The 53,162-nt window shown below is 69.4% G+C and carries 49 protein-coding genes and 2 tRNA genes (1 of these 51 only partly in view); 29 read left to right on the forward strand and 22 right to left on the reverse strand.

Annotated features, from left to right (window positions below; translation table 11 throughout):
• A protein-coding gene (locus IT306_16000) for a glycosyltransferase family 39 protein (protein MCC7369931.1) crosses the window boundary here: on the forward strand, positions 1-1,619 show its 3' portion. 730 nt of this gene lie to the left of the window's left edge; the window shows 1,619 of its 2,349 coding nt (coding positions 731-2,349); its start codon lies off the left edge, out of view; its stop codon occupies positions 1,617-1,619.
• A gap of 53 nt (positions 1,620-1,672) precedes the next feature.
• On the opposite strand, the gene IT306_16005 is transcribed toward IT306_16000, so the two are convergent.
• Positions 1,673-2,182, reverse strand: a complete 510-nt coding sequence (locus tag IT306_16005; protein ID MCC7369932.1) for a DUF3090 family protein — start codon at positions 2,180-2,182, stop codon at positions 1,673-1,675.
• Positions 2,183-2,537: 355 nt separating this feature from the next.
• Here IT306_16005 and IT306_16010 point away from each other — a divergent pair, with 355 nt between their 5' ends.
• Positions 2,538-3,416, forward strand: a complete 879-nt coding sequence (locus IT306_16010; protein ID MCC7369933.1) for a CAP domain-containing protein — start codon at positions 2,538-2,540, stop codon at positions 3,414-3,416.
• Positions 3,417-4,142: 726 nt separating this feature from the next.
• Here the strand turns inward: IT306_16010 and IT306_16015 are convergent.
• Together IT306_16015 and IT306_16020 are read right to left on the reverse strand one after the other, a co-directional pair.
• Positions 4,143-4,225, reverse strand: a tRNA-Leu gene (locus IT306_16015).
• 60 nt (positions 4,226-4,285) lie between these two features.
• Positions 4,286-4,375, reverse strand: a tRNA-Ser gene (locus IT306_16020).
• Positions 4,376-4,517: 142 nt separating this feature from the next.
• Between IT306_16020 and ggt the strand changes: the two genes are divergently transcribed.
• Positions 4,518-6,125 carry a gamma-glutamyltransferase gene (gene ggt, locus IT306_16025; GenBank protein MCC7369934.1) on the forward strand — a complete coding sequence of 536 codons (1,608 nt, stop codon included), beginning with the start codon at positions 4,518-4,520 and terminating at the stop codon, positions 6,123-6,125.
• Between the two features lie 91 nt (positions 6,126-6,216).
• Here ggt and IT306_16030 read toward each other — a convergent pair whose 3' ends face one another.
• Complete coding sequence (locus tag IT306_16030) at positions 6,217-6,540, reverse strand: winged helix-turn-helix transcriptional regulator (protein MCC7369935.1); 324 nt, start codon at positions 6,538-6,540, stop codon at positions 6,217-6,219.
• Positions 6,541-6,828: 288 nt separating this feature from the next.
• On the opposite strand from IT306_16030, the gene folP reads away from it, so the two are divergent.
• Positions 6,829-8,166: a dihydropteroate synthase gene (gene folP, locus IT306_16035; protein MCC7369936.1), complete on the forward strand. Its 1,338-nt coding sequence runs from the start codon at positions 6,829-6,831 to the stop codon at positions 8,164-8,166.
• 8 nt (positions 8,167-8,174) lie between these two features.
• Here the strand turns inward: folP and IT306_16040 are convergent, their stop codons facing one another.
• The 4 genes from IT306_16040 to IT306_16055 form a co-directional block, all read right to left on the reverse strand.
• A complete protein-coding gene (locus IT306_16040) occupies positions 8,175-9,026 on the reverse strand; it encodes a hypothetical protein (GenBank protein MCC7369937.1) in 852 nt (283 codons plus the stop codon).
• An 8-nt stretch (positions 9,027-9,034) separates the two neighbouring features.
• Positions 9,035-10,987, reverse strand: a complete 1,953-nt coding sequence (locus IT306_16045) for a M1 family metallopeptidase (protein ID MCC7369938.1) — start codon at positions 10,985-10,987, stop codon at positions 9,035-9,037.
• Positions 10,988-11,078: 91 nt separating this feature from the next.
• Complete coding sequence (locus IT306_16050; GenBank protein MCC7369939.1) at positions 11,079-11,351, reverse strand: hypothetical protein; 273 nt, start codon at positions 11,349-11,351, stop codon at positions 11,079-11,081.
• Between the two features lie 40 nt (positions 11,352-11,391).
• The gene (locus IT306_16055; GenBank protein MCC7369940.1) at positions 11,392-12,603 is read right to left on the reverse strand and encodes a DUF711 family protein; all 1,212 of its coding nucleotides are present in this window, start codon (positions 12,601-12,603) and stop codon (positions 11,392-11,394) included.
• 105 nt (positions 12,604-12,708) lie between these two features.
• Here IT306_16055 and IT306_16060 point away from each other — a divergent pair, with 105 nt between their 5' ends.
• The 11 genes from IT306_16060 (at position 12,709) to IT306_16110 (ending at position 22,279) form a co-directional block, all read left to right on the forward strand.
• Positions 12,709-12,891, forward strand: a complete 183-nt coding sequence (locus IT306_16060; protein ID MCC7369941.1) for a hypothetical protein — start codon at positions 12,709-12,711, stop codon at positions 12,889-12,891.
• A gap of 27 nt (positions 12,892-12,918) precedes the next feature.
• Positions 12,919-14,271, forward strand: coding sequence for an amidase (locus IT306_16065; protein ID MCC7369942.1), 1,353 nt, complete (start codon positions 12,919-12,921; stop codon positions 14,269-14,271).
• On the forward strand, positions 14,268-15,119 hold the full coding sequence (locus tag IT306_16070) for a class I SAM-dependent methyltransferase (GenBank protein ID MCC7369943.1): 852 nt from the start codon (positions 14,268-14,270) through the stop codon (positions 15,117-15,119). Before IT306_16065 ends, IT306_16070 begins: the two co-directional genes overlap by 4 nt.
• A gap of 85 nt (positions 15,120-15,204) precedes the next feature.
• Complete coding sequence (locus IT306_16075) at positions 15,205-15,579, forward strand: LLM class flavin-dependent oxidoreductase (GenBank protein MCC7369944.1); 375 nt, start codon at positions 15,205-15,207, stop codon at positions 15,577-15,579.
• Positions 15,580-15,625: 46 nt separating this feature from the next.
• The gene (locus IT306_16080) at positions 15,626-16,234 is read left to right on the forward strand and encodes an RsmD family RNA methyltransferase (GenBank protein ID MCC7369945.1); all 609 of its coding nucleotides are present in this window, start codon (positions 15,626-15,628) and stop codon (positions 16,232-16,234) included.
• A gap of 21 nt (positions 16,235-16,255) precedes the next feature.
• On the forward strand, positions 16,256-16,780 hold the full coding sequence (gene coaD, locus IT306_16085) for a pantetheine-phosphate adenylyltransferase (GenBank protein MCC7369946.1): 525 nt from the start codon (positions 16,256-16,258) through the stop codon (positions 16,778-16,780).
• Positions 16,777-17,274, forward strand: coding sequence for a hypothetical protein (locus IT306_16090; GenBank protein MCC7369947.1), 498 nt, complete (start codon positions 16,777-16,779; stop codon positions 17,272-17,274). The genes coaD and IT306_16090 overlap by 4 nt, the downstream gene beginning before the upstream one ends.
• A gap of 205 nt (positions 17,275-17,479) precedes the next feature.
• Positions 17,480-18,205: an NERD domain-containing protein gene (locus tag IT306_16095; protein MCC7369948.1), complete on the forward strand. Its 726-nt coding sequence runs from the start codon at positions 17,480-17,482 to the stop codon at positions 18,203-18,205.
• Positions 18,206-18,264: 59 nt separating this feature from the next.
• On the forward strand, positions 18,265-20,805 hold the full coding sequence (locus tag IT306_16100; GenBank protein MCC7369949.1) for a S8 family serine peptidase: 2,541 nt from the start codon (positions 18,265-18,267) through the stop codon (positions 20,803-20,805).
• A gap of 743 nt (positions 20,806-21,548) precedes the next feature.
• Positions 21,549-21,899, forward strand: coding sequence for a hypothetical protein (locus IT306_16105; protein MCC7369950.1), 351 nt, complete (start codon positions 21,549-21,551; stop codon positions 21,897-21,899).
• A 98-nt stretch (positions 21,900-21,997) separates the two neighbouring features.
• Entirely contained in the window at positions 21,998-22,279 is a 282-nt protein-coding gene (locus tag IT306_16110) for a hypothetical protein (protein ID MCC7369951.1), read from the forward strand.
• A 37-nt stretch (positions 22,280-22,316) separates the two neighbouring features.
• On the opposite strand, the gene IT306_16115 is transcribed toward IT306_16110, so the two are convergent.
• From IT306_16115 to IT306_16145, 7 genes are all read right to left on the reverse strand, one after another.
• On the reverse strand, positions 22,317-22,784 hold the full coding sequence (locus tag IT306_16115; GenBank protein ID MCC7369952.1) for a LysM peptidoglycan-binding domain-containing protein: 468 nt from the start codon (positions 22,782-22,784) through the stop codon (positions 22,317-22,319).
• Between the two features lie 383 nt (positions 22,785-23,167).
• On the reverse strand, positions 23,168-23,938 hold the full coding sequence (locus IT306_16120) for a glucose 1-dehydrogenase (GenBank protein MCC7369953.1): 771 nt from the start codon (positions 23,936-23,938) through the stop codon (positions 23,168-23,170).
• Between the two features lie 77 nt (positions 23,939-24,015).
• Positions 24,016-24,459: a carboxymuconolactone decarboxylase family protein gene (locus IT306_16125; GenBank protein ID MCC7369954.1), complete on the reverse strand. Its 444-nt coding sequence runs from the start codon at positions 24,457-24,459 to the stop codon at positions 24,016-24,018.
• 90 nt (positions 24,460-24,549) lie between these two features.
• Positions 24,550-25,338 (reverse strand): alpha/beta hydrolase, encoded by a 789-nt coding sequence (locus tag IT306_16130; protein ID MCC7369955.1) that lies wholly within the window; start codon positions 25,336-25,338, stop codon positions 24,550-24,552.
• A gap of 11 nt (positions 25,339-25,349) precedes the next feature.
• Positions 25,350-26,807: a glycosyltransferase family 39 protein gene (locus IT306_16135; protein ID MCC7369956.1), complete on the reverse strand. Its 1,458-nt coding sequence runs from the start codon at positions 26,805-26,807 to the stop codon at positions 25,350-25,352.
• Positions 26,808-26,818: 11 nt separating this feature from the next.
• Positions 26,819-28,285 (reverse strand): glycosyltransferase family 39 protein, encoded by a 1,467-nt coding sequence (locus IT306_16140; protein MCC7369957.1) that lies wholly within the window; start codon positions 28,283-28,285, stop codon positions 26,819-26,821.
• A gap of 55 nt (positions 28,286-28,340) precedes the next feature.
• A complete protein-coding gene (locus IT306_16145; protein ID MCC7369958.1) occupies positions 28,341-28,691 on the reverse strand; it encodes a metal-sulfur cluster assembly factor in 351 nt (116 codons plus the stop codon).
• Positions 28,692-28,870: 179 nt separating this feature from the next.
• Between IT306_16145 and IT306_16150 the strand changes: the two genes are divergently transcribed.
• Both IT306_16150 and IT306_16155 read left to right on the forward strand, forming a co-directional pair.
• Entirely contained in the window at positions 28,871-30,091 is a 1,221-nt protein-coding gene (locus tag IT306_16150; GenBank protein ID MCC7369959.1) for a CoA transferase, read from the forward strand.
• A 2-nt stretch (positions 30,092-30,093) separates the two neighbouring features.
• Positions 30,094-30,342 (forward strand): hypothetical protein, encoded by a 249-nt coding sequence (locus IT306_16155; GenBank protein ID MCC7369960.1) that lies wholly within the window; start codon positions 30,094-30,096, stop codon positions 30,340-30,342.
• 410 nt (positions 30,343-30,752) lie between these two features.
• Here the strand turns inward: IT306_16155 and IT306_16160 are convergent, their stop codons facing one another.
• Positions 30,753-31,883 (reverse strand): pyridoxal-phosphate dependent enzyme, encoded by a 1,131-nt coding sequence (locus IT306_16160; GenBank protein ID MCC7369961.1) that lies wholly within the window; start codon positions 31,881-31,883, stop codon positions 30,753-30,755.
• A 37-nt stretch (positions 31,884-31,920) separates the two neighbouring features.
• On the reverse strand, positions 31,921-32,550 hold the full coding sequence (locus IT306_16165; protein ID MCC7369962.1) for a dual specificity protein phosphatase family protein: 630 nt from the start codon (positions 32,548-32,550) through the stop codon (positions 31,921-31,923).
• Between the two features lie 188 nt (positions 32,551-32,738).
• Between IT306_16165 and IT306_16170 the strand changes: the two genes are divergently transcribed.
• The 12 genes from IT306_16170 to IT306_16225 all read left to right on the forward strand — a co-directional run bounded on the left by IT306_16170 (position 32,739) and on the right by IT306_16225 (position 47,364).
• Positions 32,739-33,644, forward strand: coding sequence for an ABC transporter permease (locus IT306_16170; GenBank protein MCC7369963.1), 906 nt, complete (start codon positions 32,739-32,741; stop codon positions 33,642-33,644).
• Complete coding sequence (locus IT306_16175) at positions 33,644-35,023, forward strand: ATP-binding cassette domain-containing protein (GenBank protein ID MCC7369964.1); 1,380 nt, start codon at positions 33,644-33,646, stop codon at positions 35,021-35,023. The genes IT306_16170 and IT306_16175 overlap by 1 nt, the downstream gene beginning before the upstream one ends.
• Positions 35,020-36,300: an FkbM family methyltransferase gene (locus tag IT306_16180; GenBank protein MCC7369965.1), complete on the forward strand. Its 1,281-nt coding sequence runs from the start codon at positions 35,020-35,022 to the stop codon at positions 36,298-36,300. The genes IT306_16175 and IT306_16180 overlap by 4 nt, the downstream gene beginning before the upstream one ends.
• 15 nt (positions 36,301-36,315) lie before the next feature.
• The gene (locus tag IT306_16185; GenBank protein MCC7369966.1) at positions 36,316-37,449 is read left to right on the forward strand and encodes a glycosyltransferase family 4 protein; all 1,134 of its coding nucleotides are present in this window, start codon (positions 36,316-36,318) and stop codon (positions 37,447-37,449) included.
• 37 nt (positions 37,450-37,486) lie between these two features.
• Positions 37,487-38,395, forward strand: coding sequence for a glycosyltransferase (locus tag IT306_16190; GenBank protein ID MCC7369967.1), 909 nt, complete (start codon positions 37,487-37,489; stop codon positions 38,393-38,395).
• 220 nt (positions 38,396-38,615) lie between these two features.
• Positions 38,616-40,094: a capsular biosynthesis protein gene (locus IT306_16195; protein ID MCC7369968.1), complete on the forward strand. Its 1,479-nt coding sequence runs from the start codon at positions 38,616-38,618 to the stop codon at positions 40,092-40,094.
• Positions 40,084-40,899 carry an FkbM family methyltransferase gene (locus tag IT306_16200; protein ID MCC7369969.1) on the forward strand — a complete coding sequence of 272 codons (816 nt, stop codon included), beginning with the start codon at positions 40,084-40,086 and terminating at the stop codon, positions 40,897-40,899. Before IT306_16195 ends, IT306_16200 begins: the two co-directional genes overlap by 11 nt.
• 233 nt (positions 40,900-41,132) lie before the next feature.
• Positions 41,133-42,806, forward strand: coding sequence for a capsule biosynthesis protein (locus IT306_16205; GenBank protein MCC7369970.1), 1,674 nt, complete (start codon positions 41,133-41,135; stop codon positions 42,804-42,806).
• 28 nt (positions 42,807-42,834) lie between these two features.
• On the forward strand, positions 42,835-43,704 hold the full coding sequence (locus IT306_16210; protein ID MCC7369971.1) for a class I SAM-dependent methyltransferase: 870 nt from the start codon (positions 42,835-42,837) through the stop codon (positions 43,702-43,704).
• Entirely contained in the window at positions 43,701-45,044 is a 1,344-nt protein-coding gene (locus IT306_16215; protein MCC7369972.1) for a glycosyltransferase family 4 protein, read from the forward strand. Before IT306_16210 ends, IT306_16215 begins: the two co-directional genes overlap by 4 nt.
• A complete protein-coding gene (locus IT306_16220) occupies positions 45,041-45,991 on the forward strand; it encodes a glycosyltransferase (protein ID MCC7369973.1) in 951 nt (316 codons plus the stop codon). Before IT306_16215 ends, IT306_16220 begins: the two co-directional genes overlap by 4 nt.
• 143 nt (positions 45,992-46,134) lie before the next feature.
• Positions 46,135-47,364, forward strand: a complete 1,230-nt coding sequence (locus tag IT306_16225; GenBank protein MCC7369974.1) for a cation:proton antiporter — start codon at positions 46,135-46,137, stop codon at positions 47,362-47,364.
• A gap of 126 nt (positions 47,365-47,490) precedes the next feature.
• Here IT306_16225 and IT306_16230 read toward each other — a convergent pair whose 3' ends face one another.
• From IT306_16230 to IT306_16250, 5 genes are all read right to left on the reverse strand, one after another.
• Positions 47,491-49,407 carry a transketolase gene (locus IT306_16230; protein MCC7369975.1) on the reverse strand — a complete coding sequence of 639 codons (1,917 nt, stop codon included), beginning with the start codon at positions 49,405-49,407 and terminating at the stop codon, positions 47,491-47,493.
• A gap of 60 nt (positions 49,408-49,467) precedes the next feature.
• Entirely contained in the window at positions 49,468-50,235 is a 768-nt protein-coding gene (locus IT306_16235) for an acylneuraminate cytidylyltransferase family protein (protein ID MCC7369976.1), read from the reverse strand.
• A gap of 39 nt (positions 50,236-50,274) precedes the next feature.
• Complete coding sequence (locus IT306_16240; GenBank protein ID MCC7369977.1) at positions 50,275-50,805, reverse strand: NUDIX hydrolase; 531 nt, start codon at positions 50,803-50,805, stop codon at positions 50,275-50,277.
• 63 nt (positions 50,806-50,868) lie between these two features.
• Positions 50,869-51,681: an SDR family oxidoreductase gene (locus tag IT306_16245; GenBank protein ID MCC7369978.1), complete on the reverse strand. Its 813-nt coding sequence runs from the start codon at positions 51,679-51,681 to the stop codon at positions 50,869-50,871.
• Between the two features lie 15 nt (positions 51,682-51,696).
• Complete coding sequence (locus tag IT306_16250) at positions 51,697-52,785, reverse strand: N-acetylneuraminate synthase family protein (GenBank protein MCC7369979.1); 1,089 nt, start codon at positions 52,783-52,785, stop codon at positions 51,697-51,699.
• Positions 52,786-53,162 lie beyond the last annotated feature (377 nt).

Genomic DNA, 53,162 nt, shown 5'->3' on the forward strand with positions numbered 1-53,162 from the left:
ACTGGCATCCCTCGGCGATCTGGACCCTGCCGGTGCTGTGCGTGCCGGTCGTCTGGATGGCGGCTGTCAACCGCCGCTACCGGTCGCGCCTCTCGGTGGCGCTGTGCTTGCTGCTGGCCGGCGGCCTGCTGGTGGCCGCGCCCCGGGTTTCGGCGCTGATCTCGGCGCCGCTCTCAACACCCGCCATGCTCGTGGCAGCCGGCGCGCCACTTGACCCGCCCAACACCGTGCGGGCGCGTGCCCAGCACCTGATCCGCGCCTTCATCTTCCTGGACCCGAGCGTCCCCGCCGATCAGCGCTACCAGCCGCCAGCTACCGCGCCGCTCGACAGCCTGACCGGCGTGCTGCTGCTGGCTGGCCTGGGGCTGGCCGCCTGGAAGATGCCATCGCGGGCGCTCCCGCTGGCCGCCCTGCTGATACCGCTGGTCGGCAGTCAGCTGGTCAGCCCCCGCGTCCCGACGCTTGGGGATGCGCTGGTAGCCCTGCCCGGCCTCTACCTGCTGGTGGCCGAGGCGCTCGAGCGGTTAGTGCTGGTGCTGCCGTTCCCATCGATCACCCGGGCCATCCTCCTGGCGGCGATCCCAGCCTACGCCGTGTTCGGCTGGCAGGGGTACGGCGGCTGGATCGGGACGCCGGCCAGCGCACAGGCCCGCCAGCCCGCCATCGACTATGACGAGATCGACGCCTGGATCGGCGAACTGCAAGCCGGACAGCCAGCGCTGACGGCCAGAGTCTGGCGGGACGAGCATCCGCGCCTCTCGACAGGCTCGCGCGTGATCCGCCGGCCGCGTGAGACGGCTGGATCTGCGACGAACACGACGGCGCTGGCGCGACTGGGCCTGCAGCCGGCCGGGGACGCGCAGGGGGAAGGCGGCGCTCGTGCCGCGCGCACGCTGGCCGCCTCACGGAACGGCGCGGTCTACGCGTCTGACATGACGGGGCACGTGGCGCGCCTCGACGAGGAACGGCAGCGGCTCACGGCCCTGCAGCAGCGCGCTCCGGCCCTGGAGCAGGTCTCGGACATCGCGGCCGACGCCGACGGGTTCGTGTACCTCGCCGACTCCGAGCGCTCGCTGATCGTCAAGCTGGCGCCGACCGGCGAGGTCGTGGCGACGCTCGGCGGCGAGTGGGGCATGTACCGCCCTCGTGGTCTCGCCATCGGGCCAGATGGACGCATCTACGTGGCCGACACCGGCCGCAACCGGCTGGTGATCGGCGAGACCGGCGGCCGGCTCGTCAAGGCCGTCACGCCGACGTCGTCGTTCGGGCCGTTCGAGCAGCCGACCGAGGTGGCGGTGGACGCCTCCGGGCGCATCTACGTCGGGCTGCCGGAGATCGGCCGGCTCGCGATCCTGGACGAGAGCGGCCAGGTGCTGGGCGGCTGGTCGATGGCGAAGGGCAACACCATCGACTCGGCCCGCCTCGCCGTCGTGGCGGACGGCGCGATCGCCGTCACCGACCCGCAGGAGTCGAAAGTTCGGCTGCTGGACGCTGACGGTCGCGAGCTGGCGGTGGCCGACGTGCCCGGCAAGCCGTACGGCGTGGCGTCGGTGGCGGGGCGGCTGTTCGTGGCCGACGCCGCCAGCGGACGGCTGTTCATCTTCGCGCTGGGCCAGTAGGGCCGAGCGTCAGCTTTCGGCGGGCCGAGCGTCAGCTTTCGGCGGGCCGAGCGTCAGTCCTCGGCGGCGCGGGCGGCGTGCCCGTTCGAGCGCGGACAGACGTGCTTTCCGGACCCGAGCGGCGCTTCGCAGGCCGGGCAGCGCGGCCGGCCGGCGGCCAGCAGCGGGACAATCGTCTCGGCCAGCGCCCGCAGCTGCGGACGGGTCGCCTGGCAGCTGAAGCGAGCCGGACCATCGCCATCGGACTCGACGTCGTGCGCGAGTATCAGGTAGAGCCGCTCGGCCTCGTCGTAGCCGAGCGCAAGCTGCCCGACCTTGAACTCGACGTCTGGCGAGGCTGCCGCCGCGCCCTCCTGCTGCGGGTTCGACGCCTGACCGCGCGGTGCGGAGGCGCGCAAGTCGAGGGCCGGCAGCCCGGTCAACAGTTGCTCGATCAGCATCGCGAGGGCCTGTAACTGCTCGCGCTCGACCCACAGCCAGGCCGTCGCGTCGTCACGAATCGCGAGCAGCCGGAACGCGCGCCGCCCCGGAGGGCCGACCGCGTCTGCCTCAATGCGCACCACGGGACCGAACTCTGTCTGTCCTGACGCCACCTGTTGTCGTGCCTCCTGGTATCGAGCGCGGAAGATCAGGATAGCACGCTGCCCGAGGCCAGAGCAGCAACGGCGGGGCGGCAAACGTCCACCTTTGGCCGGCAACGGCCGTTGTCACGGATGAAGCGGCGTCGGATCTTGCCTCTCGCGTGCGCGCTTCGCACGGCGACGGGAAACCGAGACGCTCGCATTTGCTACAACAGGGAGCGACTTGTCGCGGCGCAGGGTTGGACAACCGCTGGCTGGTGTGGTAACGTAGCCAGCGGCTCGCCTTCCGACTCCCGTGCTGCCCAATTCGAGCCGAAGGAGCGGACCAATAGCACGCTTGACGTTTCTGTGGATGGCCGCCGTCGTCGCACTGGTCGGCATCCCTCTCACAGCAGTCGCCCAGCAGCTGACTCCACCGGAGCAGCGCATCGTCCAGTTGATCAACCAGGCGCGTGTGGCGCAGGGCCTCGGCCCGTTGGCGTTGACGCCCGAGTTGAACGCCGCTGCCAAGGGGCACGCACAGGACATGGCGGCGAAGAGCTACATGGAGCACGAGGGTCTGGACGGCTCGACGCCGCAGTCTCGGGCGCTCAAGGCGGGCTACGGCGCACCGGCCGGCACGGCGTGGCTGGTGCTGGAAGTGATCTCGGCCCGCCAGACCGCCGAAGCTGCCGCCAACTGGCTCCTCTCTGACCGGCTGCATCGCGGCGTGCTGCTGCGTGGCTACTGGCGCGAGATGGGCGCGGCCTATGTCGAGGGTGGCCCGTACGGTCAGTTCTGGGTCGTTGAGTTCGGATGCAGGCCGAACGTCCTCCCGATCATCTCCGAGCCGAACACGAGCGGTGGCGTGACGGTGCGGCTCTCGAATGAAGAGTGCACGCCGGCTGGCTCGACCGAGGCCATCGGCAAGGCGACCGAGGTCATGGTGTCGAACAAGCCGGACTTCGCTGGCGCGACCTGGGAGCCGTTCGCGACCTCCAAGACGGTGGCCTCCGGCGGCAACGTGTTCGTGCGATACCGCGATGCGAAGGGCCGCGAGACGACAGCCTCCTCGGGCGGTCAGGGCGGAAGCGCGGTCACCGTGACGGCCGCCTCGGCAGCGACGTCGACGCTCAACCAGGCAGCACCGCCAGCCGGTGGATCAAACGAGGCAGAGGACCCGGGCCTGTTCGCCCCGAAGCCGACGTTCGTGTTCCAGCCTGCCACCAGGCCGTAGGCGGGCGGGCGCTCGGCCCGCGGGCACACGGTCGGGCCGACCAGGCAGCCGGCGCCAGGACAGACAAGAGGGCCGCTCCAGTGTTGGAGCGGCCCTCTACGCGTTCTCAGGCGCTACGTGGTCGAGGTGACCTTCCGCCCCGCACAGATCGCTGCACGAGGCTTACGTGTCCACCTGCCACCTGCAATGAAGCACAATCGGCTTGATGAGTCGCATACGCTCCTCCTTCATTCCGTGTGTTTCGGGGTGGAGGTGCATCCCTGCTGAGAAGCACGCTCCGTCTTTTCACTATACGCATCGACCGGTGGGCCGTCAAGCTATTCTCGTGAGGAATCGAGTGGCTGTGACATGACCGCAAGGAAGAACGCCGTCAGGCTACCCACGCACCCGTCCTTGCAGATGCGCAATGGAGGCCGTCACCCCGGGCATCATTGCGACGTTATACAGGACGAAGCGATGGGATTCCGTGAGGCCTAGGCAACCGCGCGGTATACTTACGTTTACTGGATCGGGAGCGGACTTCCTGTCTGCCGTACGGCAGGGGCGAAACTGCTGGCAGACACCTGTTCCTGACCCAGACTCCTCAGACCCACGGGCGTTCGAGCAGATGGCTTGAGCGCCTGTGGTCGCTTCTGGTGCGGCGCGCCTTCGACACGTCGCCCATCCGGGTGACGCCCCGCCTGCAACAGAGAAGCCGCCTCAAGGCTGAGACGGCTTCGGAGTCGGTGGGGAAGAGGGGACTTGAACCCCTACGCCTTGCGGGCACATGATCCTAAGTCATGCTCGTCTGCCAATTCCGACACTTCCCCAGAGGCGCCCGTCACCGACAGCTTCGGCCTGGGGCCGGCTCGCCGTCGTGCAGGGGCGGCTGGCGGAGAGGGAGGGATTCGAACCCTCGACTCCCGGAGGAGTACGCGATTTCCAGTCGCGCGCACTAGGCCAGGCTATGCGACCTCTCCAGGGCGCACCGGACAGCAGCCCGGGGCCGAGCGTCAGTATAGCATGTCCGGATATCCCTCCTGACGAGCGGCGTCCGCTCACCCGCGCACGCCCTGACCCTTCGCTACAATCGGCGCGGTACTCTTCGGAGGGGCGCACACGATGTCACTTCCTCGGACCGGCCGGCAGCCGGTTCTCGCCACCCAGGGGGCCGTCGCCGCGCCCCACCACAACGCCTCCCAGGCCGGCCTCGCCATGCTGCAGCGCGGTGGCTCGGCAGCCGACGCTATCATCGCCGCCAACCTCGTGCTGGCCGTGGTCTACCCACACATGGCAGGCGTCGGCGGCGACCTCTTCGCACTGGTCTGGGACGGAAAGACGCGCACCGTCGAAGGGCTGAACGCCAGCGGGCGCTCGGGCGCGGCAGCCAGCATCGACTGGTACCGCGAGCGCGGCCACTCATCGATCCCGATGCGCGGCCCGCTGGCCTGCGTCACCGTGCCCGGGGCCGTCGGCGGCTGGTGGGCGCTTCACCAGCGGCTCGGCAAGCTGCCCTGGGCCGACCTGTTCGGGCCGGCGATCCGGCTGGCGCGGGACGGCTTCGGCGTCCCTGAGAGCCTCGCCGCCTGGTCGATCCCCGACGCCGAGGTGCTCGACGCCGATCCGACCACCCGCGCGACATTCCGGCCGGACGGCCAGCCGCTCAGGATGGGCCAGAAGCTGGCGATGCCAGCCCTCGCACGCACCCTCACGGCCATCGCCGCGGGCGGCCCCAACGCCTTCTACCGGGGCGAGCTGGCCGAGCGCATCGCGGGCTACGTCAGCCCTCTTGGCAGCCTGCTAACCGCCGACGACTTCGCGGCCAACCAGGCAAACTGGGTGCAGCCGATCCAATCCACCTATCGCGGCCACGCCGCCTACCAGATGCCGCCGAACACCCAGGGCTTCGCAGCGCTGGAGATCCTCGGCATCCTCGACCGCATCGACGTGGCCGCCCTTGGCGACAGCTCGGCCGCCTACGTCCACACGCTCGCCGAAGCCGCGCGCATCGCCTTCGTGGACCGTGACCGCTACCTGACCGATCCCGACTTCAACGCGATCCCGCTCGACCGGCTGCTGTCGAAGGAGCACGCGGCATCGCTGCGAGCCCAGCTCGATCCGAACCGCAAGGGCAGCAGTCAGACCGCCCCAACTGGCGGCGATACCTGCTACCTCTGCGCCGTGGACGCCGACGGCAACGCCGTCTCGCTGATCCAGAGCGTCTTCTTCGACTTCGGATCGGGCGTCGTGGCGGGCGACACCGGCGTGCTGCTCCAGAATCGCGGTGCGTTCTTCTCGCTGGACCCGTCCCACCCGAACCGTCTGGAGCCGGGCAAGCGCACCTTCCACACACTCATCCCGGCCATGCTGGTCAAGGACGACGCCCTCTCGCTGGTCTACGGCACGATGGGCGGCGAGGGCCAGCCGCAGACCCAGGCGGCCATGGTCACCCGCATCCTCGACTTTGGGTACGACGTGCAGCGGGCCATCGAGGCGCCGCGCTGGCTGTACGGACGGACCTGGGGCAACGCCTCGCTGGCGCTGAGCCTGGAGGCCCCGCTTGCCGAGACGGCCGGCCAGCAGCTTGCCGCCATGGGCCACGAGGTCCGCGCCACTCCAGCCTGGAGCGACACCATGGGCCACGCCCAGGCGATCCAGATCGACCGCGCGCAGGGCGTGCTCTGGGCCGCCGCCGATCCGCGCAGCGACGGAGCCGCCGCCGGCTGGTAAGACTCGCCCCACGCGAAGCGCCCCGCCTCAGCGACCGGTTCGCTGAGGCGGGGCGCTCGTCGTCTGTTCGATGTCCGGCGGCGCCCGCGGATCAGGCCAGGGCGACGAGCGTCCCCTCGGCCCGGCGCACGCCGTTCAGCGTGCCGCGCCCCATGACCGGAGCCAGCAGCTCGCCCAGCGTCAGGGTCGGGAAGGCCGGGTGCCCGACAGACATCTCAGGATGGACGGTGTACTGGTTGCGATACCCGCGCTTGCCGATGGTGATGTATCCGCTCTCGGCAAGGTCACGCAGAATGCGGTGGACCGCCCGTTCGGTGATGCCGAGCGAGAGCGCAAGCTCCCGAGTGGTAACCTCACTGTGGACCGCGAGGAGCATCAGCAGCGACAACTGGTTGGAAAGACACGTGGTGGTCATGTCCCCTCCGTCAGACGAGGTGGTACGACTCGCCTCGGGTGCGCCCGTACACCCCACATGACAGGCACATCATGGCTGCAGATACCGTACCGTTCTGTCCTGAGTTGTCGGTGAATGCCATCTGAACCGTAGTTGAAAGTCTCATGAAAATCGTGACCGGACACCAGTAGCTCTCGGTCGCTGCTACGACCCTGGTCAGCCGCCCTGCCTGGCCACCGGCACGGCGCGTCACCCCTTTGCAGCCACCTCTCACCCTGAGCAGCCACCTCTCGCCCTGAATGGAGCGGCATGCCATTTCCAGGCGCACTCGACCCCCACACACCCGACCTGCGGGCCGGCACGCGCACCCTCGTCATGGGCATTCTGAACATCACGCCGGATTCGTTCTCGGGGGACGGGCTGGCCGGCGGCCTGGACGCGGCCATCCAGCGGGCGCACCGGCTGGCGGAGGCAGGTGCGGACGTACTGGACCTGGGAGGCGAGAGCACCCGCCCGGGCCACACCACGATCTCGGCTGACGAGGAGCTTCGGCGGGTGTTGCCCGTCGTCGCGCGGCTGCGCGGCCAGCTTCCGATTCCGATCTCGATCGACACCCGCAAGGCAGAGGTCGCGGCGGCGGCGCTCGAGGCCGGCGCATCCATCGTCAACGATGTCAGCGGGCTGACCTTCGACCCACGGCTGGCCGAGGTCGCGGCCCAGGCCGGCGCAACGTTGATCGTCGGGCACTGGCGCCGCCGCCAACCCGACGATCCAGATGACGTGGTCGCCTGGCTGACCGCTGGCCTCGCGGAGAGCGTTCGAGTCGCGGCAGCAGCCGGGATGCCCCGCAGTCGGCTGCTGGTCGATCCAGGCCTGGGGTTCGCCAAGCTGCCGCCGGTCAGCATCGCCATCATGCGCCGCCTGCGCGAGGTGCGGGCGGCGCTCGGGCTGCCGCTGCTGGTGGGCGCGTCCCGCAAAGGCTTTGTCGGGGCTGTCCTCGGGCGGCCGGTCGAGGAGCGGCTGGCCGGGTCGCTGGCGACCGTGTCGATCTCGGTGGCCGCCGGCGCGGACATGGTCCGGGTCCACGACGTCGAGCCGGCCGTGCAGGTCGCCAGGATGTCCGATGCGCTGGTCTACGGCTGGGACGGGTCACCGCCGACCTGGACGCCAGTCTACCTGGGCCTGGGCGCAAACCTGGGCGACCGCGCAGCCATCCTCGCGCGGGCGATCCAAGAGCTCGACGCCGAGCAGGAGATCCGCGTTCTGCGACGGGCGACCCTCTACGAGACGGCCCCGGTCGGGGTGCTCGATCAGCCGCCGTTTCTGAACACCGTCGTCGAGGCGCTGACCACCCTGTCCGGTCGAACGCTGCTCGACACCCTCAAGCGGCTGGAACGCTCGCTTGGGCGTCAGGCCCGCGAGCGCTGGGGCCCGCGCGAGATCGACATCGACGTGCTGCTGCACGGGGCGTCGCACATCAGCGAGCCGGGCCTTGAGGTGCCCCACCGCCACATGTGGGACCGGCTGTTCGTGCTTGCGCCGCTCGCCGAGCTGCGTCCCGATCTTCTCGGGCCAGGCGGGCAACCGATTGGGGCGCATCTGCACCGACTCCGCGCACAGCAGGAGGGACGCTCGCTCGGCTGGTGAGCGGCCGCCTACACCGTGCGCAGCGGCTCGCCGAACGGCGGTGCGAGCGCCGCCAGCCGCACCGCCACCAGCAGTCGCACCACCTTCGCCCAGGCCAGCAGCAGCGCCACCCCCTGACCGTAGGCCAGCGCCGCCAGCAGATCGGTTGCTGACCCGTCGGCGGAGAGCGCCGGCGGGTTGATGGCCGCGAAACCGAGGCCCAACGTCGGGAGCGGCAGCGCGAGCCACAGGAGCAGCACCAGCGGGCGGCGGACGACCGCGAGCGCCCGGCTGACCGCCCGGAAGACACTCCTTGTCTCATCTCTCACTGCGAGAGCGCGGGCCAGCTCCACCCAGCCAGCGATGAGCCCCTGCACCGCCACCACCAGCGCGATCCCCAGGTCAGACGGCAGCCAGTCGCCCACCAGCGCGAAGGCCACCTGAATCGTGAAGCTCGTGCCCGTCCCGAGCACCCAGCCGAACAGCGACAGGCGGAGCATCGGCCAGAACCAGCGGCGGCACGCGCTCCTGAAGGTCGCCATGTCGGCGTGGCCCTGCCAGAGGCAGGCCAGCACACCGCCGGCGAGGTACCCATACACCAGGACGTGGGCCACGGCCACCAGCGGCAACAGCACCACGCCCGCGAGCGCCATCAGCGCCAGCACGCGCGACCCGCCGGCCTGGATCGCCTCCGAGCCAAGCTCGGCGAGCAGGTTGAGCCAGTTCGGCCCGAGCAACTCGGACCGCCACGGTCGCGCGTCGGCCAGGGAGCTGAACCCGATCAGTACCACCAGCCCTGGCAGCAACGCCAGCACCAGCGACGCCCCGTAGAGCGGCAGCGCCAGACGGACTGTCCGGACCAGGAGGACGCCAGTGCTCACGCGGGCGATCACCCGGGCATCCCCACAAGCAGCGCCGCCTGAACCACTCCGAGCACGCGCGCCAGCAGCGTCGCCAGTGGCAGCGGGCTGGGCGACACGTCCTGACCGTTGTCGAGGCGGTTCAGCTCCAGGCGAATCTTCCAGGACGGGTCGATCTGGACCCGCGCAAGCTGGCCGGATACCCCGGCGATCCGCAGGCGGCCGGAGACACCGTCCCACGGCACGAGGTCGGTGCGGCCATCGGCGTAGGTCAGCGCGATCTCGACCGGGAAGGGGACGTCTCCCTGCCGGAGAACAGTCGCCCCTGAGGCTGACACGTCTTCGAGGCCGTACTCGACGACGCCTGCCCCGAAGACCAGCGGCCCGAAGAACCAGTCCAGCGGCTCGCCAAGGCTCGCTTCGAGTGACTGCTGGAGATCGGTCGTCGTCGGGTGACGCCAGCGCCAGCGGTCGGCGTGGTCGTGCATGGCCCGCAGGAACCGCTCCTCGCCGTACTGCTTTTCGAGGGTCAGCAGCACCAGCGCCCCCTTGGAGTAGACGGTCACGCCGTAGGCCAGAAAGTCGGAATACTCCCAGGACGGCTGGGCCAACCGCTCGCGCGCGCCCGCGATCAAGAACTGGGTGCGGTGCGACTCCTCGTATCCGAAGTGGACCGGTCCGAGGTCGAGCATGGTGCGGTCGGCCGGGAACATCTCGGCCAGCACGCGGATCGTGGCGTAGTCGGCAAAGCCCTCGTCGAGCCACGCCTCGCGGCCCTCGTTGGACGCCAGTTGCAGCGGCGACCACTGGTGTGCGATCTCGTGCGCCGTCACGATCTCGACGATCCGCACACCCTGCTCGATACCGAGCGGCCCATGCACCGGCAGCTCGAGCGTCACCAGCGATGGGTACTCCATCCCGCCCGCCCCTTCGGCATCGTCCGGCGGCACCACCAGCGTCAGCTTGGGCCAAGGATACGGCCCGAACCACCGTCCGAAGGCGTCGAGGGAGACCTGAGCGGCGGTGAAGTACCGACGCTCGGTGCTGGCCGGCAACGAACGCGGCGTCAGCAACTCCAGCTCGATGGGCCGCCCGGCCACCTCTACGACCGTCCCCGACAGACGGTACTCGGGCCACGCCGTCCAGGCGATGTCGCTGACCGACTCGGCAAGGTAGCGCGTCGTGGTGGTGCCGTCCGGGTTCGTCATCGACCCGACGCGCGTCCCCGAGGCCCCGGTCAGGTAGCTCGACGGGACCGTGAGCGCCAGGCTGTAGCTGCCGAAATCGGCGAAGAACTCGGCGTTGGCGTGCCACGGCTCAGTGTCCCAGGCACCCCGGTCGTAGACGGCCAGCTTCGGATACCACTGGCCGGCCATGACGAAGTCGCCGGCCACGCCGGTCCGGGCGAAGACGCGCGGCAGCTGGCTCGTCCAGGCGATCTCGATCTGGACCGTCTCGCCCGGCTGGATCGCGCGGGCAGCCGGCAGCCGGGCCTCCACGGTCGTCGCCAGCGGATCGACCGTCGCCGGCAGCAGGCTCTCGCCGGTCTGGGCCAGCGTCAGCCGTTCCAGGTCGATCCAGCCGGGCTGGGCGGGATCGTAGTCGCTGCCACGGTGCTGCCCGGACGACTCGCGCATCCAGGTGGTCTGCTCGCCGCGGAAGGCGTTCAGATAGAGCTTGATCCAGATGCTGCTCAGCACGTCCGGCGAGTCGTTGCGGTAGGTGATCACCCCGGCACCACGGATCTGGCGGTGAGCCGTGTCCCAGGTCGCTCGCAGATCGTAGGAAGCCCGATCCTGTGAGGCCGGCAAGGCCGGCCCCGTCGGCGCACCGGCCGGCGCGCGGGGCGTCGGGCTGGCGATGGGCGGGGCAGTCTGGGCCAGCACCGGGACGGGCGACGGTCCGACCGCGACCACCATGACCAGCATCAGCAGCACGGCGAGCGCGTGCAGGGCCGGCAGACATCGTCGTACTCGCGTCATGTGGTGCGAGTGTACCGTCTGCGAGGTCGGACATTCGGCCATTTCGTGCGATGACGCGCCACGGATCGAGCGAAGGCGGCCGAACGGTCGCTCAGCGGCGTGGGCCGCCCGACCGCGCCCGGTACTCCAGCACGGCCCGCGTGGCGGCCCAGCCGATCAGCCAGATGACCAGGAAGATGGCGGCGACGGCCAGCATGTCGAGGATGTTGTCCGAATCCTGGAAGCCGAACAGAACCAGGCGCACCACCAGGACAATCGCATAGAGGACCGCGCCGATCTGACAGGCGCGCTTGACGCGGTCTCTGGCGAAGAAGATGCCCAGCGCCAGCAGGACGAACGCCCCGAGGAACAGCAGGTTTCTCATACGGCGCCCCCAGGCCGACCGGTATCCCGCCGCCTGGCGTTCACGGGCCGTACCGCTCGAAGAGGCGGCGGCCGGGGTGCGCCTTGAGCGGCAGGACGCGGCCGTTGACCAGATACGGCGAATCGTACTCGGTGAGGTCGCCGGCGGACTTGCCGGGCACGGGAAACAGCCGGCAGCTCAGCGGCTTCTTCAGGGCGCAAGCCAGCGCCGTCACGTCCAGCACAATTGCCGCGAGGTCCTCCGCTGTCGCGTCGCCGGGCAGCGGCACAGTATCGAGGCCGGTGCCGCAGACCGCCGAGTAGAGCAGCAGCTCGGACACGCTGACCATCCCCGCCGACGCCCGCGCTGCCAGCAGGGTGTCCTCCAGGACCGGCAGCATCAGGCCGGAGTAGCCGACGTGGGCCAGCGGCAGCCGCTTGACCATCCCCGTGAGCGCCGCCGACGCCGCCAGCGTGCCGGCCGCTCCGAACGTCTCGACGCCGAGGTCTTCGAGCATCCCGACCGCGCTGTCGGCGTCGTCCACGAATGGCGCCGGCGTCAGGTCAACCCCGCCGTACAGGACGCCGGTCTCGTCCGCGAGCCGCCGGGACACAGCCTCGACGTGCTGGACCGCCGCCCCCAGCGTCTCACCGAGCCGCCGCTCCAGCTCGTCCAGGCCGCCGTCCTGGCTGAACGCTCGCCGGACCTCGTCGGCGGCCTGCAGCCCGATGCTGAAGCGCGGCGGCCCGCAGCTGTGGTAGGCGGCCGGGAAGAAGGGAATGGTCGGCCCGCACTGGGCGATGGCGCAGAAGCGGAAGTTGCCGAAGCCGCGATCCGTGCCGCGCGCCAGCCGGGCCATGATCCGGCCGGCTGCCAGCGCTGCGCCCCCCGAGGGCCGGCCGTCGACGACGGTGTCGATGGCGCCGTTCACGGCCTCAGTGGACACCAGCGCATCGGCCAGGGCGTTCGCGTAGCGCTGTCCGGCCTCGGGTCCGACCACGCCCCAGCGGATCGGCCCCATCGAGATGAAGCCGATGCTCTCAGCCTTGCAGGCAGCCTCAAGCTCGCGGGCGAACGGTCCGACCCAGGAAGCATCGCCGGCGGGGCCGCCCTCGGCGAACGGCGTCAGGGCCAGGCGGGTGGTCTGCACGTCGTAGCCGGCCGCGGAGAAGCGCTCAGCCGCTTGCGCCAGGAAGCGCCCGGCCTGCTTGATGGCCGCCACGTCGACCTGCGGCCCCGACTCGATTCCCAGGCAGACCGATCGGATCTTCATGCCATCCTCCGTCCTGACAGCGTGAAAGGGTAGCAGGATGCTGCGGATCGGGCCGCCGGTCGTCTACGATCACCGCAGGGTCGGGTGCTGGAGGGAGGCTGCAACATGGCGGTGCGCCGAAATCCCGAGTTGAGCGTCGGGGAGATCGAGGCGGCGCTGCGCTCAGCCGCCTCGGCGGCCTGGGGCGACGATGCGCTCCCGGAGGTCGAGCAAGCGGTCCCATCCGCCGCGCGCGCCCTCTGGCGCATCTCGCAGGAGTCGTTCGAGCGGTCCGATATCGAGCCGTAGCACCGCGCAGAGACGGAGCCGACGCCCATGAGCGAGCCGCACAACCTGACCGTGGTGGAGGCCGCCCACCAGATCCGCACTGGCAAACGGTCGCCCATCGAGCTGACCGAGGCGCTGCTGGCACGGATCGAGCGATCCCAGCCGGCCCTGCGGACCTTCGTAACGGTCGATGCCGAGGGAGCGCGCGCGGCAGCCCGCGCGGCTGACGCAGCCGTCCGCAGCGGTCATCCGCTGGGGCCGCTCCACGGCGTGCCGTTCGCGGTGAAGGACATCTTCAACGCGGCCGGCCTGCCGACGGTCGCCGGCTATGCGCCGTTCGAGGAGAATCTCGCCCAGGACGACGCCCACGCCGTCGCGCGGCTCAAGGCAGCCGGCGCCGTGCTGCTGGGAAAGACCGTCACCACGCAGTTTGCGTCCGCCGATCCCTCGCCCACCGTCAACCCATGGCGGGCCGACCGCACACCAGGCGGCTCCAGCAGCGGCTCTGGGGCGAGCGTCGGGGCGCGGCTGGTGCCGCTGGCGCTCGGGACGCAGACCGGCGGCTCCATCCTGCGCCCGGCAGCCTACAACGGGGCGGTGGGCCTCAAGCCGACCTATGGCCGGGTGAGTCGCCACGGCATCCTGCCGCTGGCCTGGAGCCTCGACCACGCCGGTCCGATCGTGCGGACCGTCCATGACGCCGCGCTGGTGCTCGAAGCGATCGCCGGGCATGACCCGCGCGATCCGCACGCGCTGGATGCGCCGGTCGCCAACTACTCGGCCAGCCTCCGCGAGCCGATCTCGCCGCCGCGCCTCGCCCTGCTGACAGACCTCCTGGAGCGCGCCGAACCGGCCGTCGCGGCGCACGTCGAGGCGCTGGCCCGCCAGTGCGAACGGGCCGGCGCGACCGTCGAGCGGCTCGCCCTGCCGGCCGACTTCGACCTCTACCTCGCGGTGCACGGCATCACCAACCTCTCGGAGGCCGCCGAAGTCCACGCCGACGCCCTCGGCCGCGACCGCTCGGCGTATCACCCGCGCATCCGCTCGACCACGATGCTCGGACAGGTGCTGCCGGCCTGGGCCTACCTGCACGCGCAGCGGCTGCGCCGGCAGCTTGCGGCCCAGACGACGGCGTTCATGGCCCCGTATGACGCCCTGCTGCTGCCAACGGCGTCCAACCTGCCGCCCGGCCGGGACACCACCGGCGATCCCTCGTTTCAGTCGCCATGGTCGCTGCTCGGATTGCCGTCGATCAGCCTGCCGAGCGGCATCAGCGCCGATGGCCTGCCGTTCGCCGTGCAACTGGTCAGCCGGCGGCTGGAGGAGCCGACCCTCTTTCGGGCGGCGGCCTGGGTCGAGCGCGAGGTGCAGTTTCAGGCCCGGCCGCCGGAGGCCTGGTGACGGCGCAGCCCCAGGCAGACCCGGCGGCGTCGGTGAAGCGGGACATGCGTGGCGCGTACGATCTCGCCGCGCCACGCTACGAGCGCCTGATCGCGCCGACGTTCGTGCCCATCGCGCGGCGCGTGGTGTCGCTCGCCCGGCCGCTCAACGACGATATCCACCTGGATCTCGCCACCGGTACCGGCCTGGTGCCGGCCATGACGGACGACCGACGCACCATCGGCTGCATCGCGCCCTGGCGCGTGGCGATGGACCTCTCGGCCAATATGCTGCGGGCGGCGCGCCTGGCCTCGCCGCCGACCCGGCTGGTGCAAGGCGATCTGGAGCGGCTGCCGTTCGGCACTGGCGCCATCGATCTGATCACGCTGGCCTTGGCGCTCCACCACCTGCCGACGCCGCGCCGCGCCCTGGCCGAGCTTCGGCGCATCCTCAGCCCACGCGGTCGGCTGGTGCTGGCGGCCTGGGGCGACGAGCTCAGCCCCTTGTGGCGCGAGTTCGACCGCTGGTACGGGGCCCAGGGGCTCGGTCCGAGCCGCGCCGCCCCGCCGAACGATCTGCCCATCGACACGCCCGAGCGGCTGGCGGCGGCCCTCGGCGAGGTCGGCGGCTTCGGCGCGGCTGAGGTGGTCCGCGAGCGCCCGCCGATCCACTTCGCGTCGCTGGCCGAGTTCTGGGAGTGGCGCATCTCGTTCCCCGCCCCGAACCAGATGTTCGCGCCGATGCCGCCCGACCGGCGGGCGCGCTTGCGTGACGCCTGCCTCGCCGAACTCGCGCCACAGGTCACGCTCACCGCCGATGGGCTGATCGACGCATCGCAGGCCGTCCTGTTCGCCGTCGCCCGCCCGTAAAGCCGGACCGTTTTCGGGGTATCCTCTCCTGGCCGGTGCGTCTGGCTGGTGTGTAGGTCCGAGCGTCGTCGTCGGGAGGGTGCGCGTGAAGATCGGGATTCACCTCGGCAGCAATGGCCCCGCCGCGAGCGCCGAGTCCATCGGCACGCTCGCCCGCACCGCCGAAACGCTCGGCCTGGACTCGGTCTGGGTCTCCGACCACGTCGCCATTCCGACGGCGATGACGTCGATGCATCCATACGGTCCGCCCGGCTCGTCCAACCCCGAGGCGACGAAGAACTTCTGGGAGCCGTTCGCCGTCCTGGCGTTCGTGGCCGGCCTGACAACGCGCGTCGAGCTGGGCACGTCGGTGATCGTGGCGCCGCAACGCCCGCCGCTGCTGATCGCCAAGCAGTGGGCCACGCTCGACGCCATCGAGTTTGTGGCGCACGAGGTTCGGCCACACCTGGAGGCCGCATGAGTGGCGAGCCGCTGCGCAGAGAGACGCCATGCGTGTGATCGCCGGGATGGCGCGCGGCCGGCCGCTGAGCGCGCCGGACCGCGCGCCCACCCGTCCCACCGGCGACAAGGCTAAGGGGGCGATCTTCTCGATGCTCGAGGCCGAGGCCTTGCGGCGCGGCGTCGAGCCGGCCTCGGACGACGACGGGGATGGCCGCTTCGCAGCGGCCGTCGCGTGGCCGCGCGTGCTGGAGCTGTACGCCGGCAGCGGCGCGCTGGCCATCGAGGCGCTGAGCCGTGGCGCGACGCACGCGGACCTTGTCGATTCGAGCGGAGACGCCCGCCGAGCCATCGCGGCCAACCTGGCGAAGACCGGCCTCGCCGGCCGTGCGCGCGTCCATGCGCTTTCGAGTGAGCGGGCCGTATCGACATTCCGTGAACCCTATGATTTAATACTGCTCGATCCGCCGTACGACGCCGAAGGCGTAGAATCTCTGCTTGGTCAACTGGTGACGGGGGGTCTGCTCGCGGAACACGGGGTGCTCATCTGGGAGCATGGCAGCACGACCGAGCCCCCAGACCGAATTGGCGAAGGCAGCAACGGTCAGTGCCTGCAGCTCCAGCGGTCCCGTCGGCACGGCGCGGCAGCGGTGAGCCTGTACACCCTGGAAGCCTGAGCCTGACTCACGGAGGACACACTGAGTACCCCGAGCACGCCGCCTGCGAAGCGGCTCGCAATCTACCCGGGCACGTTTGACCCGGTCCACAACGGTCACGTCGACATCGCGCGGCGGGCGGCGCTGCTGTTCGACGAGTTGATCGTTGCCGTCTATGACCGGCCAGCCAAGTCGCTGCTGTTCAGCCCGGAGGAGCGGATCAAGTTGGCGCGGCAGAGCATCGGCGACGGCAGCCCGCACGGGCGGATCATCGTCGAGGGCTACTCCGGGCTGACGGTGAAGTACGCGCGCAAGCGGGGCGCTTGCGCCATCGTGCGCGGCCTGCGTGCCGTCAGCGACTTCGACTACGAGTACCAGATGACGATTATGAACCGTCACCTGGAGTCGGACATCGAGACGCTGTTCCTGATGACCTCGCTGCGGTTCGCGTACCTCAGCTCCAGCCGCCTCAAGGAAGTGGCGAGCGGCGGCGCGGAGATCGACGATCTGGTCCCATCGTCGGTGGCAGCCGCGCTGCGCGAGCGCTACGAGCGAGCGCACTCATGACCGGCGAGCCGATGTCCGACGCTGAAGCCGGAGCCGTCGACTTCATGTACCTGCTCGACCGGCTCGAAGAGACGCTGGTGACCGGCTCGCGCGTGCCACTGATGGCGCGCACCCTGGTAGACGAGCAGGAGTGCCTGGACATCCTGGATCAGCTTCGCGTCGCCATGCCGAACGAGATCAAGGAGGCCCGGCGGATCATCGCCGAGCGCGACCACCTCCTGGCCCAGGCCCGCGAGGAGACGGAGCGGATCATCCGTGGCGCTGAGAACCGCGCGAACCGCATGATCGACGAGCACGCGGTGGTGCGCGGCGCGCAGAACCGCGCCAACCAGATCGAGGAGCAGGCTGAGCGCGAATCACAGCAGGTGCGCGAGGAGGCCGAGCAGTACGCCGAGACCGTGCTGTCCCGGGTTCAGGAGCGGCTGGAACAGGCGTTGACGAACGTTCGCACCGGTCTGCGCGAGCTTGAGGCCGGCGACCGCGCACCGCGATAGCGCGTCAGCCGGCCCGGCGAGCGCAGTTTCGCCATATGTCAGCCACGACCGCCGGGTTTTCCCTCAGGGCACGTATATAATTGCCGCCACTTGAGCCCCCGGGCAGCATGTTCGTCCGACTCCCGCGCGACGACTCGGCACGGCCACCTCGCGCCCCTCGGACGCTCGGCGACCTCGGCTCCAACGTTCTGAACGGACGGGCCAGATGCACGTCGTCGTCAATCAGAAGCTGATCACCACCCGTGTCAGGTTCGCCAGCGCGGCGCATCTCGGCGCACTCGCCGTGTTCGCCGTGGGGCTCTACATCTCCTGGTCGAACCCCGAGCCGTCGCTCGAACAGATGGGCATGGCCTACGGGGCCATCATCATCGGCCTGATCCTCTACAACGTCGGGCAGGTCTTCCTGCGGCGGTTCGGGCCGCGCAACCGGCAGGATGCCGTCCTGGTCAAGACGCTCAAGAGCCTGGACCGACGGTTCCACTTCGTCGCCTTCGCCTCCACGAAGCTGCCCGACTATCTGCTCGTCGGGCCAGCCGGCATCCAGGTGATCGTGACGCGGACGCACGACGGCAGCATCTCCTGCCGCTCGAACACCTGGAGTCGCGACGCGGGGTCGGGGTTCAAGCGGCTCAGCGGCCTGTTCGGCGGGCAGCCGTTCGGCGATCCGGGCGAGGATGCCGCGAAGGCCATCGCCAGCGTCCGCAAGAAGCTGGCTGAGGGTGGCATCCCCGAGACAAGCCAGCCGCCCGTCGACGCGGTCATCGCGTTCACCAACCCGGCCGCCAAACTACGGATCGACGGCAGCACCTACCCCGTCACCAACCTCAAGGGCCTGCGCGGAACGATTCGCGGCGGGGGCGGCAAGGCATCGCGCGACCGTGCGCTTGACGAGCGGGCGGCCGAGCGGGTGGTGCAGGCGCTCACGGGATGAACACCAGCGCTGCTCGCAGCCGTGGCGTCGGTGGCGGGTGGAGGCGGCTGATCGCAGCCATGCTCACCCTTGCGCTGATCGCTGGCTGCATTCCGAGCAGCGATCCAGCGGCGGAAGCGCCAGCCGGTCAGACCGCCGAGCAGGCCGACGCGGGCCTCGTTCCGGGGCACGTGGTCGTCATCGTCGGGGCCGATGCATCGCTGCCGGCGGTCCTGGACGACGCGATCGGCGGAAGCATTCGCCTCCTCGACACGCTCCCCGAGCTGCGGGCTGCCGTCCTTGGCGTGCCGCTCGGGCGGGAGGCGGCGGCCATCGCACAGCTCCAGCACGATCCACGGATCGTGAGCGCCCAGCGGAGCGCCGTCCTCAGCACGCTGACGGTCCCCGATGACCCGATCTACAAGGAGTTTCAGTGGGGCGTCCGCAAGATCGGCATGGAGACCGTCTGGGATGTCACCACCGGCAGCCCTGATGTGATCGTGGCGGTGCTCGACACTGGCGTGGACGAGGCCCACCCCGACCTTGAGCCGAACGTCATCGACGGCTACGACTTCGTGAACGACGACCCGGACGCCTGGGACGACTCGTCGCACGGGACGCATGTGGCGGGCGTCATCGCCGCCGTCGGCGACAACGACGAGGGGACGGCCGGCATGACGTGGCGCTCCAAGATCATGCCGATCAAGGTGCTGGACGCGAAAGGCCTGGGACCGGACGCTGCCGTCTCTAAGGGCATCATCTACGCCGTCGAGAACAAGGCGCGGATCATCAACCTCTCGTCCGGGACGCCGTATCAGTCGAAACTGCTGGACGACGCCGTCAAGTTTGCTGAGCGCCGTGGCGTGCTGGTCGTCGCGGCGGCCGGCAACACCGGCGACAAGGGCAACGAGGTCATCTACCCGGCCGCGTACGCGAATGTACTGGCCGTGGGAGCCACCGACGAGAAGGACCAGGCGCCGCCATTCTCCCAGCGGCAGCCGTATGTGGCCATCGCGGCCCCCGGCGTCGATATCCCTGGGCCAGCGTGGCGCGACGCCGGCAACGGCCCCTACATCCTGCACACCGGCACCTCGGCGGCGGCCCCACACGTCTCCGGCCTCGCAGCCCTGCTGCTCTCGATCCAGCCGACGCTCTCGCCCCAGCAGATCCGAGACATCATCATCGGCACGGCGGATCAGGTGAACCCACGCTCGCGAGATGCTTTCCTGGGCGCGGGACGCATCAACGCCCTGAAGGCGGTCAACTCGCTGCGCCCGATTCCCGTGCCGACGCGCCCGGTCATCCGCCCGACGGCCACGCCCGAGCGGCTGCCAGGGACGCCAGCCGTGCCGCAGGCGCCACGTATCGTCCTGCCGTCGATCAAGCCGCTGCCACAGCCTGGCCCGCTTCCGGAGGAGCCGATCTCCTGGTTCTTCGCCGAGGGCAACACCACGGCCGGCTTCGAGACCTGGCTGACCATTCAGAACCCGATGCCCGCGCCGGCCTCGGCGCGCGTGACGTTCATGACCCAGGATGGACCGGTCGCACGGCAGACCGTCGTGGTGCCGCCCAGCTCCCGCAAGAGCCTGCACGTCAACGAGATCGTGCCGGGCGCGCTGGTGGCGACGCGGGTCGACTCCAACACGCCTGTCTTCGCCGAGCGCACGGTGTACTTCGGGCACGACGCCATCGGCGGCATCGGCACGCGGTCCGGCGCGCGCTCGTGGTACCTCGCCGAAGGCTCGACGCAGCCGCCGTTTGACACCTGGATTCTCCTGCTGAACCCGAACGACGAGGAGACCGTCGCCCACCTGACGTTCATGCTGGAGAACGGCGGGACCATCGAGGCCACCCAGCCGCTGCCGCCGCAATCTCGCGTCAGCTTCGACTCGAACGATGTCATCGAGTCGGCCGGGTTCGCCACCGAAGTCCGCGCCGATCTACCCATCGTGGTCGAGCGGTCGATGTACTTCGGGTCCGGCGGCGGCCACGGGACCATCGGCGTCAAGACGCCCGGCAAGACCTGGTTCCTGGCCGAGGGCGACAGCCGCCCGGGCGTGGACACCTGGATCCTGCTCCAGAACCCGAGCGCCACCGACGTCGCCAACGTCTCCGTCACGTTCATCAAGGACGACGGCACGACCGAGGTCGCCTACTACGCGCTCGATCCACGCACGCGCTTGAGCCTGTTCGCCGATACCGTGGTGCCGAACACGACGTTCGGGGCGCGCATCGACGCCGACCAGCAGATCATCGTCGAGCGGTCGATCTACCTCGCCAACGGGGCGGGCGGGCATGCATCAGCCGCCGTGCAGATCCCCGAGACGGAGTGGTTTCTGCCGGAGGGGAGCACTCGCGCCCCCTACCGTGAGATCATCGCCATCCTGAACCCCAGCCCCGAGCAGACGCAGGTGGACTTGACGTTCACCCAGCCGGACGGGCAGCCGCCCGTCACCCAGAGCTTCGTCATGGAGCCGACGAGCCGCCTGTCCGTCGAGGCCAACAAGTACGTGCCGGACGCCGACATCTCGACCCGGGTGATCGCAGACCACCCGGTCGTGGTGGAGCGGTCGATGTACTGGGAGCGCGGGGCGACCAGCTCGCCCGGCCTGACCCGATAGTGGCCTGTCAGTCGTGAACGACCGGGACGGGTCACTCGACGCTTCCCCCGTCATCCCGAGCGGAGTGAGCGTGCGAACGCAGTCGAGGGATCTTCCTCGTCAGTCGTCCCTCACCTGGGGAAGATCCCTCCGCTCCGCTCGTTCCTCGCCGCGGTCGGGATGACAGACGGGAGGGCGTTTCTCGCTGCTGTCAGGTTGACGATGGGCACCGAGCGACCCTGCGATTCACGTCTGCCGAGCCACTTGTCCGGCGCCGGACAGTTGCTACGAGAAACTGGCACGGACGTTGCCACCCCTCTTCTGCCAACGTCCGTGCGCGAAGCGCTGCTGCACCGTCGCCGGTCTCCAAGGCGGCGCTCTCGCCGGGCCATCCTCCGTAGAGGGACACGACGATGGCTCATCACTTCAACGTGCGCTGCATGCTGTGTGGCCGAAACGCCGGACTCGTTCGCGCGGGCGTCTTCCATCGACTGCCGGACACTCCACCCCTGACCGCTCGTGGCAGCCGCTCGACGTGCGGCTACTGTCGCGGGAGCCTCTACCTCGAACCGGACAACGGCCCCGTGTCACTGGTGGCCTCAACAGCCGAGCCGCAACAGGCTCAGCCTCGACGGTCAGGCCGAGCGGCGGTCGCGCAGCAGACGGTGCGCCGCCGCTCGGCCTGAGGGGAGAGGGCGGCCCGGCCGGCGAGGGCGGACCGGCCTTCTGGCGCGGGCCGCCCTTGCCTCGCGTATCCTTGTACCGTGACCCACCGAGACGAGCTGGAAGTCCAGGCCCGCGAGCAGGCCGATGTGCTGCTGGAGTACCTCGTCCAGCGGTCGGAACAGGTCGAGTATCGCCAGGGCACCTACCTGTTGGCCGCGCTGGCCGCCGAGCTTGGCGGCATCGTGCAGCGGCGCTGCTGGGAGTTGGCGAAGGAGGGCGATCCGTCCTGGGAGATGGCGGCCGGCGAGGCCGAGACGCTGATCAACGCCGCCTGGCGCTGTATGGCCTCGGTGGATGGCCTGATCGAGCAGGACGCCCGCCGCATCCGCGAGCAGGAGGCCCGGCTCGAACGGGAGCGCCAGCAGCGCGGCGACGAGCCCCCGCACTGACCGGCCACACGCCGCCGCCCCGCGAACCTGTCCAGAAGTGATGCCGGACCGGCCCGCCGGCCCATCCCTCTGCCCTCCATGAGGTCGTTTTTCCTCATGTGAGCAGCAACAATCTCGCATCACCCTCCGAATCTACTCCCGACTTCTCGGTGCAGATTTCGCTCGGGCCGATCATTGCCGAAGGGCGCGTCCTGGACGCCGTCGCCGGCCGTGACCTGTGCGGAACCCTGGACGATATCGCGGACGCGCTCGGGATCAGCTACGGCGATCTCCGAACCGCGCTCGACGAGCTGGTCAGCATCGGCTGGGTCTCGCTGGACCTGCGCCGCGACGGCCTGATCGTCCTGAGCCTCCCAGAAGACGCCCGCGCCGCTAGCTGACCGACCGTCCCGGCAGGCTCCACGGGGGAGCCTGAATCTACCGGGGGATCGGGCTGCCTGGCGCCGCGTCCGGGATGACCAGGCGCTCGCCGATCCGAAGAATTCGGTTCCGATCCGTGAAGCCGTTCGCCTGCATGATCGCGTCGATGGTGACGCCGTAGCGCTGCGCGATCCGGTTCAGCGTATCGCCACCCTCCACGACGTGCACCCGCTGCTGCGGCGGCGATGCCACGCTCGACGCGGGCGATGGGGACGGCGACGGAACCAGGAACGGCGGCGGACTGGAGATCGGGTTCGGGCTGGCGATGGCCGTCGTGCCGGCGGCGACCGGCGTTGGCGTGCCGCTGGCCGTGGACGACCCGGACGAGTCGAACACCCAGCGCAGCGTGAAGAACAGCACCACCACGCCGACCAGCAGGACGCCAGCCAGAATCCAGGTGTAGGCGCTCATGGCGGCACGGTCGTTGCGGCCACGGCCAGCCCGCGCCGGCCGGGAACCGCCCATCGGGCGTGCCGCTCCCACGGGCACAGCCTGCGCGCGAAGTCCAGGACGACGGCCAATAGCAGGACGCCGCGCTGGCTGGCGAGTCTGGCCCCTGGCGCCTCCCATCAGGCGCGCGCGGACCTTCTCGATCCACTCGCGAGCTTGATCGACGAGGTCTCCGCCGGTCGAACTCATTGGCGGCACGCGCTCCTCCCCGGCTGTGGAACCGTCGAACCCGGCCGCTGGGCGACCTGGAGCGTGGCGCATTATACGTCAACTGCGATCAGCCGTCCTGGACCGCACCGGGGAAATCGGTCATCCGGCCGACCCAGCGAGGCAAAATCGCGTCAGGGGCGACGCCTTCGCTGGCATCCACGGCCCCCGACGCGGCACAGCTGTGCGCGCTACGGCATCGAGATCGAGTAGCCACCGTCGACCGGAATGGCCGTGCCGGTGACGTAGTCGCTGGCCGGAGCGGCCAGGAAGCAGGCCAGACCCGCCAGGTCATACGGTGTGCCCCAGCGGCCGGCGGGAGTCCGCATGTTGACGCGCGCCTCCAGGTCAGTGCGGTACTTGCGCGCGCTCTGCGTCAGCTCGGTGTCGATCCAGCCGGGCAGGATACAGTTCACCTGGATGTTCTGCTCGGCCCAGGCCACCGCGATGGACCGGCTCCACTGGACCACCGCTCCCTTGGAGGCGGCGTAGATCGGGCCGTACGGGTGCCCGAGGAAGCTGGCCATCGACCCGATGTTGATGATTTTGCCACCCCCGGCGTCGCGCATCGGGAAGTAGGCCGCCTGGCAGCAGAGGAAGATCGACGTCATGTTGGTGTTCATCAACTGGTGGTACTCGTCGAGCGTGTACTCCTCGGGCCGCCGCCGGATCCCGATGCCGGCGTTGTTCACCATGATGTGCAGGCCGCCCAGCTGATCCACCGTCCGGCTCACCAGCGCCGTCACCTGCTCGGGGACCGTCACATCGCACTCGATGGCGATGGCGGCGCCGGCCCGCGTCCGGTTCAACTGCTCGGCGGCCGCTGCCGACTTCTCGGCGTTGCGCCCGGAGACGACAACCGACGCGCCACACTCGACCAGCCCCTGCGCGATGCCGAGGCCAATGCCGCCGTTGCCGCCGGTGACGATGGCCACGCGGCCCGACAGATCGAACAACTTCATGCAACAACTCCTGTGCGCCGGGGACACAGCCAGCCGGCCGCCCCGACGCGATGGTGCGGTGTGGGCGTCGCCGGCCGCTACTCGGCAGGCTCGTCCGGCAGCTTCAGCTCGCCGCGCGCTTCGAGAACGTCGGCCAGCAGGCCGGCGCCCGTCATAGTGACGGGGAAGCCAGCGTAGACGCCGCAGTGGATCAGCAGCTCGACCAGCTCATCCTTGCTGATGCCGACGTTCAGCGCCGCGTGGAGGTGGGTTGTCGCCTCGCGATCCCGCCCGAGCGCCAGCAGCACGCCGCAGGTGATCAGCTCGCGGTCCCGCTCGCTGAGTCCCGGCCGGTCGAGAATAGTGCCCCAGGCGAACTCGATCAGAACCTTTTCGAGATCCGGGTGGACAGCTTGCAGCATCCGACGGCGGCGGGTGCCGGCCCCGCCCACGATGCGGTTCCGGCGAGCCAGCCCTCGACGATACGCCTCGGAGTGGCCGTCATCGGCCGGCAGAGCCTGCTGATCGTTCTCGTCGCTCACGTGCGCCCCCTTGACCAGCACGAGGATCGCAAAGTGAGGCCGCGGGCGGCAACCAGGGGCGAACGCGCAGCCTGGGCGTTCAGGACTCCGTCACGCCCGCACGAACTCCGCTACGGCCTTCGCGAACTCGCGGGGCCGAGAGGCGTGGACCGCGTGGCGCGCCCCCGGAATCGTCAGCAGCGTGCCGTGCGGGAGCGCATCCACGGCGCGCTGCGCGGCGTCGGCGCTCATGGCTGCGTCGAGGGCCGGATCGGCGGCGATCAGCAAGGTCTCGGCCTGGACGTTCCGCAGCATCCCGACAACTGACGGGTAGCCTGCCTCGGCGCGCAGCGCTGCCTGAAACGCACCATCGGCGGCCGACCGGTACAGGTCGGCCAGGGCTTTCGCGTACAGATCGCCGATGCCCGGCTCGCGGCGCAGCAGCTCGTCCTCCAGCGCCCCCGGGCGGCCGTGACGCAGCCGCTCGACCACCTCGATATGCTCGCGGGAGCGGGTCGGGTCGAATGGAGGATCCACCAGGATCAGCTTGCCGAGCAGCTCCGGGCGCTCGGCGGCCAGTTGCGCGGCGACGACCGCCCCCAGTGAGTGCCCGATGACGGCCAGCGGGCGCGACGGCTCGTGTGCCAGCAGCGCGGAGATGTCGCCGACGTAGTCACGAGGGAGGTAGCCGGCCGAGGGCTTGTCGCTCTCGCCGTGACCGCGCAGGTCGGGTGCCACCAGCCGCCCCAGCTCCCCGATCAGCCGTCCGATACCCTGCCAGACCGCCCCTGAGACGCCTAACCCGTGCAGCAGCACGATCGGAGCGGCGTCCGCGCCGAGCGTGCGGATCATCAGGGTGACCCCACCCACATCTTCGCGGCGGCGCGTCCACGATGCCATAGGAGATGATTCTAGCGCGCCGGTTCGGCCGGAGCGTGGCCCGGCTCGGCGGCGGGTCGATGGGTGGCGCTCGGTCTCGTCGCCGGCTCGGACGAGCGCGCCGCCGGGCGCAGCCGCGCCAGGGCGAGCGTTCCGAGGCTCACCAGGCCGGACACACTCACCAGTGCGATCAGCGGATCCTGCGGAAAGCGGTAGCGCAGCTCGCCGCCGACCAGCGTGGCCGAGCCGCCGATCAGCGCCAGCGTGGCCAGCGCCGGCAGCAGCAGCCAGCGCTGCCCCGGCACGGCGGCGGCGACCACCACCCCGACCAGAAAGAGCAGCGGGACAGCCGCGCCCCAGCGTGACGGGTCGTAGACCGACAGGATCGCCTGGGCACGGTTCGCGTCGAGCTTGTAGATCGGGGCGCGCAGGGCCGCTCGCGCCCGCCGCTCGAAGTCGGCATCGGCGACAGGCACCCCCTCGCGTCGAATGTTGATCGGCTCGCCCACCATGATCTCGACGAACGCCTCAACGGAGCTGGTCGCGAAGTAGACCGGCCGGTTGCGGATCGCCTCGATGGCGAAGCTCTGCATCAGCGGGTACGCTTCGGCGTCGGTCAGGCCGAGGTCGTCGCGGAAGCGCTGGGCCACCGAGCCCGGTCGGCGCTTGGCGGCCTCCTCCTGCACGATGTTGCGCGCGGCGGTCGTCCGCTCGTCCTCGACCACGCCGGCCGGCCTCTCGAAGGTGAAGCCGCCGGGGTCCATCTTCAGGGTGCGGGCCAGCAAGAACCGCCCGCCCCCGGCGATGACGAACTGGCCCTGCGTCGCCTTGTTATAGGCCATCCACGGCACGACCGCGACGAGCGCCAGGGCGGCGAACAGGCCAGCGGCGGCGGCCCGCCTGCGCCAGCCGCCGGGCAGCAGGAGCAGCATGCCGAGCGCCAGCGGCGCCAGGATCTGGCCGGACGGCCGACAGAGCACCAGCAGGCCGAACAGCAGCCCTGACGCCGCCGCCCAGCGCAGGCTCGCGCGCTTCACCAGGAGCAGCAAGCTGCACAGCAGCGCCAGCAGCAAGATGCCGAACGGGATCTCCGTCATGACGTAGTGCTCGTAGAGCAGCAACGGGCCGGAGATCGCCACCAGCGTCGCCGCGAGCAGGCTCGCCAGCCGGCCGGTCGTGAGACGGCCCAGCGCGTAGGTCAACAGCACCAGCAGCGGCCCGAAGATGACGTGCTGGACCGTCACGATCTTCTGAAGATCCTCGCCCACGAACGAGATCACGCCGGCCAGGAACAGCGGGTAGGTCGGCGTGCGCCGCAGGCCGAGTTCGAAGCCGTCGCCGTAGACGAGGTTCCTCGCCGGCACGTAGTAGCCGGCGCTGTCGGGGTTCAACATCGGGGGTACGACCCCGTAGAAGGCCAGCCGCGCGCCGATGCACAGCGCCAGCAGCAGTCCCAGCGCGAGGATGTCCAGGCGAGACCCAGCCGCCAACGCCGCCAGCCTCACGTGCCCGATCCGCTCGCCTGGGCGACGGCCGGCGACGTCGGGGTCGTGGGTCGGTGAACACGCGTGGCGAGCGCTCCCACCAGGGACGTCAGCCCGCCGGCCGCCAGCACGTTGATGAGCGGGTCCAGCGGGAAGCGGTACCGCCATTCGATGCCGATCAGCGCCGCGCCGGCCAGCAGCAGCCCGTAGACCAGGACGCCGACCATCACGGCATCCCATCGACGCTGGCGGGCGGCCAGCACGATGCCGAGCAGGCTCAGCAGGGCCAGGGCCGGCGCGAAGGGGGCCGGATCGTAGAGTGTGGCCAGCCGCTCGGCGGTGGTGAAGCTGCGCGCCTCGACGGGGGTCGGCTCTGGCAGGAGATGCTGGACGCGCTCCTCCCAGGCGATGTTCCGCCAGGGGAGCCAGTCCTGCCGCAGGCGGACCGGCCGACCCACGAAGGTCTGCACGAACATATCCGCCGTGCCCAGCAGGTAGTAGCCCGGCTGCTTCAGGATCGCTTGCAGCGCGAACGTCCGCATGAAGCGCTCGGCCTCGATCTCGGTGATGCCAAGCTCGACGCGCAGGCGCTTCGCCAACTCGAACGCCGAGCCGTCCTCAGCCTCGTCACGGTAGATGCTGCGCGCCCGCGAGGTCAGCCGATCAGGGTCACCGCCGGGCGGCGCTTTGAAGTCGAACTTCTGCTCGTAGCGGATCGTTCGGACGGCCAATCCTTCGCCCGAGCCGCCGGCGATGGCGAACGTCCCCTGCACGGCCTGGTTGCGGAGCATCCAGGGCAGCGCCACCAGCACGAACACGGCGGCCAGCAGGCCAGCGCCGAGCAGGGCCGGCCGCCAGCGCGGCAGGAGCAGCGGCAAGGCCGCCAACAGCAACGCCAGAACCACCTGCGCGATGGGGCGCGTCAGCGCGGCCAGCGACAGCAGCACGCCCGCGAGCGCCAGCAGCCAGAGCCTCGTCGTCAGGCGTTCGACGCGGAGAGCGCCCAGGTAGGTCAGCAGGCTCCCCGCCAGCAGGAGGCCGAACAGGGTCTCGCTCATCAGGTAGTGCTCGGTGACGATCAGCGGGCCGCTGAGGGCGGTCAGCAATGCCGCCAGCAGGCCAGCACTGGCGCCGAACAGCAGCCGGCCGATGCCGAACGTCAGCAGCACCGTGCCGACGCCCATCAGGTGCTGCACGAGCATCAGCACCCGCAGCTCCTCGCCGAACGCGGCGATCACCCCGCCGATGAACAGCGAGTAGAGCGGCGGACGCTTGAGGATCGGCGCGAACGTGCCGCCATGCACGAGGTCGAAGCCCGGCAGCAGATAGCTGAGACTGTCGTTGGTGACAAACGGCGGCGCGCGAAACGAGAACGCCACTCGCAGGCCCAACGCCAGCAGCACGATGGCCGCGAGCAGCAGCCAGACGACCCGTCCCTCAGGCAGGCCCGCCCAGGGCCGGCCAGAACCGGCCGGCCTGGACATCCCTACGGGTTCGGTCTGCCGCGCAGGCGAGAAGCCGACAGGCACCGGGCGTCGGCTACCAGATGCCCAGCTCGACCTTCGCTTCCTCACTCGCCATCGTGCGCGGATCCCAGCGCGGCGTCCAGACGAGATTCATGTTCACGTCCTTGATGGCCGGGAACGTCGTGGTCAAGACAGCGTGCGCCTGGGTCTGGATCATCGGGCCGAGCGGGCAGGCCGGGGTGGTGAGCGTCATATCGACGATCACCTTCTTCTCGTCCTCAACCGTGTTGACGCCGTACACCAGCCCCAAATCGACGATGCTGATGCCCAGTTCGGGGTCGTACACGGCGCGCAACGCCTGCATGATCTCGTGCTCGGACGGCAGCGCGGCAGCCTGCGCGGTGCTCTCTTGCTCAGTAGACATTCAGTTCCTCCACGCACCACTCGGCGGCGGTGGTCTCGCACCGGGATTGTACCAGGGTCTCGGGAGCCGTCCCCCGATTGCCGGGCGAGCCTGCCTCGCTGATCCGGCCAGCCGCCGCTCGCGCGGCCTACAATCCGTACCGCTCTGTCCGTTCACCCTGGCGAAAGGACCGCCCGACGATGCCAGCCGACGCCCCGTTGTCCGCCGCTGACGCCCCCCACGCCCTCGAGGGGCTGCATGTCCTCGACCTGTCGACGTTCATCGCCGGTCCGTTCTGCGGCGGCCTCCTGGCCGAGTACGGCGCGGACGTGATCAAGGTCGAGCAGCCGGGCAGCGGCGACTCGCTGCGCGAGCTGGGCCATAAGGCGAAGGGGCGCGGGCTGTTCTGGGCGCTCGAAGCGCGCGGGCGTCGCTCGATCACGTTGAACCTGCGCGAGCCGCGCGGCCAGGAGCTGGCCCTCAAGCTGATCGCTCAGAGCGACATCGTGATCGAGAACTTCCGTCCGGGCACCCTCGAACGGTGGAATCTGGGCTTCGAGCGGATGCAGTCGGCCAACCCGGGCGTGATCCTGGTGCGGGTCTCCGCCTACGGCCAGACGGGGCCGTATGCCAGCCGTCCGGGCTTCGGACGGATCGCGCAGGCGTTCGGCGGCCTCACCTACCTGGCAGGGCATCCGGACCGGCCGCCAGTCAACCCTGGATCGGCCACGCTCGCGGACTACGCGGCGGGTCTGTTCTCCACGACGGCAGCCCTGGCCGCGCTCGACCACCGACGGCGCACGGGCCAGGGTCAGCAGATCGACGTCTCGCTGTATGAGTCGATCTTCCGCCTGTGCGACGTGCTGGCCTTGGAGTACGACGCCCTCGGAACGGTCCGTGAGCGCAAGGGCTCGGACGCCCACGCTGCGCCGCATAACCACTACCCGACCGGCGACGACAAGTGGATCGCCATCGCCTGCACCAACGACCGGCTGTTCCGCCGCCTGAACGGGGTCATGGGTGAGCACGGCTGGGGCGACGACCCGTCTCTTGCGACGATGGGCCTGCGCGCGGCCCGCCGTGCGGAGCTTGACGAGCGGGTCTCGGCCTGGACGCGCCGCTACACCCTGGCAGAGCTGCGCGACCTGCTGGACGCCGCTGAGGTGCCGAACGCCCCGATCTCCAGCATCGCGGACATCGTGGCCGAGCCGCACGTCCAGGCACGCGGCACGCTCACCACGATTGACGATCCCGAGATCGGGCCGGTGCTGATGCCGGCCCCGGTCCCGCGCCTCTCGTTGACGCCGGCGCGGGTGCCGCGCCCGGCCCCGCTGCTCGGGGAGCACAACGGGGAGGTGTACGGATCGCTCGGCCTGTCGCCTGACGAGATCGAGTCGCTGCGGCGCGAGGGGATCATCTGATCGTGGACGAGCACGAGCGGATGGTCTTCTTCGAGGTCTGGGACACCGAAGTCCACCTGATGATCGACGACTTCGACGCGCTGGAGATGGCGCTCGAAGCGGCGCGCGAGATGGTCGCCATCGACCCGCACAAGTACCCGGCCTACCTGGCCATCGCCCAGGTCAACGAGGACGAGACGACGACCTGGCTGGCCAAGGGCGACAGCCTGGCGGCGCTCCTCGAAGTCCAGCGTCCCACGTCATCCGAATAGGCACGCATGCGTCTGCCCCACGCCTACAGCGGTTCTCTCGGGCCTCGATCCCGACAGTCGTCGCCCTAACCAGGAGGGGCTGACAGGATCAACGGCAAGGAAACCCGCTGTAGTGCTGTGCTGTGCTGTGCAACGTGCTGGGGAATGCCCACTGGGGGCAGACAAGTCTCCATGATTCTCGGATACGTCACATGATGCTGCACGATAGGACAATCTGGAGTAAAAAATGCAACATACCATATCGTCCTGAGCGCAGCGAAGGATCTCACCCAATAACGGTCACTTGTTGCATCAGCGGGTGAGATCCCACTTCGCTCGTTCCTCGCGTCGGTCGGGATGACAAACCAATCGCGTGCGGCGTCGCCAAGAACGAGCCGAGGCCGGTAGGCTCTGTGATGGCGATGGCCGATCTAGCGAGCCATGAGGGCCGAGTTGACGGCGTCCAGCGTCGGCGGGATCGGCACGGCGCGCCCGCCGTCCGCCGGCAGCCAGCGCTGATCCTTGAGGCCGGTGCCGCTCACCAGGGCCACCACCGACTCGCCCGACGCCGCCAGCCGGTCGCGGTCCACGATCACACCGGCCAGCGCCGCCGCCCCGGCCGGCTCAGCCAGCAGGCCGGCGCCGCGGGCGAGCGTCGCGATGGCCGTCCGCAGGTCGTCGTCGGTGACCGACAGCCACGAGCCGCCCGTCCGCTGCACGGCTTCGAGCGCTTCCTGCCCGAAGTACGGATCGCCGACGTCGATGCCGTCCGCGAACGTCTGTGTGGCCATCGGCTCCCACCGGGTACGGCCGGCCGCCACCGCGCGCACGAGCGGCGACGCCCCGCTGACCTGCACCCCGACCACGCGCGGCAGTCGGTCGGCGACTCCGCAACGAATCAGCTCCTCGCAGCCGCGGACGAACGCCGCCAGCGTGACGCCGTCGCCGACGGGCAGGTAGACCACGTCGGGCATCGCCCGGCCAAGCTGCTCCCAGACCTCGAACGCGACGGTCTTCTTCGCCTGCATCGGCAGCGGGCTGGTGGCCGTGTTCCGGTTGTACCAGCCGAATCGCTCGCAGGCAGCGTCACAGAGGCGGTAGGCCGTCTCGTAGGGCGCGTCGACCAGCAGGACCGTCGCCCCGAACGAGCGCATAAACTGGACCTTGGCCGGCGAGACCGTCCGCGCCGAGACGAAGATGTACGCCTGCAAGCCCATCGCCGCCGCGCCGGCCGCCAGCGAACAGGCCACGTTGCCGCTCGACGCGCAGGCGATCGCGGTCGCTCCGGTCCGAACGGCGTCGACCGCGCACAACGCCGTCGCCCGGTCTTTGTTTGAGCCGGTCGGCGTGCGCGTCTCGTCCTTGAGCCAGAGGCGCGGCAGCCCGAGCGCCGCCCGCAGCCCCGCCGACCCGACGAGCGGTGTTCCGCCGATCTGCAGCGGGTAGACGCCGTGGCCGTCGAGCGGCAGGAGCCCCCGCCAGCGCCACATACCCTCGCCAGCGTCTGGCGCGGCAGGGATCAGATCAGGACCATACGGATAGGTCCGCGGCACGTGAACCATGCGCTCCCCTCGAATCGCCAGGGTCGTCGCGGCGCGGCTAGCCTGCCGACGCCTTTGGTGCGCCGTTTGCGTCGGTCGGCAGCAGGTGTGCGTCGCGGCCCGTCCAGTCGCGCTCGAACTCCAGCAGTGCTGCAAGCTGACGGTCGTTCGGGGCGGCCTGCCAGCGCATCGAGCGCAGCTTGCGGAGGGCGGCGCTGGCCGTCTCCCCCTGCGCCACCATGATTGCCAGTCCCATCAGTGGCCCGCGCCCAACGCCGTGCTTGCAGTGGGCGTAGACCTGTCCGCCGCGCTGGATGCGCTCCAGCGCCCACTCAGCGCCCGTCCGCAGCTGATCCTGACTGGCGGCGTAGCGGTCCGTTGCCGGGAGGTGAAGCAGCTCGATACCGTGTTTCGCCAGCGCCGCCTCGTCGTCTTTGGCTTCCTCGCGCAGGTCGATGACCGCCGTCACGCCCATCGCCTTGAGCCGCCCGTACGAGCGCACCGGGATCGAGCCGCCGACCACCAGTTGCGGCGTGATCCGCGACAGGTTCAGGCTCTGGCGATTGAGCTTCGTGGTGTACTCAAGAATCCGCGCGACGCCGCGCAGCCAGAGCTTCCCTGCGAAGTTGTACCAGCGCACAACGCCCCGCTCGTCAGCCGCGGCTCCGTAAAAATCAAACTTCCGCATCAGATCTCAGCCACCATCCCCACCACGTCCATCGTCTGCACGCCGGCTGGCGGCAGCGCTGCCCTGCCCCGCTCCGGACCATAATGATACGGGTCGGCGTCGCCTGCCTTTCGGTCTGTCGGGTAGAATCCGACGCTTCGGGCCGAGGATCCGCCGTCCGTCGCACCGCCGGAGGAGACCGCACCTCGATGCCAACCGCTGCCCCCACGCCGGCCGAGGCCGCTCCTCTGGCCGCATCACGGCTTGCCGACCGCCATCCGGTCGGCCCTGAGCACGAGGTCGTGACCCGCATTCGACCGCCGGCCCCAGGTTTCGGCGTCGATCTGGCCGAGCTGTGGCAGTATCGACACCTGTTCGCAGCGCTCGTCTGGCGCAACGTCCGCATCGAGTTCGACGCCACCCGGCTCGGCTCGATCTGGGCTGTCGCGCGGCCGGTCCTGTTCACCCTGGTGTTCGTACTGTTCCGAGGCTTCTCGGGCGCCAACACCCGGGTTGACCTGCCGTATGCGCTCTACGTCTTCAGTGGGCTGGTGCTCTGGACCTACTTTCTGGACGCCGCGACGTCGTCGGCGGGCGCGATCCGGGTGGACTCGGCCCTGCTGACGAAGGTCTACTATCCGCGCCTGCTGACGCCGCTGGTGCCAGTCGTCGCGGCGTTGATCTCCATCGGGATTGCCGCCGTGCCGCTCATCGGCATGATGGTCTGGTTCGGGGTTCATCCCGGCTGGCAGCTGATCCTGCTGCCGCTGGTGCTGGTGCAGGCGATGGCCCTGTCGCTTGGCGTCGGCACCATCATCTCGTCGATGTCGATTGAGAATCGGGACTGGGAACGGGCGCTGGCCTTCATCCTGAGCGTGGGCCTGTGGATGTCCCCGGTCATCTACGCGCCGAGCATGATCCCCGAGCCGTTCTCGACGCTCTACCACCTGAATCCGATGGTCGGCGTGCTGCTGTCGTTCCGGGCCGCCCTCTTCGACGGCTTCCCACTGCCGGCCTGGGAGTGGGGCTACTCCTGGCTCTGCACACTGGCGATCCTGGCGGTCGGCATCTGGGCGTTCCGACGCTCCGAAGCCTCGCTGGCGGACCGGCTCTGATGGCGCCGCAGACGCGGTCGCTGGCGATCTCGGCACGGGGGATCTCGAAGCAGTACACCCGTGGACAGGCGGGCGGCTGGTCCGTCCACGGCGGCCTGCGCGGCGCGGTCAAGGCGCTGCTCGGCCGGGCCGCGCCGAAGAAGGCGCGGGAGCCTGACACGTTCTGGGCGCTCGACGACATCACGTTTGACATCGCACGGGGCGAGCGCGTCGGCATCGTGGGGCGAAACGGCGCGGGCAAATCCACGCTGCTCAAAGTGCTCTCGCGCGTCGTCTTCCCGACCTCCGGCGAGGCCGAGATTCGTGGCCGCCTGACATCCTTGTTGGAGGTCGGGACCGGCTTCAACGAGAACCTGACCGGCCGCGAGAATGTCTACCTCAACGCTTCGATTCACGGCCTCACGCGCGCCGAGATCGATGCCCGCTTCGACGAGATCGTGGACTTCGCCGGGGTGCGGCCCTTCCTGGACACGCCCGTCAAGCGCTATTCGAGCGGCATGCAGATGCGGCTGGCGTTCGCGGTGGCCGCCCACCTGGACCCTGATATCCTGTTGCTGGACGAGGTGCTGGCCGTCGGCGACCTCTCGTTCCAGCAGAAGTGCCTGGAGCGGGTGGAGGGGCTGGTCAACGAGGGCCGCACGCTGGTGTTCGTGTCGCACAGCCTGGACGCGATTACCCGCTTCTGCGACCGCTGCCTGTGGATCGACGGCGGCAAGCTGCGGATGGACGGCCGGTCCGAGCAGGTGGTCGAGGTCTACCTGGAAGAGCTGGCCGGCATCCGGTCCAGCCGCGACTGGTCGTCCGGATTGGGATTGCCGTTGTCGGGCCTCGGACGCGCGCCTGCGGCGACTGACAGCCGCCCTGGCGACGACGACGTGCGGCTCGTCGGGGCGCGGATCATCGGGACGGACGGCGACGAGCGGTCCAGCGTGCCCGTGGATGAGCCGTTCGGCATTGAAGTCACCTTCGACATCCTGCGCGAGGGCAACAACATCCAGCCTGCCCTGCACTTCAAGGGGCAGACCGACCAGATCCTGTTCGTCGTGGCCTACACGGACGCCGAGTGGCTGGAGCGCCCGCCGCCAGTCGGACGCCACGTCGCGACGGCCTGGGTCCCAGCCCACCTGCTGAATGTCGGCATCATCTACGTTACCGTGGTGCTGCAGACGCCAGACCCGTTCCAGACCCATTGCGCCGTAGAACGGGCCGTCTCCCTGAACGTCTTCGAGCGGTTCGGGGCGGAGGGCACGGCGCGTGGCCTCTACGCCCGTGAGTTTCCGGGGGCGGTGCGCCCACGCCTGGCCTGGGACACCCACCGGAGCGTTCCCATCGAGGATACCGCCGCGTCGGCCCCTGCCGCCGAGCCGGTGACCCCATGACCGCCCGTCCGCCAGCAGCCACCAGCGACAGCGCTGCCATGCTCGCTCGGTCGGAGGCGCAGTTGCGGGTGCTCCACGAGCTGCGCGTCGAAGCGCGTCTACGGCCAGACTTCGAGGCCCACTACGTCGGCTTCCTACGTGCCCTGCGCGAGCGCCTTCACCCGCGCGGCGTCTACGACGCTCGCACGATTCGCCTGGCGAACGGCCTGACCTTCCAGGTCGACCTGGGCGACCGGCTCGGGTGCGACGTGTTCTACGGCTACTACGATGAACGCTTTGAGGCTGGCCTGTTCGTGGAGCTGCTGGCGGCCGGCCAGACGATGTTCGACGTCGGGGCGAACTTTGGGTACTACGCCGTTCACTGCGCGCACGCCGTTGGCGCGGCAGGCGCGGTCCACGCCTTCGAGCCAGATCCCGCCGCCGCCGCCCTCCTCCGCGAAAATGCCTGTGCGAACGGGCTGGACGGCTGGCTGACGCACCACGCGGCAGCCGTCTCGGACCACAACGGCGCAACCGAGTACCACCTTGCGGAGGAAGCGGCGTTCAGCGGCATGACCTCGACGGGCCGCTCGGCGGTGCGCGGGGTCGTACAGGTGCCGACGCGCAGCCTGGACTCAGTAGCAGCCGAGCATGGCGTCACGGCAATCGATGCCCTGAAGATCGATGTGGAAGGCCATGAGGCCAAGGTCTTGCGCGGAGCGGCTGGCCTGCTCGAGCGGTCACCCGACCCGCTGGTCATGCTGGAAGTGAGCGCGAAAAACCTGACGGACGAGGCTCGAAGCGCGCTGACGGCGGCGCTGCGGCCGATCTTTGCCGCTGGTTTCGTCGGGCTGATCCCCGACCTGTCCTCTGGTGCTGGACTGCGCGCAGTCATCACGCCGACTGAGGCCGCCAGCCTCCCCAGCGCAAACCTTCTCCTGGTCCGCGCGGGCGGCGAACGCGAGCGGCAGCTCCGGGCAGCGGTCGCCAGGCGACGGTCGACTGCCTCGCCGCTCCTCGACGTCGAGCCGGTCGACGCCGACGCCCGCGTGCTCCGGCTGGTGGCGGGGCCCGATCCAGAGTTCATCGCCGCCGCCCTGCGGGACAAGTCGGACGCGGAGGGGCGGGCGACCACGCTCGCCGCCGAGGTCAGCGAGCTGCGCACTGAGATCGGGCGGCTACGGGCCGAGCGCGCCGCGCTGCGGGCTGAGGTGCGTCGTCTGGGCTCCACACCGGTCGGACTGGCCGTTCGCGCAGCGCTGAAGCTTGCGCGGACGGTGGTGGGCGGTCAGCGCTAGGCCGGGGCGCACGTCATGCCGAGCCGCTCACTCCGCATCCTCTACGACCACCAGATGTTCGCGCTTCAGCGGTTCGGCGGCATCACGCGCATCTTCGTCGAGCTGGCACGGCGGCTCTCGGCGCGCGACGACTGCGAGATCTACTGGCATCGTGGGTATCACCAGGACGGCTACGACGTCTCCGACTTCCAGGCCCGCCTGGCCCGCTACTGGAGCATCGACCGGCGGCCGCCAGTCATCGGCGGTTGGCCGCGCGAACGGATCAACCGCCACGCCTTCCGCTGCTTCGCCCGCACGATCTGGGGTGGCGTGGACATCTACCACCCGTCCTACTTCGAGGCTGGCCTGCTCGACATCCCCAGGACCGGGCACGTCGCCGTGACCGTCTACGACATGATCCTTGAGCGGTTCATGGCCGATCAGCCGCGCGTCCGGGCGCAGATCGCGGGGAAGCGCCGGCTGGTCGAGCGGGCAGACCTGGTGTTCGTGATCTCGGAGCACACCCGCCGGGACGTCGTCGAGTTGCTGGGCGTCGATCCCGCGCGGACGGTCCTCACCTACCCGGCCAGCGACCTCGCCAGCGTGCCGGCCGCATCGCTCCCTCAGGGGTTGGTCGAACGGCCCTACCTGCTCTACGTGGGTCCGCGCTCGAAGTACAAGAACTTCCCGCTGCTGCTGGAGACGTTCCGTCAGTCTGCGTGGCTGCGGCGTGAGCTTCGCGTCGTCTGCCTGGGCGGCGGACCGTTCCTGGAGCCGGAGCAGCAGTTCCTGCGCGACCACGCCCTGACGGAGTGCTTCACGCAGGTGAGCGGCGACGACCGCATCCTCAAGGCCCTCTACGAGCGGGCCGTCGCGCTGGCCTGGACGAGCCACTTCGAGGGGTTTGGCATCCCGCCGCTCGAAGCGATGGAGGTCGGCTGCCCGGTCGTCTGCGCGCCGACCTCCTCGATGCCGGAGGTTGTCGGAGACGCCGCGCTGTTCTTCGATCCGGACCGCGCCGACGAGTTGGCCGAGCGCCTCCAACAGATCGCAGAGGACACGGCGCTGCGCCGACGGCTCATCGCCGGCGGCAGGGGCCGGGCGCGGCTGTTCTCGTGGGACGCGATGACGGCGGCCACCCTCGACGGCTACCGCCGGCTGGTACACTGACGCAGAGATCCATGCAGCCGAACGTGAGCGCCGCTCGATGACCGCTTCCCCACCATCTGGCCCCATCCGACCGCTGGTGTCGGTCGTGATTGGCAGCTACAACCGCCGACCGTTCTTGCAGCAGGCCATCGAGACCGTGCGCGAGAACGGGGCCAACCTGAGCTACGAGACCATCGTCGTGGACGGCGGCTCGACCGACGGCTCGGTCGGCTGGCTGGTGAAGCAGAAGGACGTGGTCACCATCGTCCAGCACAATCGCGGCGAGTTTCGCGGCCAGCCGATCCGCCGCCGAAGCTGGGGCTACTTCATGAACCTCGGGTTCAAGAGCGCCCAGGGCCACTACATCCTGATGATCAGCGACGACTGCCTGCTGGTCCCCGGAGCGATGGAACGCGGAGTCGAGCATCTCCAGCAACTTAAGGCGGCCGGACGGAAGATCGGCGGTGGCGCGTTCTACTTCCGGAACTGGCCCAACGAGCGCGACTACTACGTGCAGCGCACGCTCGGCGGCAAGCTGATGGTCAACCACGGCCTCTACACACGCGTGGCACTGGAGGCGGTCGGCTTCGTGGACGAGGACCGCTACGGCTTCTACAAGGCAGACGGCGACCTGTGCCTCAAGATGTGGGAGGCCGGCTTCGAGGTGGTGGACTGCCCCGGCGCGTACGTGGAGCACTTCGAGGGCGCGAACCGGGCCGTTCGCAAGAGCAACCGCGAGCTGCTGGCGCGGGACCGCGAAGCGTATCGTCAGCGCTGGGAGGGCATTTTCTGGGATCCAGAAGGCCCTGAGCTGCGTGACCAGTTGACGGCCGCGTTTGACGACCCGCACCGCACGGCCAGCCGCTTCCCGAGCGACGCGCCGCCCCTGCCAAAGCGCCTGGTGCGCCGGGCCGGCTCGACCGGCAAGCGCGCGCTCGGCCACCTGACCCGGCTGGTCAATGCCTAGCGCCGCGCGACTGCTCAAGCGGCTGCTGTCACGCCCAAGCGCCCCGCAGCCCGATCCGCTCCCGTCCGGCCACATCCTGCCAGACTGGAACGCCCTGCTCGACACCGACCGCGCCCTCTGGGAGCGCGCGAAAGCTCAGGCTCAGGCCGGCCCGGGCGTGCTGCTCGCCACGAACGTCGGCGGGCACTCGCCGGCCACGGTCGTCGAGAGCGTCCTGGCCGTGGCGCTGACGCTGCGCGGCGCACGCGTCCACACGCTCGTCTGCGACAAGGTCATGCCGGCGTGCCTGCGAGCGCAGGCGGACAACGTCCTCGATCCCGGCGTCTTCTCTCGCTACGAGCTGCCAGAGAAGCTGTGCGGCAGTTGCTACCCCATCGGCGAGCACGTTTACGGGCCGCTCGGGCTGCCGCACCACCGATTCTCGGAGCTGCTCTCGCCGGACGAGCAGCGGGCCTGCCGCGCACTGGCCGACTCGACGCCCTACGAGGCGATCCCTGGCGCCATCGTGGACGGGCTGCCCATCGGGGAGCAGGCCTACGCCGGGGCGCTCCGCTACTTCGCGCGGGGCGACCTGGACGACGAGCCGTACGGCGAGAGCGTGCTGCGCCGCTACTTCGAGGCCTCGTTGCAGGCCGCCAGCGTGACCCGCTCGCTGCTCGCCACCCGCCGATTCGAGGCCGCCTGTATGCACCACGGCATCTACGTGCCCCAGGGCGTCAGCAGCGCCGTCGCGCGGCAGCTTGGCGTGCGCGTCTCGACCTGGAACCCGGCCTACCGCAGCAACTGCTTCATCTTCAGCCTACACGACACCTACCACCACACCCTGTTGGACGAGCCGACGGAGTCGTGGGACACGATGCCCTGGACCGCCCAGATGGAAGAGCAGATCCTGAACTACCTCAAGAGCCGCTGGTCCGGCTCGCGTGACTGGATCTGGTTCCACGACCGTCCAGACGAGGACTTTGCGAAGTACGCCGCCGAGATCGGGCTGGACCTCGGGAAGCCGATCGTCGGGATGCTCTCCAACGTCATCTGGGACGCGCAACTGCACTACCGTGCCAACGCCTTCCCGACTATGCTCGCCTGGGTGATCGAGACGATCCGGTACTTCGAGCGGCGGCCAGACCTCCAGCTGCTGCTGCGGGTCCACCCCGCCGAGCTGCGGGGCACGGCACGCTCGCGCCAGCCGCTGGTGGACGAGATCGCGCGGGCATTCCCGACGCTCCCGCCCAACGTCTTCATCATCCCGCCAGAGTCACAGGTCTCGACCTACGCCGCGATGGCCCAGGCGAACGCCGTCATCATCTTCGGCACCAAGACCGGCGTCGAGCTGACCTCGATGGGTATTCCCGTGATCGTGGCCGGCGAGGCCTGGATTCGGAACAAGGGGCTGACCCTCGACGCCAGCTCGGCGGCCGGCTACTTCGAGATCCTCGACGGCCTGCCACTGGCCGCGCGGATGCCGGCCGAACAGGTCGCCCGCGCCCGCAAGTACGCCTACCATTTCTTCTTCCGGCGGATGGTCCCGCTGGAGTTCATGGAGGTGACCGGCGCGTGGCCGCCCTACCGCGTGGCGCTCGAATCGCTCGGCGACCTGCTGCCTGGGCGGCACGCCGGGCTGGACATCATCTGCGACGGCATCCTGAACGGCTCGCCGTTCATCTACCCGGCCGAGGAGCTGGGCGTTCATGACCGCTGACGCCTTGCTGGATCGACTGGGCCGGCTGCCGGTCGGTCGGCTGGTGTCGCCAGCGCGCCGCCGCTGGCTGTTGAAGCTGCTGCAGCGGCGCGCGCGTCGGTACGGCTATTCGCTGGTGCCGGCCCCGCCGCCAACGGCTGGCGTGGCACAGTGGGACATCTGGACGTGGGTGCGCGCCACCTCGACCATCCGGACCGTCGTAGACATCGGCGCGAACGACGGCGTCTACGCCCGCTACCTGAACGAGTTCTTTCGCCCGGCCGCCGTGCACGCGTTCGAGCCGCTGCCCGGCTGCCAGCCGAAGCTCGCCGCGCTGAAGCGGGAGATGCCAAACGTCACGCTGCATCAACTGGCGCTCTCCGATCGCGCTGGCGAGGCGACGTTCTACAGCAACGAGTATGCGCCGGCCTCTTCGCTGCTCGAAGTGAGCGCCGTGTCCCGCCGCGCCTTCCCCGAGACCGAGCGCGCGACGGCCACCGCCGTCCAGGTGGCGCGCCTCGACGACGTGCTGCCAGCAGACTCGCTCGAACGCGACATCCTGGTCAAGATCGACGTCCAGGGCGTCGAGGACCGGGTGATCCGGGGCGGGCGCGCGCTCTTCTCGGCGGCATCCGTCGTGCTGATCGAGATGGCCTTCGTCGCCGTCTACGAGAACCAGCCGCTCTTCGAGGAAGTCCACACCCTGCTCGCCGGGTGCGGCCTGCGGCTGGCCGGCTTCAAGAATCAGATCGACGACGCCGAGAGCGGCCAGCCCCTCTTCGCGCACTGCCTGTACCGCCGCCCCGACCACCGAACGCCAGACTGACCTGGGAGCCATCGTTGCGGCCTGCTACCGTCTTCCCCGATCGTGGCCGGTTCGGCCGGTACGTCGGCCATGTCCTATCATCCTCTGCGCGATTCCAGACCGAAAGCCGTAGGTAGACGCTCCTTGCTGGTGAACTCGCTCGATTCAGGACCGGCCTGTCGCGCGGATCGGCCGCCGCGAGGCCGCTCGTGAACCCGATCATCCGCCGAGCGCGGACCGCTGTCGCCCGGGCGCTGGGACGCCGACGCAAGGGTGTGCCGACAGCGCACGATCCGCGCTTCCCGGACTGGCAACAGATCCTGGCCGCCAACCGCGAGCAGTGGGACGCTGCCCGGCGGCGCGCGGCCGGCGGCCCGCCGGTGCTGGTCGCCAGCACGGTCGGCGGGTACGGCGCCGGCTCGGTGTTCGAGAGTATGCTGTCTGTGGCGCTGACCCTGCGGGGCGCGCGCGTGCACACCCTGCTCTGCGACCGCGCCCTGCCCGGCTGCCAGCGGGCCGAGTACACGGACGTGCCAGACCCGCGCGTGCTGGTGGACTACCAGTTGCCGGACCGCCTCTGCGATGGCTGTTTCGCCACCGGCCGCTACAACTTCGCGCCGCTCGGCCTGAGCGACCACCGGGTCGGGGCGCTGGCGTCGCGGGCTGAGAAACACGAGGCCCGTCGCATCGCGAACGAGACCCCCATCGGCGAGATCCGGGACTTCGCCTGGAATGGCCTGAACATCGGCGAGCACGCCTACGCTGGCGCGCTCCGCTACTTCGCGCGGGGCGACCTGGAAGCTGAGGCGCTGGGCGAGCCGGTCCTGCGCCGCTACCTGGAAGCCTCGATCCTGATGGCCGCCGCCTCAACCCGGTTGATCCAGCAGGAAGGCATCCAGATCGCCGCGTTCAACCACGGGCTGTACGTGCCGCAGGGCGTCCTCGGGGAGGTCTGCCGGCGGCTCGGCGTGCGGGTTGCCAACTGGAACCCGGCCTACCGCACCTCCTGCTTCATCTTCAGCCACGGCGACACCTATCACCACACGCTGATGGCCGAGCCAACCGAAGCCTGGGACACGATGGCGTGGACGCCGGCGCTCGAAGCCCAGATTCAGGCGTACCTGAAGAGTCGGTGGTCGGGCTCGCGGGACTGGATCTGGTTCCACGACGAGCCAGACGAGGATTTCGCGGCGTATGCCCGCGAGGTCGGCCTGGATCTCAAGAAGCCGATCGTTGGGCTGCTCACCAACGTGATGTGGGACGCCCAGCTGCACTACCCGGCCAACGCCTTCCCGAGCATGCTGGACTGGGTGCTCCGCACCATCGAGTGGTTCAAGGGCCGTCCCGATCTCCAGCTGCTGATTCGGGTGCATCCCGCCGAGATCCGAGGGACAGCCCGCTCGCGGCAGCCCCTGGTGCCGGAGATCGAGAAGGCGTTCCCAGACCTGCCGCCGAACGTCTTCATCATCCCGCCCGAGTCGCAGATCTCGACCTACGCCGCCGTGGCGACCGTGAACGCGGCCATCATCTACGGCACCAAGACGGGCGTCGAGCTGACCTCGTCCGGCATCCCGACCATCGTGGCGGGCGAGGCCTGGATCCGAAACAAGGGCATCACCCTGGACGCCTCGTCCCCAGACGACTATTTCGGCATCCTCGACACGCTGCCGCTCGCGGGCCGGATGCCGCCCGAGCAGATCGAACGGGCCCGCCAGTACGCCTTTCACTTCTTCTTCCGACGGATGGTGCCGGTGCCGGCGATGGTCCCCACCAAAGCCGTTCCGCCGTTCCGCGTCGCCATCGACTCGCTGGACGATCTGCTGCCCGGCAAGCAGCCGGGCCTGGACATCATCTGTGACGGCATCCTGCGCGGCTCGCCGTTCATCTACCCGGCCGAGACCTACGGGCTCCACGACGATGGACGGTAGGCGGCTGGCGCGTGGGGCGCGACGCGTCGTGCGACGCCTCGCGCACGAGGTCAAGGAGCAGGTCCGCCCGACCCCTCCCCCGCCCTCCCCCGTCGAGCTGTATCTCGCAGGCGGGCGCGTGCCCTGGAGCGAGGGCTACGGGCGGTATCGGCGTGAGGTGACCGTCAAGGCCCTCAACGACCCTGACCTGATGCGTCGGTTCCGCGGCGGCGAGCCGCTCCCCGAGGGCTACGGCAGCAAGCTCGACGAGCGCGTGGTTGAGTATCCGTGGGTGCTCTCGCGGCTGCCTGACGGCCCGGGCACGCTGCTCGACGCCGGCTCGACGCTCAGCTATCCGTTTACACTGGAGCTGGCGTCCGTGGCGGCCAAGAAGCTGGTGGTGGTGACACTCGCGCCCCCCGCCCACATGGCCCACGCCGCCAACGTCTCGTACCTGTTCGACGACCTCCGCAATCTGATGCTGCGCGACGCCGTGTTTGATACCGTGGTATGCATCAGCACGCTGGAGCACATCGGCCTGGACAACACGCAGCTCTACTCCGAGGATGCCCGCTTCGCCGAGCACAACCTGTCCGGCTACCAGCCGGCCCTGGACGAGTTGCGCCGCGTCCTGAAGCCGGGCGGCACGCTGCTGCTGACGGTGCCCTTCGGCAAAGCCGAAGACCACGGCTGGCTGCAGCAGTTCGACCGTGACGGGATCGGGCGGATCGTCGGGCGGTTCGGCGGCGCGCTGGTCAGCGAGGCGTACTTCGCGCATGGGCCGGCCGGCTGGCAGGTCACGACTGCCGAGGCCTGCGCCGACGCTCACTACTTCAACGTCCACGCCAGCAAGGAGCCGGCCCCGGACGGCGCCGCCGCCGCGCGCGCGGTGTGCTGCCTGGAGCTGGTCAAATCGTGAGCACCCCACCGGGCGGCAGCACGGGCCAGAGTCCCCCGACGGGCCAGAGTCCGCTGACGGTGGCGATCAACGCCCAGGTGAACCCGGCCAACGCCGGCGGCGTCGAGTCAGCGCTCCAGGGGCTGATCACCTACCTCAGCGAGCTGCCGCTGGAGGAGCGCTATCTGCTGCTCTCGACGGTCAAGTACGCGCCGTCGATGGAGAAGCTGGCGGCCGGCAAGCTCCAGGTCGTCCCCTGGCCCTTCCCGCAGAAGGCGTACGCGCCATACCGCAGCATGACGCGGCGCTGGTCGCGGTGGCAGGCGCGGGCCGGCGCGCTCGGGCCGGGTGTGGACGCCCTGCACTGGAGCTGGTGGCAGGCCCGCCGCGCGATGGCCCGCAACCCGAACGCCCGCCAGTCGGACGCCTTCCTGCACTCCCGCGGGGTCTCGGTGGTGCATTTCGCCTACGGCGTCCGCTTCGGCACCACGCTGCCGTTCCTGTACGAGCCGTGGGACTTGCAGCACCGTCACTATCCAGAGTTCTTCAAGCCGGGCGAGTGGGAGTGGCGCGACCAGCTGTACCGTGAGGGGTGCGAGCAGGCGACGCTGGTCGTCACGGCGACACGCTGGACGAAGCGCGACATCATCGAGCAGTACAAGATCCCGGCCGAGCGGATCGCCGTGATCCCACGCGGCCCCTGGGTGACGCCGACCATGCCCGGCCCGCGCGATGTCGAGAAGGTCCGCAAGCAGTACGGGCTGCCGAGCAAGTTCGCGTTCTACCCGGCGATGAGCTTCCCGCACAAGAACCATCTGCGGCTGTTCGAGGCCCTGGCGATCCTGCGCGACCGCCACGGCCTGACGCTGCCGCTGGTCTGCACCGGCCGCCAGTACGAACCGTACTGGCCGGAGCTGCTGGCCGGCGTCGAGCGGTTCAACCTGCAACGTCAGGTCTTCCTGCTGGAGTCGGTGCCGGCCGACACGTTGGCGGCCATCTTCAAGTCCGCGTCGCTGCTGGTGTTCCCATCGCTGTTCGAGGGGCTGGGGCTGCCAGTGATCGAAGCCCTGGAGTACGAGTTGCCGGTGGTGTCGTCGCGGGCGACCTGCCTGCCGGAGGTGGCCGGCGACGCTGCGCTCTACTTCGACGGCAGCGACGTGGATTCGATCGTCGATGCCCTGCTGCGGGCCGAACGCGATCCAGACTCGCTCAAGGCCGCCAGACGGGCCGCGCCGGCCGCCCTCGCCCGATTCTCCTGGCCGAAAGCGGCCCAGACGTTCATCGCCTGCTACCGGGCGGTGGGCGGCGCGCCACTGACGGCGGAGCAGCAAGCCCTCTATCAGGAAGCCATCGAAGCATGAATGCTGCGCCGTTGACGCTGTCGCCTGTCGATCCTTCTGTCAAACTCGCCGTCGTGCTTGGCACCTACAACCGCCTCGACAGTCTCAAGATCTGCATCGACAGTATCGTTGCCCAGACACGGACGCCGACCATCGTCTACGTGTCCGATGCCGGTTCCACGGATGGCACCGTCGAGTACCTGCAGTCCATCGCCTCGGATCGGCTGGTGCCGATCCTGGTCGGCAGGAAGCTCGGCCAGGCGCGCGCGTACAACGACGTCTTCATGGCGCTCACCACACCGTACGTCGTCTGGATCTCAGACGACAACAAGATCGTGAATCACGGGCTGGACCGTGCGGTAGACATCCTCGACCACATGCCGAAGGTCGGGATGGTCGGCGTAAAGGTGAAGGATGTCGAAGGGCCGTTCACCGAAGCGCCGTACCTGGGGGCGGTGTCGTCCATCGGCATCCTGAACGTCAACCAGGGGATGCTGCGGACGCACGCGCTCCAGCAGGTCGGCGGCTTCAGCGAGCGCTTCCGCGACTACGGCATCGACCCTGACCTGACGGCGAAGATCCTGTTCGATGGCTGGGACGTGGCCTACACGAAGGCCGTCGGCATCCACCACTACCGGGCCTGGGCAGACGGCTCGGCGGCCAGCGGGGAGCAGCGCGCCCGCCAGCTTGGCTACGTCAACCTCTACGCCGAGAAGTGGGGCCAGTACGCCCCGCCCGATCTGCTCTGGAAGGCGCGCAAGAAGGCCTGGGGCGCGTTCCAGAAGGCGACCGGCCTGCGGATCAACTCGTCACGCACGATCCTGGGCCTGAACGGCCGCGACTGGTGCAACCTACTGACGGGGCGCTACATCTGCCTGCTGGACGCCCTCCAGAACCGGCGCCGGCCGTACCACCTGCTCCAGCGAGCGCCCCGCTGGAGCCGCCCGCTGCCGCCCGACCCTGCCTGAGACGCCCGTCTGGGGGCGACGTTCGTCACGTCCGCACCTCATATCTCGTTGTCCTGACCGGTGAGCAGTTGCGCTCGCCGACGCCGATGACGGCGTGCACGGTCTTTGGCAGCCGCAAGGCACGGCTGTGAGGTGGCGATGCAATGAACGGTCAGGAGCAGTTGGCGTCTCTCGTCCTGGTGATCGCGGCGGCGGTGCTCGCGCCGGTCATCGTTGACCTTCCGCCGCGACTGCGTCTGCCGGCCGTCGTGGTCGAGACGGCGCTCGGGATCACGCTCGGGCCACACCTGCTCGGGTTCGTCACGCCCAATCCGCTGCTCGGCCTGTTCGGAACGCTCGGCATGGCATTCCTGTTCTTCATCGCCGGCCTGGAGCTGGACTTCGGGCGGGTGCGCGGCCAGCCGCTGAAGCTTGCGACGGTAGGCTGGCTCGTGTCGATCGGCCTGGCGCTCGGGATCGGCACAGCGCTCCAGAGCGTCGGCTTCATCGTTTCGGGCCTGCTGATCGGCATCGTGCTCTCGACGACGGCGCTCGGAACGCTGGTGCCGATCCTCCGCGATTCCGGCGATCTCGACACGCGATTCGGCACCCTGGTGCTGGCGGCCGGCACGCTCGGCGAGCTTGGCCCGATCCTGATGATCTCCGTTCTGCTCACGCGAGAGCACACCAGCCTGGTGCAAAGCGTGCTGCTGGTCGGGTTCGCAGCCGTGGCCGTGCTGGTGGCGTTCGTCGGTCTGCGCTACCACCCGCCGAGAATCGTCAGGCTGCTGAACCGGACGATGCACGCCAGCGCGCAGTTGCCAGTCCGTCTCTCGGTGCTGGTGCTGCTGGCGCTGACGTTGCTGGCCGGTGTGCTGGGTCTGGACATGATCCTCGGGGCGTTCGCAGCCGGCATGGTCGTCGGGCTGGTGGCGCGCGGCGAGGCGGCCGAAGCGCTGCGCGACAAGCTGGACGGTCTCGGGTTCGGCTTCTTCGTGCCGATCTTCTTCGTGGTCAGCGGCATGAAGTTCGACGTGGCGGCCCTGTTCGACAGCCCGACGGCGATCCTGCGACTGCCGGTCTTCCTGGCCCTGTTCCTGGTCTGCCGAGGGCTGCCCGCGCTGCTCTACCGACGCGAGCTTCGCGGGCGCGACCGGGTCGCGTTCGGCCTCTTCACGTCCACGGCGCTGCCGCTGGTCGTCGCGATCTGCGAGATCGGTGTGGAGACGAACCGGATGCTGCCCGAGAACGCGGCGGCGCTGGTCGGCGCGGGACTGGTCTCGGTCTTCCTGTTCCCGCTGTTCGGCCTGGGGCTGCGGCAGGCGTCGCGGACACCAGTAGGGGCAGCAGTCACGCCGGCGCACCTGGCGGAGCCAGAGTCCCGGGCTGCGTAGGGCGGCAACCTCCGTGGCGGCGCCCCAGGTGGGAGAGTCCTTGCCGACGAGGAAGGGCGCTCACCCCCCGGCCTCCGGGGGCCGGGGGCCGGGGGGTGAGCGCCTCGTCCTACGACCGTTGCCAGTTCAGGAGCGGTGGCCGAGCGACGACGCGATGGTGTCCGCGAGGCTCCGGGCGTCCAGGCCGTGGTAGCGCAGCACCTCGTCGTTGGTGCCGCAGGCCGGGATCGAGCGGATGCCCAGCGGCAGGCCGCGCGGCGGCGTCGGCAGGCCGAACCGCGACACCTGGCTGAGCAGGTACTCGCCCTGGCCGCCCCAGACGTAGTGGTTGTCCAGGGTCACCAGCAGCGGGTAGCCATCCACCGTCTGCCGCAGCCACTCCGAGTCGATGCGGTTCAGCCACGGCAGGTTGACGACCTTCAGGCCGATGCCGCGCTCGGCGAGCAGGCGGGCCGCCTCGACCGCCTGCGGCAGCAGGACCGGGCCGTACCCGACGAGCACCGCGTCCTTGCCCCCGGTCAGGGCCACGCCGCGCCCCTCGACAAACTCATAGTCGTCCGGCAGCGTGTACGGGATCGTGCAGGGGATCGAGACGAGGCGCAGGTAGACCGAGTGCCGCGCCTGGGTCAGCGCAAACTCGGTCGCCAATGTCGTCTCGGCCTCGCAGGACGGCTCGATCAGGATCAGGCCCGGCACCGACGCCAGCGTCGCGATGTCGCGGACCGACTGATGCGAGTGGCCCGGACCGCCCGGCACCACGCCCGCCAGCGACCCGACGTACACGACCTTCGTGCGCTCGGTGGACTGGTTGTAGATCTGCTCGTTCGGACGCGTCGAGAGGAAGCAGGCGAACGAGTGGCAGACCGGCAGCATGCCGGCCAGCGCCAGGCCGCTGGCCTGGGAGACCATGTCCTGCTCGGCGATGCCGCACTCGATGAAGCGATCCGTGAACCGCTCCTCGAATTCGAGCAGGCCAGTGTCCAGCACGAGGTCGGCGTCGAGCGCGACGATCTTCGGGTCGTTGGCGGCAGCCGCCACCAGTGCCTTCGAGTAGGCCGGCACCATCCGCTGCACCGTGCCCGGGGCCGGGCGGTCGGGGAACGGCGCCGACTCCAGCGCCAGCTCGGCCTGCCCGGCTTCGCGGAGGAGCCGGTTGGCGGTAGCGATCAGCTCGTCGGCCATCTTCTCGTGGACATCGGGGGCCGGCGCGCCGCTGTGGAATTTGTAGAGGCGGTCGGTCGGAGCCATCGCCGTGTGCTCGGCAAACGAGACGCCGCGCCCCTTGATCGTGTCGGCCACGATGATCTTCGGCTTGTTGCGCTCGGCGCGCACGGCCGTCAGCGCCCGCTTGAAGTCGGCCAGATTGTGGCCGTCGCAGCGGTCCACGGCCCAGCCGTAGGCCCGCAGCTTCCCGACCAGGTCGCCCAGGCTGTTGACGCGCTCCACCAGCGTGTCAGACTGCACCTTGTTGTGATCCACGATCACGGTGATCTCGTGGAGGCCGTGGTTCACGGCGCCGGGCAGGGACTCCCAGAACTGGCCTTCCTGTAGCTCGCCGTCGCCGGTCAGGACATAGACCTCGCCGTTCCGACCTTGCAGCCGGTTCGCCTGCACGAAGCCTTTCGCCTTCGAGATGCCCATGCCGAGCGAGCCGGTGTTGGCGAAGATCCCCGGTGTGTCGATGTCCGGGTGGCCCGGCAGGCCGTCGAGCCGCCGCAGCGTGTGGATGCTCTCGAACGGCAGCCGCCCCAGCCCGATCAGCACCGAGTACAGGGCCGGCACGTCGTGGCCCTTGGAGCTGAAAAAACGATCCACCGGCGTCTCGCGCTCGTCCGCGAGCCGCAGCTCCTCCAGGTGCAGCCAGGAGAGAATGTCCAGGCTGCTGAAGGTGCTCCCCAGGTGTCCGGAGCCGGCTTTACCGATCATGTAGAGCGCGTTGATCCGGCAGGCAGCGGCGAAAATGGCGGCACGCTCGACCGCGCCAACCCGGAGGCTGCGAAGGCGCTCCAACTCGGCGGCCGGGACATAGACAAGCTCGGTCATGCGGATGGTTCCTCAGAATGGGCGCAGAATGAGTGGGCCAACCGGTGGCCCCGAGTGAGACTAGACATCGACGGGGTACGGGGTCGCCGTGACTGGCGGCAGGCTCGCCTCGCCGGTCGAGAGCAGGTACTCGGCGTAGATCCAGTCGGCCACGTCGTTGACGTCGTACCCCTCGTCGCCCTCGGAGATGAAGGGCACGTACGAGTCGCCGGCGATGGTCCGGTTCTCGAAGATCACCCGGCTCCAGGCGATCTCCAGACTGGCGTTCTGGATGTAGACCTCGGGGAGCGTCGGGTACTGGCTGCTGTGCCAGGGCTGCTCCTTCGGGCCGATGGGCAGCAGCGGGAACATCCGGTGTCCACGCACCACCCACATCTTGCCGGGGTGCTGCTTGCACTTCTCGACGGCCCGCAGCGAATCGACGCCGTCCTCAGCCAGGAAGGTGTCCCAGGCTCGACGAATGGTGTGGGCCTTGCGGAACGGGCTGGTGGGGCGCAAAATCGCGAAGCAGTCGTAGTTGCGGCCCTCGTCGCGCAGCCGACCGAGCGTGTACTCGATCCACTCGATGTCGGGGGAGCGGTCGCCGGCGTACTCCTCGGGCCGCAGGAACGGCACGGACGCGCCGTAGTGCGTGGCGATGTCCGCGAACTGCTGCGAGTCCGTCGAGACGATCACTTCGCCGAAGATACCGCTCTCGACCGCCGCCGCGATGGTATAGGCGATGACGGGGTGGCCGGCCAGCGGCTTGATGTTCTTGTTCTTGACGCGCTTGGAGCCGGCCCGGGCCGGGATCAGGCCGACGATACTGGGGGTGCGCTCGCGAGGCATAGTCGTCCCCTCCGGCGAAGGAGTGTACCAGAGGAGTTATCAGTCATCCTTCTCCGCGTTCAGAACACCTGGATGCACGGGCGAGACTCGCAGGCCAGCTGCGTGGAGACCTTTCCAGAGCAGCTTGTGTGTTCGCGCTTCCACCATCGTCGACGGGTCTTCCCACGCAATCGCACTGATCTCGTCCTGATCCTGGCGCCACTGTGGGTCTTGTTCGCCATCGACATAGCCGTGAAACAGCAACTGCAGCGAGCGCACGAAGCTCTGGTCTCTGTGCATGAGAAAGTTCCACTCAAGGATGCAGAGCGGGTCGTCGGCGGCAGCGACGAAGCGATACCCTGTTTCCTCCCAGCACTCCCGGATCGCAGCGTCAAACACCGATTCGCCCGGTTCGACCTCGCCGCCCGGTGGGTCCCATCGGCCCACACCTGGCGTTTCCACGACGAGCACCCTGCCGTCGTCGCGTGCAGCGAGGACGTAGCTGGCAACCCGCCAGGGAACCGGCGAGACACCGTCGTACAGCCGCCGCTCACCGAGATGGTTCGAGAAGAGCGTCCCCGCTAGCACCACCGCGACACTCCCTCGTGCAGCAGATCGGCACGATGCACACGCGTCGGGGACCGAAAGCCCCGCCTACCAGACGGTGATACCGCCGTCCACCTGGAGGTTGATGCCCGTCACGTAGGCCGAGGCGTCCGACGCCAGGAAGACCAGCGGGCCGACCAGATCGCTCGCAACCGCCATCCGGCGCAGCGGGATCTTGGCGTTGAGCTTCGCCTTGAACTCCTCGTCCTGGCCGCCCAGCACGCCGCCCGGAGAGAGCGCATTGACGCGGACGCCCCGCGGTCCCCAGAACCCTGCCAGGTACTTCGTCATGTTCAAGACGGCCGCCTTCGACGCCCCGTAGGCTGGCGGCTTCAAGAACGGCGGATCGAAGCCGAGATGGTCGTAGAGGCGCATGTCGGGCGAGATCACGGCGTACATCGAGCCGATGTTGACGATGGACCCGCGCCCAGCCTTCGCCATCTCGGTGCCGAAGACCTGGGACACCTGGAACGTCCCGAACGTGTTCACCTGCAGCACGCGCTGGAAAACGTCCGGCGGGATCTCGTCGATCTCGTACTGCGGAGCGTCGGTGTTCGGCGGCTGATCGATCCCGGCGTTGTTCACCAGCACGTGCGGCACGCCGAGATCGGCGAGGATCGCGTCGCGGGCGGCGTCGAGCTGCGCGCGATCACGCACGTCGGCGCGGTAGAGGCGCAGCCGGTCCTTGCCGTACTGCCCCTGCAGCGTCTCGAACTCGCCCGCGACGGGCGCACCTGCCAGGTCGACGCCGGCAACCGTCGCGCCGGCGTCGAGCAGGCCGCCGATCCAGATCGGGCCGAGCTTGCCGAGCGCCCCCGTGACGACGCCGACCCGCCCGGCCAGTGGCTGTGCTTCACTCACGGTCGAATGCCGTCCTCAGCGCGCGTCCACGCTGGCAGCGACCGGCGAGGCCGTTGCCCCGAGATGCTCGTGGGCCAGCGGCTCGTCCTCGGAGACGCCAACCACCAGCCGCCGCCCGATCACGTTGTCCAGCTCATACGGCGGCATCCCGCCGCCAGGGCATTTCAGCGCGATGTCCTGCTCGGTCAGGACGTGACCGGCTGGCAGATCGCGCACGGCGTACAGGCTCTTGGCCATCTTGACCATCGGCGCGAACTCGCTCGGCCGCTTCTTCTTCACGCCGTCGCCAACGGCCAGGCGCGCACGCTGCAGGTCGCGCACCACCCGCCGCAGGCCGGGCGGCTCCAGCGAGAAGATGTGATCCGTGCCCTTCATCACCCGGTTCAGCGTGAAGTGCTTCTCGATCACCCGCGCGCCCAGCATGTACGCCACCACCGGCATCGAGATGCTGTTGTCGTGGCCCGAGTAGCCGATCACGCACTCAGGGTACCGCTCGCGGAACGTCTGGATCACGCCCAGGTCGAGCTCGGCGTAGTCTGCCGGATACGCCGCCGTGCACTGGAGGATGCACAACTGGCTGTTGATCGGCAATATCGCCTCTACCGCCCGGTCCACATCTTCGAGCGTCGCGCCGCCCGTGCTGACGAGCATCGGCTTGCCGAACCGGGCGATGTGCTTCAGCAGCGGCGTGTTCGTCAGGTCCGCCGAGGCCGCCTTGTAGAACGTCACCCCCAGCGATTCGAGCACGTCCGCGCTCGGGATGTCGAACGGCGTCGCGAAGAAGTCGATCTTCAAGCCCTCGGCGTACGCTTTCAGCTCGCGCATGTCGTCGCCCGTCAGCTCCAGCGCCTGCCGATGCAGTCCGTAGGTCGGGCCGAAGCTGTTCTCGTTCTCGTACGGGCGGTTGTACGCCTCCCGCGTGAACAGCGTCTCGTTGTCGCGCTTCTGGAGCTTGACCGCCGACGCCCCGCACTCCCGGGCGCGGTCGAACAGCTCCTTCGCCTTCCCCACGTCACCCTGGTGGTTATGGCCGATCTCGGCGATGACGTAGGCCGGGCTGTCATCGTCGATTCGCGTCCCGTTGATGACCAGTTCTCGTGCCACGGCGACCTCTTACTGCTGGCGAGGATGTCTGAGAATGCAAGCAGGACGGCGCGCCCCTCGCCAGGACACGGGACTATACCCCCGGTTACGTCGAAAGGGAAAGGATGCGTGCGGGGTCGTCAGGGCGATTGCATGTTGATGTCGTCGTGCCGCCGCGTCGGGGCTTGAAAGCCCCGCCTACGATCCTGCAGTCGCTGCGCGACGCGCCAGGCTCGCCAGCCCCAGCCGTTCCCTGCGTCCGTCGCGCAGCGACTGAATGACTGTAGGCGGGGACTTCAGTCCCCGACCGCCCGTTCCATGATGCTTCAGGAACACCAATGAACATGCAATCGCCCTGATGCTGCTACCAGTGCAATCGTATGTTGAGCGCGTCGTGC

It is taken from the genome of Chloroflexota bacterium (assembly GCA_020850535.1).
GTDB lineage: Bacteria > Chloroflexota > UBA6077 > UBA6077 > JACCZL01 > JADZEM01.

Coding starts and splice junctions, on each gene's coding strand:
- IT306_16185 (MCC7369966.1), top strand. CDS start 36,316: ATGCCGAGCCGCTCACTCCGCATCCTCTACGACCACCAGATGTTCGCG.
- IT306_16170 (MCC7369963.1), top strand. CDS start 32,739: ATGCCAACCGCTGCCCCCACGCCGGCCGAGGCCGCTCCTCTGGCCGCA.
- IT306_16225 (MCC7369974.1), top strand. CDS start 46,135: ATGAACGGTCAGGAGCAGTTGGCGTCTCTCGTCCTGGTGATCGCGGCG.
- IT306_16140 (MCC7369957.1), bottom strand. CDS start 28,285: ATGTCCAGGCCGGCCGGTTCTGGCCGGCCCTGGGCGGGCCTGCCTGAG.
- IT306_16120 (MCC7369953.1), bottom strand. CDS start 23,938: ATGAAGTTGTTCGATCTGTCGGGCCGCGTGGCCATCGTCACCGGCGGC.
- IT306_16145 (MCC7369958.1), bottom strand. CDS start 28,691: ATGTCTACTGAGCAAGAGAGCACCGCGCAGGCTGCCGCGCTGCCGTCC.
- IT306_16175 (MCC7369964.1), top strand. CDS start 33,644: ATGGCGCCGCAGACGCGGTCGCTGGCGATCTCGGCACGGGGGATCTCG.
- IT306_16130 (MCC7369955.1), bottom strand. CDS start 25,338: ATGGCATCGTGGACGCGCCGCCGCGAAGATGTGGGTGGGGTCACCCTG.
- IT306_16190 (MCC7369967.1), top strand. CDS start 37,487: ATGACCGCTTCCCCACCATCTGGCCCCATCCGACCGCTGGTGTCGGTC.
- IT306_16095 (MCC7369948.1), top strand. CDS start 17,480: ATGCACGTCGTCGTCAATCAGAAGCTGATCACCACCCGTGTCAGGTTC.
- IT306_16200 (MCC7369969.1), top strand. CDS start 40,084: ATGACCGCTGACGCCTTGCTGGATCGACTGGGCCGGCTGCCGGTCGGT.
- IT306_16230 (MCC7369975.1), bottom strand. CDS start 49,407: ATGACCGAGCTTGTCTATGTCCCGGCCGCCGAGTTGGAGCGCCTTCGC.
- IT306_16150 (MCC7369959.1), top strand. CDS start 28,871: ATGCCAGCCGACGCCCCGTTGTCCGCCGCTGACGCCCCCCACGCCCTC.
- IT306_16220 (MCC7369973.1), top strand. CDS start 45,041: ATGAATGCTGCGCCGTTGACGCTGTCGCCTGTCGATCCTTCTGTCAAA.
- IT306_16050 (MCC7369939.1), bottom strand. CDS start 11,351: ATGAGAAACCTGCTGTTCCTCGGGGCGTTCGTCCTGCTGGCGCTGGGC.
- IT306_16030 (MCC7369935.1), bottom strand. CDS start 6,540: ATGACCACCACGTGTCTTTCCAACCAGTTGTCGCTGCTGATGCTCCTC.
- IT306_16090 (MCC7369947.1), top strand. CDS start 16,777: ATGACCGGCGAGCCGATGTCCGACGCTGAAGCCGGAGCCGTCGACTTC.
- ggt (MCC7369934.1), top strand. CDS start 4,518: ATGTCACTTCCTCGGACCGGCCGGCAGCCGGTTCTCGCCACCCAGGGG.
- IT306_16235 (MCC7369976.1), bottom strand. CDS start 50,235: ATGCCTCGCGAGCGCACCCCCAGTATCGTCGGCCTGATCCCGGCCCGG.
- IT306_16045 (MCC7369938.1), bottom strand. CDS start 10,987: ATGACGCGAGTACGACGATGTCTGCCGGCCCTGCACGCGCTCGCCGTG.
- IT306_16055 (MCC7369940.1), bottom strand. CDS start 12,603: ATGAAGATCCGATCGGTCTGCCTGGGAATCGAGTCGGGGCCGCAGGTC.
- IT306_16165 (MCC7369962.1), bottom strand. CDS start 32,550: ATGCGGAAGTTTGATTTTTACGGAGCCGCGGCTGACGAGCGGGGCGTT.
- folP (MCC7369936.1), top strand. CDS start 6,829: ATGCCATTTCCAGGCGCACTCGACCCCCACACACCCGACCTGCGGGCC.
- IT306_16100 (MCC7369949.1), top strand. CDS start 18,265: ATGCTCACCCTTGCGCTGATCGCTGGCTGCATTCCGAGCAGCGATCCA.
- IT306_16080 (MCC7369945.1), top strand. CDS start 15,626: ATGGCGCGCGGCCGGCCGCTGAGCGCGCCGGACCGCGCGCCCACCCGT.
- IT306_16060 (MCC7369941.1), top strand. CDS start 12,709: ATGGCGGTGCGCCGAAATCCCGAGTTGAGCGTCGGGGAGATCGAGGCG.
- IT306_16180 (MCC7369965.1), top strand. CDS start 35,020: ATGACCGCCCGTCCGCCAGCAGCCACCAGCGACAGCGCTGCCATGCTC.
- IT306_16115 (MCC7369952.1), bottom strand. CDS start 22,784: ATGGGCGGTTCCCGGCCGGCGCGGGCTGGCCGTGGCCGCAACGACCGT.
- IT306_16160 (MCC7369961.1), bottom strand. CDS start 31,883: ATGGTTCACGTGCCGCGGACCTATCCGTATGGTCCTGATCTGATCCCT.
- IT306_16065 (MCC7369942.1), top strand. CDS start 12,919: ATGAGCGAGCCGCACAACCTGACCGTGGTGGAGGCCGCCCACCAGATC.